The organism is Paraburkholderia sp. GAS206C (assembly GCF_050435645.1).
In the GTDB taxonomy this organism is placed as follows: Bacteria; Pseudomonadota; Gammaproteobacteria; order Burkholderiales; family Burkholderiaceae; genus Paraburkholderia; species Paraburkholderia phenazinium_B.
The window spans coordinates 173015-230685 of the sequence record NZ_JBNDKR010000008.1 but is presented as its reverse complement, the minus strand read 5'-3'; the positions used below and the strand labels follow the sequence as shown (position 1 = coordinate 230685).

Genomic DNA, 57671 nt, shown 5'->3' with positions numbered 1-57671 from the left:
GTCAGTATGTGGAGGCGAAGCAGGCGCTGCTAGACGGTCTGTCAAGATTTCCCCATGCAAACGAACTGAAGGTATTCCTGGCCATGACTCTCCACAACCTCGGGGAGGCAAAGGAATCCGTTGAGTTGTTGCTCAAAGTTGTTGCCAAGACATCGGACGACAAGGCCGTCAGAAGCTACCGCAAGGCGATCGCTTTCTATGCCGCCGATATAGATAAAACGTGGGAAGCGTAGACATGAACGGTATTTCATTGCGACCGGCGGTCGGGGCGGATTGGGAGTTTCTTGCCGCCGCCACTGAAACGTGCATTCGAAAATACGCCGAGCTTACGTGGGGCAACTGGATTCCGGAAACCAGAGATAGCTTCCGGCCCGAGATTCATCAGGTAATTCAGTGCGACGGAGAGTCGATTGGTGCAATGGCGTTGGTCGATGAACTAGACGCGTTGAGCCTGGAAAAGCTGTATATCCTGCCCGAGCATCAGGGGAAGGGGATCGGTACGTTTCTGCTCAAGCATTGCATTGAACAAGCAGATGCGGGTCGCGTGCTGCCCATCGCAGGCGCGTGCGGTCGCGCGCCCCATGCTGTTTGCATGAAGCAGTGATCGGCCACAAGGGGACAGTCGACGGGGCTGCCTATATGGCCGACAATCGATCGCCGTTTCGCCAGTGAAGTCTTGCGATGTTGGGAGGATGAGCATTCGCTGCCTTTAACGCGATGGCGGCAGCCCATCGAATACACATCAAACTCCTGAGCAGAGATCAACGGTATTCTCTTCGCGAAGAGTGTTCGACGGAGATTGCCACAGCGACCACAACGAAGCGCCGATGCGAAAATTCTGCTTACTCATTTCTTTGGCGATAACTGTTCCAGGAGCGGTCGCCGCCCCGTCATCTTCTGCTTTGTGGGGGCCAGATTATGCTTTTCCTGTTCAACAGCCTTGGGCGCCGAGAGCCGCCGAAGATATTCCGCCACGACTAGTGGCACAGGCAGAGGCGCGGGTGCGGGCGTGCTTTAACCGGTCCACAGCGGAAGAGTTGATCCGCTCTTCTGATCCTGCGTTACAAACCCGGTCGCACTCTCTTGGTCGGTACGAGGTCCTGCACGCATGGCTGCGGTCAACGTGCTCGTTAGACGTCGTTTCCATCTCACACGGCGGTTGAGCAGCGGATTGCAAGAGCTCACGAGGCGGGTGAAGGTGCCGATGCACGCGACCATAGGTTGGCAACTGCAGATTCTCAACGAAACAGCCGAAAGCAAGGGCGAGTAATTCCGACGTACGGAACAGTGACCGCTTTGGAGCGCGTCGAAAGACTGCTCAGGGTCGCGTGCAGTCGATCACCGGCCCGTAAGTTTCAGGCGATGTATGCCGATTGCTTCGATGGGCTGCGGCCAGAAGCCGACCTTCGACAACCGCACGCGAATCGTCGACAATCCGGACCGTACATTCGGATGCTGGCTATCTTTCAACGAACCGCGACCGTGAGCGAACCATGGCAAGTCTTTCGGCATCCTGCATCGCAAAACCTTCTAATGTTCACCGGCTGGTGATCGTCGAGGGCATCATGGGATCGGGCAAGTCAACGACTATGCGGTTCATCGCAAAACACCTGCAAGAAGCGGGGCGACCGGCGGTATATATCCATGAAAGGACCGACCCGCATCCGGTGCGCGCGACGGACGAACTCGAACACTGGTTCGAACCGTGGAGGGACGCAACAGCAGAGGATCTCGCGGACCGTGCATTGGCGAGATGGACCACCTTCGTCGAGTACACGCAATCAAATGCTGAGATTCCGGTACTGGACGGTCAACTTTTTCATGGAGACCTGACTCACCTGCTTCTAATGGAGGCCGATACGGCACTGATTTTCGGCTACATACGGAAGCTGGCAACGGTCATTGCCCCGCTGAATCCGTTCGTCCTTTACCTTTGGCAGGAAGATGTCGAAGAGGCCGTCAGAACGGTCTGCGCAGAACGGGGGCCCGAATGGATCGATTATCAGGTCAACTGGAAGCTTGCGGCTCCCTACTGCGTGCGCAAGGGCTTCGTGGGACTGGACGGGCTGATTTCCCTGTACCGTGACTATCGTCAACTCACTGACGGCCTGTTTCAGGAACTGCCGTTAGCCAAGCTCGCCATTGAAAATTCGGGGAGAGATTGGTCGGCATATGAAAGTCGAATTCTTCACGAGTTGGGGTTGCCGACAGGGTGCGGACGCGGTCAGTAGTCGGCCATGAGCGGTCGGTCGACACGGAGACGTGGTTCGTTGACAATCGGCATTCAACGTCCAAGTCATGCCTGCGGTTTTGCTCAGGGCTGGCAACTGCACAGATCGATGTTGTTGGGGGAATCACTTGCTGACCATGGATAAACCATATTTCTCCGTTGACTTCAATGAAATGATCGACGTTGACACCGTACTGCTGTCCGCTGGCGACTGGAAAGTCGACGCGGGTGGCGTGATTGTTCAACTTCGTGAAGGAATGCTTGTTAGTGTGTACATGGATGACATGAGCGAGAACGGCAAGATCGATAACTTAGTGGCGAATGGCGTCGTCACGAAAAACGCAGTGGGGGGGTGGGCAGCGATCGTAAAGTGGTGTTGTCGAATCGACAGCGATGGTATTCGACCGGAATCGAAGAAGACGCGATCCATCTGAGAGAGATGGGGCCTTTGTCGGCCATGCACAGTCGGCCGACAGCACTGACCAAAAAATGAAACGACGATATTTTTTACTCGACGCACGAATCTACCTGCGCGAGTGGGGCGTGCCGTTTGCAGTCGCCATCGGCTTGATTGCGCTTGGCATCGCTGGGTACCTTTACTTGACAGGGCACTTCAAAACAGAGCTTTCGAATCGATCGATGCATTACTCTTATTCCACCATTGAGCGCATTGGCGTGTATCGACCCGGACCGAAGCAGGGATTCGCTGCCACGGAGAAATTCGTATTCCGGATTCAGGGGCAGGAGATCGAGTATCCCGCGCCATTTCATGCGGTCCCTGGCGAACCGGTGAAGGTCGACTACACGGTTGGTGCGAGCGGCAAAGTCTATGTTTGGAAGGTTGACCGAGGCGAACCATAGGCGAAAGGTTCCGGAGTCTACGTTCTCGGCTTTAAATCCGTCCGACGAACGTCCGCTACCGAGGCAGTCAATTGTCCGCAATGGGTCGAGGCCGTGTGAGAACCCAATTTTTGGCGCTGAACGGCCGGTCTCGGTTCAGCTGAATCAAGTTTGGTAGGTCCAGCTTACGCTGATTGAGTCTCGCGAGCGCAGCGAAGCCCCTCCGGGCTTTAGCTTCCAGCCATCTTCATGGCCTTCATCGTTCCCGCAACCCCGAGTATGCTGATGACCCGCTTCAGGTTGTAGGCCAGCACCTGAAGACTCATCTCCGTACTCACCCGCCCAAGCGTCCGAGTCAGGAAGTGCGCGGGACCCATCCAGTGTTTGAGCGTACCGAAGACGTGCTCAACGGTACTTCGGCGGATCGTCATTGCATCGGGCTTCCTGTCGAGCCGACGCTGCATGGATTCCAGTATATTTTCGTGCTCCCATCGTCGGATGCGGCGATAGTCGCTGGGCGAACATCGGTCCTTGAGGTGGCAACGGGGGCACGCACTGGGCCAGTACACCCGCAGTGTCATGTCATGCTCAACGGTGTTGAATCGATGAATGGCGCGCTCGTCGGCAGGGCATCGATACACGTCGCTTCCTGACTCGTAGACAAAGTCGGCCTTCGTGAAGAGACCTTTCTTCCTTGATGCGGAGGTGAGTGGCTTGGGAACGTACGCACTGATGTTTCCCAGATCGCATGCCCGTATCTCCGGGCCACTGTAATAGCCGCGATCGGCCACCACCTTCAGCCTGGCTTTGCCCATCGCGTTCTTCGCGGAGATTGCCATTCTGCTGAGTTGCCCGTGATCGTTTCCGACGTTAGTCACCTCGTGTGCGACGATCAGATGATGCTTTGTGTCCAAGGCGGTTTGAACGTTATAGCCCACTATGCCGGAGCCTCGTCCGCTTGTTGCCATGGACCGTGCGTCGGGATCCGTCATGGACAGCTGTTTGTCCGGTTGCTTCTTCAACTGCTTTCTGACCTGGTCGAGCTCGCGCATCTGCTGGCGTAAGCTGGCAATCTTCTCGTACAGGCGGACGGTCTTCACATCGAACCCCGTCGGACTGATCCGGTCTGCACTTTCAATCAGGTCGAGATATCGCTGAACGCTTTCCTCAATCTGCTGCTGACGCTTGTCAATTTTGCCCGCCGTGTAGTTTTTGTTGCGGTTGTTCGCAGCCTTGAACTTGCTGCCGTCGATGGCCACCATGTCACTCGACAGCAGCTTCAGTCCGCGACACAGTTCGACGAAACGACGGCATACGTTACGAATGGCTGGCCCGTTGTCGCGGCGGAAGTCGGCGATCGTCTTGAAGTCGGGACCCAGTCGCCCCGTCAGCCACATCATCTCCACGTTGCGCTGGCACTCGCGCTCAAGACGCCGGCTGGACGGTATCCGGTTCAGATACCCGTAGATATAGATCTTGAGCATCACGCCAGGATGATAGGACGGGCGACCCGTGAGAGCTGGCGTGGTGCCGTTGAATCCAAGTTCCGCGAGATCCAGCTCTTCGACAAAGGCATCGATGACCCTGACCGGGTTGTCCTGCCCGATGTAGTCATCGACGCATTCGGGAAGTAGTGCGACCTGCTTGCGGTCATCGCCTTCAACGAATCGCTTCATGAGTCACCCGATCTCAGTGCGTTGATTCAGTCTAGACGATCAATGCGTTTTCACACACTCTGGGTCGCGTGCTGTCGATCACCGGCTCGTGAGTTTCGGGCGGCGTATGCCGATTGCATCGACGGGCTGCGGCCAATTTGAGACGTTGGACACTTCTCGCTAGATTGCTGAAAATCGACGAGCGAACTCCACATCACAAAAGCCCAGCCCTTGACGCCGGGCTAGCCGGCGCTATCAGCAGGATTCAATGACTGACGTGCTCATACGCAACAAGGATTTGCTCATCGCAGCTCAAGCGTGGCGTGGTCCGGGCCACCCTTTGCTATTGCTTCACGGGATGGGCGGAACACTGCTAACGTGGGCAACAGTTATTCCTCATCTCTCAAAGTCCCATGAAGTCATTTGCATGGATCTTCGAAATCATGGGCACTCTGGCTCAGGGTCTTGGAATTGGGACGCAGTATTGGATGATGTAGAGGCAGTGCTGACACACTTTGATGCAAAGGACGCGATTATCGTCGGGCATTCACTAGGCGGTACTATCGCCACTCTTTATGCAAGAGCGCATCCCGACATACAAGGTATTGTCAACCTCGACGGATTTGGGCTGGGCAAGCCAGAGGAATATACGAGTCTTCCCCTTGGCTCCGTAACTGCCTACCTAAGCCAGTTGTGCGAGATGTTTGTATCCGAGTGCGGCAAATCATTTAGCTCAGAAGAGATAGATGGCATCGTTAGGGAGTCTGGGCAAGAGGCCGATCAACTTGGTTTTCCGCGTGCACTATACGAGAGTGCAATTCGACGTCGATTGCACGCATGTGGAAGCAACACTTATCAGGGTAGGCCGGACCAGGTGCAGGCTCGGGAAATTTGGTTGCAGGACGACGAGGTGGACGTATTCGATGTGATCAAGTCACTCTCCTGTCGTGCATTGATGGTATCCGCAACCGATCCGGGCCCGGGAATCGATGACGTTGAAGAGCTTGCGATGCTTATGGCAGAAAGGCGCGAGATTGTTCAGCGGCAGCTTGCCAGTATCGCAAGATCACCTAACGTGACCGTGCAGCACGTGAATGCAACTCATAACTTGATCCTTGAGATCCCGACAGAAGTCGCGGCAATTATCAAGAATTTCGCCGCTTCCATTAGCCAATAGCCCGCGCTCACCGGATAGGTTGGCGTGAACCAGAAGTCCAACGATTTAATAAATTGGTTTGTCAACAAAGAGCCTACTCGACGGTCCACTTCGGAGAGAGTGGATAGGCCGTACAGGGTCGATTTGGTGCGCTCTCCGTCGGCCCGGGTTCGGCCAGGAACAGTCCTTCGTTCTGCCAGTTCGAATGTCGGCTTTGGATGCTTTCGCGAACATTCAGCCCGCGAAAGCCGCTCAGGTCTTACATCTTCCCGGTAACCATCCCGATTGCATGTGAGAAGCCAGGCTTTCATTCGCTCATCCACTTCACGATCGCCCGGATCGCGATGCGAGAAGCAGCTGCTGGTGCCCGTCTCCAGCGTTGCGACGACCATCATGTCATCATCAGACAGCTCGTCGAATCAGGCGGTAGCCTTCAGGGCGGCCGGGTAACGATCGCCGTGAATCTCGACGTTCGCGAGCGCCTGGTCGATGTGCTGAAGCTCGGTCCCGGTCAGTTCCACTTCAGCCGACCCAAGGTTTTCCTCCAGACGATGCAACTTCGTCGTGCCGGGAATCGGTACGATCCAGGGCTTCTGGGCGAGCAGCCATGCGAGTGCAACCTGAGCTAGCGTCGCACCTTTGCTCCTGGCTATGGCCCCGAGCGCGTCAACAAGTGGCTGATTTGCCTGAAGTGCCTCGGGCGTGAAGCGCGGTACCTTGCTTCGAAAGTCGTCGCTGCCAAAGACCGCGTTTTGGGCGATTGCGCCCGTGAGAAAACCCTTGCCGAGGGGGCTGAACGGCACGAAGCCGATGCCGAGTTCCTCCAGCGTAGGCAGGATCCTTTCCTCGGGCTCGCGCCACCACATTGAATACTCACTCTGAAGCGCCGCCAGGGGCTGCACAGCATGCGCGCGCCGGATGGTCTGCTCTCCAGCCTCTGAGAGGCCGAAGTGCTTTACCTTGCCTGCCTGGATGAGTTCCTTCACCGTACCGGCGACGTCCTCGATAGGCACCTGTGGATCCACGCGGTGCTGGTAAAGCAGGTCGATGACGTCGGTTTTGAGACGCTTGAGCATCCCTTCGACCGCCGACCGGATATGGTCCGGCCGGCTGCTCAAAACTTGCTGTTTTCCGTCATCGCCGAAGGTGAAGCCGAACTTGGTCGCGATGACTACGTGATCGCGGACGGGCGCCAATGCCTCGCCAACGACCTCTTCGTTGAGATACGGCCCATAGACCTCGGCGGTATCGAAAAAGGTCACGCCCCGATCGACGGCGGCCCGGATTAACTCCACAGCCTTTGATCGACTGATGGCCGGGCCGAAACCGAAGCTCAACCCCATGCACCCAAGGCCAAGCGCTGAAACCTCAAGTCCAGAACGGCCGAGTTGCCGCTTATCCATGATGCGCTCCTTGCAGTTGACGACGTGGGCAAGTGGCCCGATGTCCTCAACTTTAGAAGTCTCGGTTTCAAGTGACTAGTAGAATAAATCTTGTATCAGTGTCAACTTCAGCTTGATACTGAGCGCTGTGTCAGACCATTCTATTCGCCCTCCATCAGAAGAATTGACCATGCCTGTCAATGACTTTAAGGCCATCGCGATGTTCGCCAAAGCCGTGGAACTCGGCAGCATCCGGCAGGCTGCACTGGCTCAAGGCGTCACACCCCAGGCAGCCAGTCAGACCATCGCACAACTGGAACTGCATCTTGGAGTTCGTCTGTTGCATCGGACGACGCGTAGCCTCGCTCTGACCGAGGAGGGCCAACGATTTCTGGAAAATACCCAGCCCGCTCTGGCGGCATTGGACAGGGCCGTGGCCCAGGCACGGGAGTCCAAGGATGAAATCGCGGGCCCGCTGCGCATCGTTGGACCGAAATCGTCGTTCGCCGCGCTCCTCATGCCACTGCTCGACGAGTTCTGCCGCGAGCACCCCGGTATCCAGCCGGACGTCCAGCTCGATGACGGTATCGGCAATTGGGTACTAGATCGCGTCGATGTCGGTTTCAGGATCGGGGCGTCGGCCGGTGAGGGCGTGATCGGTCGGCAGCTTTTCCCGATCCAGATGATCGTATGCGCTGCGCCCGACTATCTCAAGGCGCACGGAACGCCATCGACAGTCGATGACCTGGCGGCACACCGCTGCAGCGTATTCCGGCATCCGGACACCGGCAAGGTAGCGCCCTGGTACTTGACCGTGGATGGCAAACTCGAACATCGGCAGGTGTCCCCTGCGTTCGCGACGGACGATTCAGAGCTGGAAGTGCAAGCAGTGCTCGCGGGGCAAGTCATGGGGCAACTCTCGAGTCTCTCGGCTGCGTGCCATATCCGCGCGGGACGACTGGTTCCCGTTCTCTTGCCGCATATGAGCACGTACTTTAGTTTGCACGTTTACTACGGAAGCCGAACTGCTCAACCCAAGAGAGTCCGAGCGTTCCTGGATCTCGCCATTGCCCGCCTGCACGATTGCGGCGACTACGTGCTCGCTGACAAAGAGCTAGCGCAGTTCAATTCGCGATTGAGGCGAGCCATCCGGGCGCGGTAGCGCACCCAGCACGCGGTCCGGCTCGGATCGTTCACCTCCCGACTGCTCGACCGAATTCGGCTGCGAAGCGGTCATCCGCCGGCGTCGAGCGAAGGTCAGCAATAGGTCGACTTGGTGCGTTCGCCATCGGCCCGGTCTCGGCCATCTGCAGTTGTTCGAGTGGGCGCCGGTTCCATGTTGAGTATCAACCTGTCGTTGGCGCGCGTCCCACTGACGTCGGATTTGAACTGCCGGCAGACATGACCTTTGAGATGGTGAAGATCGATAGGGACGTGCTGGGAATGGATCCCGATGAGCGCTCCAGAAAGATCAGTGCGTTGACAAGCATGGGCCATGAGATGGGCGCCGTGGTCGTGGTCGAAGGAATTGAGAACGCGGCGCATCACAACGTCGCGCGGGCAAGCCGGGCCGAATTCGGTCAAGGTTTCTTCTATAGCCGTGCACTCGGTGCCAGCCAGCTGAAAGCATTTCTCCAGACCGCCAATGCCCCTTCCTCAAAGCCGGCGGGAGCTGCAACCGTGCTCGGCGCGTTAGCGGAGGCGTTGCGGCAGTATCCGGTACAGGTTTGCTGGTTTATGACGACGCTACATCAGCCCACTGGCGCGACGACCACTTGAATCAGGACGATGGGCTGCGAACCGTCGAGGTCCGCTCATGTGGCAGCGGGGGCGTTCATATCCGGCCCAATCGACACTTGACGCAGTTCGTCAGCGATGATCGAGATCAACGCGTCAGCCGCCGCACTCAGCGGCCGACGCGGGTGGCTCACACAGACGATATGGCGCACGATGCGCGGCGCGAGGATCGGATAGGCGCGCAACGTGCCTTGCCGCACGGCACGTTCGACGGCGATGCGCGGCAGGATCGTGGCAAAACGCGTGCTCTCCACGAGCTTGACGATGGTGGAGAGCACATCGATTTCGAAGCGCGGCGCAAGCAGGATGTCTTCATGCTGCGCGGCTGTATCGAGCACGCCGCGCAGACCATGACGTTTGGTCGGCAACACGAGCTCCAGTTCGGGCAACTGCGCCAGTTCGATCGCGTGCGGCAGATCGGGGCCGTGGGTGGCGCTGGTGACCAGCACCATCTCCTCATCGAGAAGCGGCTGCGCGTCGAGCGACAGCCGCGAGCGGGGCTTGTTGATCAGCGCAGCGTCGAGCTGGCCGCCCGCCACCCAATCGATGAAAGTGGCGCTATAACCGTCCGCCACGGTCACTTCGACGTGCGGATAACGCGTATGAAAGCGCGACAGCGAATCCGCGAGGACGCTCTCCGTCACCGAGGCGATCAGCCCAATCGCAACGTGACCGGTCACAACTTCGTCGCGCTGCACGAGTTGCTGCCGGGCATGGGCGAGATCGCGCACGATCGGCAGGAACAGGCGGTACATCAGCCGCCCCGCCGCGGTCGGGGCCATGCCGTGCGCACCGCGTTCGAAGAGTTGCTGGTGCAGTTCGTCTTCGAGCCTGGCAATCTGCATGCTCAATGCGGGCTGCACGATGTTCAGGCGCTTTGCGGCACGCGTGACGGAACCGTCTTCGAACAGCGCGATGAAATACTGGATTTGCTTGAGGTCCATAGCGATCTGAATGGGACATCAACCCGGGTGCGTCAATCCGGGGACCATCAACGTAGCTAATGAGCTCCGTCCACATTATCAGGTCTGCGCCGAAAAGCGCACCAATGGATGTTCCGGATGGTGCCGCTCCAGCCTGCCTGACACGGAAGTTCTATGGATATCGTTTTGTAAGCCGGGTGTCATTGGGGCTAACACGGATATCAGCATTGGTGATTAAAAACATCAAAAAACAGTATTAGAACTTATACAGCGATCTCGCTACGCTTCATTGCATATCTCGCAGCGACCGTTCCCCGGCGCATAGCGAGGCATTGATGGAGACGTAGATGAACACACGCGATGCCGTCACGAACGGCACCTCTTCCTTGCCGTGGGCCCCGCAATCCGGCGTGCTGACGTTGCGCGACTGGCTCGCGCATCTCGCAAGAACGGATCGTCTGGCGACGATCGACAAGCCCGTCGCGCTCGAACATGAACTCGCCGCCATTGCCAAACGTCTCGACGGCGAGCAGGCCGCGTTTTTTACGAAGCCGGCTGGCAATGACATTCCGGTCGTGAGCGGCTTCATGTCAAAGCGCGCCTGGATTGCTGAAGCTATGGGCGTGGCTGAGTCTCAACTGCTGACGCGATTTCGCGAAGCGGCCGGGCAGCCGATTGCGTCGCAAGTCTTGCCGCGCGACGCTGCGCCGTGCCAGCAGGTGGTGCTGACGAAGGACATCGATCTGCGCGCGTTGCTCCCCATTCCCACGCACAGCGAACATGACAACGGCCCGTATATCACGGCAGGTCTCGTGATCGCGCGCAATCCGCGCACCGGCGTGCAGAACGTGTCGATCAACCGCATCCAGGTGCATGGCCCGGACCGCATGGCGATCCTGCTGCTGCCGCGTCATTTGTACGCGTTTCAAAAGGCCGCGGAAGAAGCGGGCGATGCGCTCGACGTGGCAGTCGCCATTGGCGTCGACCCGCTGACTATGCTCGCTTCGCAAGCAATTACTCCGATCGATCACGACGAGCTGGAAATCGCCGGCGCGCTGCACGGCATGCCGTTGCCGGTCGTCCAATGCGTGACGAACGGCGTGCATGTGCCCGCGTTTGCAGAGATCGTGATCGAGGGCCGCATTCTGCCCAACGTGCGTGAGCCGGAAGGTCCGTTTGGCGAATTTCCTAAGTACTACAGCGCACAGGAAGCGCGTGAGGTGATCGAAGTCACTGCGCTCACGCATCGCGAGAAGCCGATTTTTCATACGATTGTGCCGGCGGAAATGGAGCATCTGCTGCTCGGCGCGATTCCGCGTGAGGCGACGCTGCTCGCTCACCTGCAGCGCAGCCATCCGGGCGTGAAGGACGTGCACCTTTCGGTAGGCGGAGTGTGCCGCTATCACCTGTGGATCCAGTTCGACAAGAAGCGGGAAGGAGAGGCGAAGAATGTGATCCTCTGCGCGTTCGGCGCGCATTACGACATCAAGCAGGTGGTGGTCGTCGATACCGATGTGGACCTGCACGATCCGGCGGAAATCGAATGGGCGGTGGCGACGCGTTTTCAGGCGGATCGCGATCTGGTGGTGATCGAGGGTGCACAAGGCTCGCTGCTCGATCCGTCCACCACGGTCGGCCAGCCCGAGGATGCGCCGCTTCATCTGCAAGGCGTGAGCGCGAAGATGGGGCTCGACGCCACGCGGCCGGTCGTGTATCCGGCGCACGTGTTCACCCGCGTGCGAATTCCCGGCGAGGACAAGGTCGATCTCGATGCGCTGGTTGCGGCGGACAACGCCAGCTTCGCTGCTTATCTGGGTGCTGACGTGGGCAAGCACCATGACTGAGCGTCAGCGCGAGCGCATTGTCGTTGGCCTCTCCGGGGCCAGCGGCGCGGTCATCGGCGTGCGCTTGCTCGCCGCGCTGCGCCGGCTTGGCACGCATGAGACCCATCTGATCGTGTCGGCCTCGGGCGCGGTGACGGCCGCGCAGGAGTTAGGTCTCAGTCGTAGCGACCTCGACGGCATGGCCGACGTGGTTCATAACGTGCGCGATATTGGCGCCTCGGTTGCGAGCGGTTCGTTCCTCACCTCAGGCATGGTGATTGCCCCGTGTTCGATGAAAACGCTCGCGAGCGTCGCGAACGGTTTCGCCGACAACCTGCTGACGCGTGCCGCCGATGTCATGCTCAAGGAACGCCGCCGCCTCGTGCTGGTGGCGCGGGAAACGCCGTTGAACCTGGCCCATCTGCGCAACATGACACTCGCCACCGAGATGGGCGCGATCGTGATGCCGCCAGTCCCGGCGTTCTACGCGCATCCGCAGACTATCGATGATGCGGTCGATCACACGGTGGGGCGGATTCTGGATCTGTTCCGCATCGAGCATCGTGAGATCGCACACCGCTGGAGCGGTCTCGCCGACGAATTTGCGGGCCGCGATGAGGGCACAGACCGATGAACCAGCGCGATACGGCGTTCGCCGAAATCAAGCCGCGGACTCCGGCCGAAGCGAAAGAAGCGGCTCCGGGCGCAGCACCACGGCGGCATGTCGGCCGCCCGATGCAGCGCCTCGAGGACCCCGCGATCCTGACAGGCCGCGGCCGTTATGGCGACGACATCGGCGTGAAGCCTGGCACCCTGCATGCCGCGATCTTGCGTTCACCGCATGCGCATGCCGAACTTGCTGCAATCCGCACCGAAGACGCATTGAAGCACCCGGGCGTGCGAGCTGTGCTGACCCGCGATGATCTGCGCGCATGGTCGCGGCCGTTCGTCGTCGGCGTGAAGTCGCCCATGGAGCAATGGTCGCTGGCGATGGACCGCGTGCGTTACGTCGGCGAACCGGTGGCCGTCGTGCTGGCGGAATCGCGTGCGCTGGCGGAAGACGCACTCGACCTGATCAGGGTCGACTACACGCTGCTCGATCCGGTGACGTCAATCGAACAGGCGGCCAGCGACGGCGCTCCCATTCTGCACGAGCGCGTCGGTACCAATGTGATCAGCGATCGCCACTTCCGCTATGGCGACCCCGAGGCCGCGTTCGAGAAGGCGCCGCACCGGGTGAAGCTGGAGGCGCATTATCCACGCAACAGTTGCGCGCCGATTGAATGCGGTGTGGTGATTGCCGAGTTCCTGTCAGGCGACGAAGGCTACGACGTCACATCGAATTTCATGGGACCGTTCTCACTGCACGCGGTCATGGCGATGGCGCTGAATGTACCGGCGAACCGGCTGCGTCACAAGGCGCCGCGCGACTCGGGCGGCAGCTTCGGCGTGAAGCAGGCGGTGTTTCCCTATGTAGTCCTGATGTGCCTCGCCTCGCGTAAGGCCGGCGCGCCGGTGAAGTGGGTCGAGGACCGGCTCGAACATCTGAGCGCGGCCACCTCGGCGACGGCGCGCTTTTCGACACTCGAAGCCGCCGTGGAAAACGACGGCAGGATCATCGCGCTCGCCTACGACCAGCTTGAAGACTGCGGCGCCTATCTGCGCGCGCCGGAACCCGCGACGTTCTACCGGATGCACGGTTGCCTGACCGGCGCCTACGCGATCCCGAACCTGCTGGTGCGCAATCGTGTCGTGCTAACCAACAAGACACCTACGGGGCTCGTGCGCGGCTTCGGCGGCCCCCAGGTGTATTTTGCGCTGGAGCGGTTGATACAACGGATTGCGCTCACGTTGAAACTCGATGTGCTGGAGGTCTACCGGCGCAATTTTGTCGCGGCGGATGCGTTCCCGTATCGCGCTGCAGCCGGTGCGCTGCTCGACTCGGGCAACTATCAGGAGGCGCTACGTCGCGCGTTGTCGGAGGGCGGCTACGACGAGCTCCTTGCGCGCCGTGAAGCAGCCCGCAAGGAGGGTCGCCTCTACGGCATCGGTTTTGCGGCGATCGTCGAGCCGTCAGTATCGAACATGGGATACATCACTACAGTGATGCCCGCCGAGACCCGCAAGAAGGCGGGGCCGAAGAGCGGCGCGATCGCGAGCGCGACGGTGAGCGTCGATCTGCTGGGCGGTGTGGTGGTCACCGTGGCGTCCACTCCGGCCGGGCAAGGGCATATGACGGTCTGCGCGCAGGTTGTCGCGGACGTGCTCGGCATCGAGCCGCAAGACATCGTTGTCAACGTCGAGTTCGATACGTACAAGGACGCCTGGTCGGTTGCAGCGGGCAATTATTCGAGCCGTTTTGCGGGCGCGGTGGCCGGTACGGTTCATCTTGCTGCCGTGAGGGTGCGCGACAAGCTGGCGCGGATCGTCGCCAACCAGTACGGCTGCACGACCGATGACGTGTGTTTCGAAGGCGGACGTATCTACGTGAAAGGCGCCGAAGACAAGGCGATGCCGTTCGGCCGTGTCGCCAGCAATGCGCCACATTGGGCGCCCGCTCTATTGCCGGAAGGCGAGGAGCCGGGACTGCGCGAAACCGTGTTCTGGACGCCGGAAAACATGGACGCGCCCGACGAAAACGATCGCATCAATACTTCGGCAGCCTATGGTTTTGCCTTTGATTTGTGCGGCGTCGAAATCGATAGCGCCACCGGCCGGATCCGCATCGACCGTTACGTGACGGCGCACGACGCCGGCAAGCTGCTCAACCCCGCGCTCGCCGACGGCCAGATTCGCGGCGCGTTCGCTCAAGGGCTGGGCGCGGCGCTGATGGAGGAGTTTCGTTATGGTGCAGACGGCAGCTTCCAGTCGGGCACGCTCGCCGATTATCTGATGCCAACCACCTGCGAGGTGCCAGATCCGGTCATCGTGCATCTGGAAACGCCGTCGCCGTTCACGCCGCTTGGCGCGAAAGGGCTCGGCGAAGGCAACAACATGAGCACGCCGCCGTGCATTGCCAACGCGGTAGCCGATGCGCTCGGTGTGGAGGACATCCGTTTGCCGCTGACGCCATCGAAAGTGATGGCGTTGATCGGCATCGACGATCCCGAACCATCGCGACCGGAGCTCCGCGAGGCGCCTGCCACGAAACCGGCCGTGCCGGGTGGCGGCAAGGCGCTGACCGCGCAGGGCACGGTAGATCTACCCGCTACGCCCGAGGCAATCTTCGCGGTGCTGATGGATCCGAACGCGCTCGCCAAAGTGATCCCGGGCTGCCATGCGCTGGAGTCGACGGGCACCAACCAGTACCGCGCGGATGTCACTGTTGGGGTGGGCATGATCAAGGCACGCTTCGAGGCGCAAATCGGGCTATCGGATCTCGATCCGCCGCATCGGCTGACACTGGCCGGCGCGGGAATCTCGCCGCTAGGCAGCGCACGCGGCAACGGCCTGATCGAACTGACGGCGACCGAGCAAGGCACGCGGCTTTCGTACGACTACGAAGCGCAGGTGTCGGGCAAAGTCGCAGCGGTCGGCGGCCGCATGCTCGAGGGCGCGGCGAAGGTCGTGTTGCGCCAATTGTTCGAATCGCTTGGACGTCAGGCGTCGGGAAAGCCTCTGAAAATGAGCGGATCGTGGCTGTCGCGCCTGTTGGCGATCTTCAGGAGAACGACATGAAACCGGCGCCATTCGATTATTTGCGCGCCATGACGACGCAGGATGCGCTCGATGCGCTGGCCGAGACCGGCGAGGACGCGCGCGTCCTCGCAGGCGGCCAGTCGCTGATGGCTGTGCTCAACATGCGGCTCGCGCAACCGCGTCTCCTGATCGACATTTCGCGCACCGAGGAACTGAACACGGTACGCGTCGACAACGAGGCGGGCTATCTGGTGGTGGGGGCGGCGGCGACACAGGGCAGCGTCGAGTGGCGCGAGTGGCTGGTGAACGAAACGCCCTTGCTGAGGATGGCCTTCCCGTACATCTCGCATTTTCAGATTCGCAACCGCGGCACGGTCTGCGGCTCGATTGCGCACGCCGATCCGAGCGCGGAATTGCCGCTGGTGCTCACTGCACTGGGTGGCGAGGTGGTGCTGCGCTCGAAGAAGAAAAAGCGCGTACTGGCCGCCGCGGATTTCTTTCAGGGCATGTTGATGACGGCACGCGCGCCGGACGAACTGGTGGAAGCGGTCCGCTTCCCGCTTAAAAAACCGGGCGAACGCTATGGCTTTATGGAGTTCTCGGCACGGCACGGCGACTTCGCCATGGTGGCCTGCGCAGCAGTCGTGACGCCTGACTCCATCAGCCTCGCGGTGGGCGGCGTGGCGGACCGGCCGGTCGTCGAACGCTGGCCGCACCTGCAGGGCGATGATCTGCGCGGCGCATTGAACGATTTGAGCTGGAAGCTGGGCGCGCAGGACGACGCGCATATCAGCGCGAAATACCGGCGGCATCTGGTCCGGCAACTCGGATGGCGCGTGATCGAGGAGGCGAAGTGAGCAAGGCATCAAGCAATACCATGCGGCAGGGCGAAACGCAGCGCGTCGCGCTGACGCTCAATGGCCGCGTACGCAGCGGTCTGTGCGAGACGCGCGACCTGCTGTCGGATTTCATTCGCCACGAACTGGGTGCGACCGGCACTCACGTCGGCTGCGAACATGGGGTGTGCGGGGCGTGTACGGTACATATCGATGGCGTCGCGGCGCGTTCGTGCCTGATGCTGGCCGTGCAGGTGCAAGGGCGGCGTGTCGATACCGTGGAGGGCCTCGCGCCCGACCAGACGCTCGGCGATCTGCAGCAGGCCTTCCAGCGGCATCACGCGTTACAGTGCGGGTTTTGCACGGCGGGCATTCTGATGTCGTGCGCGGACTATCTGCAACGTGTGCCGGATCCGACTGAGGAACAGGTGCGCGAGATGCTCTCAGGCCATCTGTGCCGCTGTACGGGCTATACGCCGATCATCGCGGCCGTGCTGGACGTAGCTGCGCGCCGCAAGCAGCGCAACGAAAGCCCGGAGGCCGTCCATGCTTGATCTCGGCCGCACGTTTCTGCAATGTGTTGAACGCAGTCCGAACGCGCTGGCGCTCGTGGACGGCGAACTGGAGCTAACGTACGCAGCGTGGCATCGTGTCATTCTCAACGTGGCCGACGGTCTGCGCGAGTTCGGTCTCGCACGCGGTGATCGTTTGCTGGCGGTGCTGCAAAACCGCTGGGAAATGGCGACGCTGCACTGGGCCTGCCAGTTCGCGGGCATCGTCATCGTGCCGCTGAACTGGCGCGCCAAGCCCGAAGAACTCGATTACTGCGTGACCGACGCGGGCGTCAAGGCTATCGTCTACGAGCCGGTATGCGCCGATGCGGTGAGCCAGAGTCCCGCCGCGCAGAGGCTGCCGCGCATCGGACTCGACGAGGTGCCCGGCTGCACGTCCACATTCGACGCGCTGCTCGTCGAGCGCGCACATACCCGCGAAGCGGTCTATGCCACCGCCGACGACTACTCGCTGATCCTCTATACCTCCGGCACGACCGGCAAGGCAAAAGGTGTGCCGCGCCGCCACCGGCATGAGCGTGCCGCGGCGCTTGCGCACGTTGCGCAGAACCTCTACCGGCATGGCGAACGCACGCTCGGTGTGATGCCGCTTTACCACACGATGGGCGTGCGCTCGCTGCTGGCGATGGCGCTGGTCGACGGCCTGTTCGTCTGCGTGCGCCGCTGGAACGCGCGGCTCGCGCTCGATTCGATCGCCGCCTACCGGCTCTCGTGCCTGTATCTCGTACCGACGCTTTATCACGATCTGCTTGCCGATCCAGGCTTCGCCAGCACCGGCACATCCACGGTGACCAAGCTCGGCTTCGCTGGCGCGCCGATGAGCGACGGCCTGCTCAAGCGTTTGCAGCAGGCGTTCAAGCCCGAGCTGTTCGTCAATCACTACGGCTCGTCGGAGGTGTACACATTCAGCATCGAACAGGACGCCACAAGGAAACCGGGCTGCGCAGGACGCGCCGGTATCAACACGCGCTTGCGGGTCGTGAAACTCGACGCACGCTCGCCGGACCAGCTCGCGCGAGTCCACGAAGAAGGCCAGATTATCGCAGACCTGCTCGGCGACGAAGCCTTTGAGGGCTATTGGAACCGCCCCGACGCCAACGCGAAGTCGCTCCACGACGGTTGGTATTTCACCGGTGACACCGGCTATTTCGACGCCGACGGCGAGCTGTTCGTCACGGGCCGCGTCGACGACATGATCATCAGCGGCGGCGAAAACATTTCGCCGGTCGATATCGAGTCGGTGCTGTCGCTGCATCCGGCCGTCGACGAAGTCGCCGTGACCGGCATCAAGGACGAACGCTGGGGTCAGCGTGTGGTGGCTTTCATCAAGCGCCGCGAATACGTCGACGCACAAACGCTCGACGCCTACTGCCGAACCTCTGATCTGGTCAATTTCAAACGGCCGCGCGACTACGTGTTTGTCGACGACATTCCGAAGTCGCCGGTAGGCAAGATTCTGCGCCGCAAGCTCTCTGCCGGCGAGTACGTGCTCGACGACCGCGAGCCCGTTTCACAACCTGTTCATACCAACAAGGAGTATCCGAAATGACTGACTTGACCCATCGCGGCCAGACGCTGCTTCAGGAGCTCGATGGCTTCTCGATCGAGATCGATGCCGCACATGAGCGCGCCGACATCATCCTGCATCGCCCTCCGTTCAACGTCATTTCAATGCATGCCCGCGACCAGTTGCGCGCCGCGTTCGAAGCGCTCGATGAAGACGAGCGCGTGCGGGTGATCGTTGTACGCGCCATTGGCGAACACTTCTCTAGTGGCGGCGATATCAAGGGCTTTCTCGAAGCATCGCCGGAACATGTGTCGAAATTGGCATGGAATATCGCAGCGCCTGCCCGGTGCTCGAAACCTGTGATCGCAGCGAACCGCGGTTTCTGCTTTGGTGTGGGCTTCGAATTGTCGCTGGCGTGCGATTTCCGTATCGCCACGGATACGACGTTCTACGCGTTGCCGGAGCAGAAGCTCGGCCAGATTCCGGGCTCGGGCGGCTCCGCGCGTCTGCAGCAGATGGTCGGCATTGGCCGCACCAAAGACATCGTGATGCGCTCGCGTCGCATTCCCGGCAAGCAAGCTTACGAGTGGGGTATCGCCGTGGAGTGCGTGCCCGATGCACAACTCGAAGCGGCAACTGACGCACTCGTCGATGAGTTGCGCGCTTTCTCGCCGCTGGCACAACGTACCGCGAAGAAGCTCCTGAACGACACCGAAGACGCGCCGCTGTCCATCGCAATCGAACTGGAAGGGCATTGCTATAGCCGTCTGCGTACCTCCGACGATTTCCGCGAGGGCGTTGAAGCGTTTCATGGCAAGCGCAAGCCGGTGTTTCGCGGAAGCTAAGGACCGCGATCAAAAAAGACATAGCGGAGGAGCGAGGCATGGAGCGTTTCGATTACGTGATCGTCGGCGGCGGCTCCGCCGGATGCGTGCTCGCGCATCGGCTCTCGGCCGTGTCGTCGGTGCGGGTCGCGTTGATCGAGGCGGGCGTGGATACGCCGCCGGGCGCCGAGCCCGCGGAGATTCTCGACAGTTATCCGATGCCGGTTTTCTGCGGCGATACGTATATCTGGCCTGATCTGAAAGCGCGTGCCACCCGGCAAGCCGCGCCGCGCGTCTATGAACAGGGCCGCGTAATGGGCGGCGGTTCAAGCATCAATGTGCAATCGGCCAACCGCGGCCTGCCGCGCGATTACGACGACTGGGCTGCGAACGGTGCGCCGGGCTGGGCCTGGCGGGACGTCCTGCCGTATTTCTGCAAGCTCGAATGCGACGAGAATTTTCCGCAAGGTCCCTTGCATGGCGGCGAGGGTCCGATAGCGATTCGCCGCATCATGCCGGAGGATTGGCCGCCGTTCTGTCATGCGTTTGCCGATGGCCTGCGTGCCAATGGCTTCCCCACCTTGCAGGATCAGAACGGCGAGTTCGGCGATGGACTGTTTCCGGGCGCCTTTTCGAACCGGCACGACAAGCGCGTGTCTGCGGCGGCGGGCTATCTCGACGCGCCAACGCGCAAGCGGCCCAATCTGAGCATCTATGCGCAGTTACGCGTCGAGCGCATCGTGATGGATGGGGCAGCGGCGCAAGGAGTGATCGCGGTGGCAGAGAACGGCGAACGCCTGCGCTTCGATGCCGGTGAGGTTGTGTTGTGCGCCGGAGCATTGCAATCGCCCGCGCTGTTGATGCGTGCCGGAATCGGCGAGCAGGGCGCGCTTGCTTCGCTCGGCATTGAATGCGTGGTCAATCTGCCTGGCGTCGGCCGCAATCTGCAGGATCATCCGTCGCTGACCTTTTGCCATTTTCTCGAGCGCGGCTTCCGCATGCCGCTCGCGAGACGCCGGGCGAGTATGACGGCGGCCCGCTTTACCTCGGGCGTGGTGAATTGCGAGGCCTCCGACCTGTATCTGTCGAGCGCGACGCGTGCCGCGTGGCATGCGTTGGGTAACCGGCTCGGCCTGTTTTTCCTGTGGTGCAATCGTCCGTATTCGCGCGGTCGTGTTCAACTGGTGTCGCCCGATCCGGCAGTCGCGCCGCACGTCGAGCTCAACCTGCTCGATGACGAGCGCGATCTCGCACGGCTCGCCGCGGGGGTGCGCATGCTGGCGAAAGTGGTCGCAGCGTCGGGACTGAGCCAGGATAAGCGCGACTTTTTCCCCGCCACTTTTTCCCCGCGTGTGAAGGCATTGAGCCGCGTCAGCAAAAGCAACGCCATGCTGACCTCGCTCGCGAGCCTGTTGCTCGACACACCTGCACCGATCCGCCGTGTGCTGATTGAACGCTTCTTTTCCCGTGGCCAGCAGATGGCCGCGCTGCTCGCCGACGAGCACATGCTGCACGATTTCATTCGCGCCAACGTGTTCGGCGTGTGGCACGCAAGCGGCACCTGCCGCATGGGCGAGGCCGGCGAACGGAGCGCCGTCACCGACACCGAAGGCCGTGTACGCGGCGCGCAACGATTGCGCGTCGTCGATGCGTCGCTGATGCCGCGCCTGCCGTCGGCCAATACGAACATTCCGACCATCATGATCGCCGAGAAGATTGCCGACGCGATGGTCATGAAGCGATGCCAGCGCGGAGAGCGGGATACGGTCCCGACTGCGGCGTCGCCTTGCTGACTGATTTCTTTCACGCAACAAGAGCACGCATATCAAGCGTGCCTGACACCGGTCCGCTCAAAAGAGAAGCCGGTAACCTTCAAGGAGATGGAGATGTCCGTAGCCGCACAAAATGGAGCCGCCTTGCCCGCAGTTGACCAGAAACAGGTGATGGGCGCAGTGTTTGCCTCGTGTCTGGGATGGGCGCTCGACTTGTTCGACCTGTTCGTGCTGCTCTATGTGGCCCCGGTCGTGGGGCGACTGTTCTTTCCGTCCGAACACGCAATGTTGTCGCTTGCCGCGGTCTATGCGTCGTTCGCGGTGACGCTGTTCATGCGGCCGCTCGGCTCGGCGTGGTTCGGCTCGTACGCTGACCGGCATGGTCGTAAAGGGGCAATGATCTTTGCAGTCGTCGGCGTCGGGCTGTCGACCGCGGCCTTCGGCCTGCTGCCGACCGTCGCCCAGGTGGGCATGATTGCGCCGCTGCTGTTTGTCGTCCTGCGTCTCGTGCAGGGTGTGTTCGTGGGCGGCGTGGTCGCCTCGACGCATACCATCGGCACTGAGTCCGTGGCGCCGAGGTATCGCGGCGCGGTGTCGGGTCTGATTGGCGGTGGCGGAGCGGGGCTAGGCGCGTTGCTGGCTTCGCTCACCTTCCTTGCGATGTCGGCGTTGTTCCCGGGTGAGCAGTTCGATGTGTGGGGCTGGCGCTGCATGTTTTTCACCGGCATCATCAGTTCGATGCTCGGACTCTTTGTCTTCAACAGTCTCGAAGAGTCGCCGCTGTGGAAAAAGCTTGCGGCCGAGAAGGCCGCCAAAGCGGCTGCGAGTGCTTCACGCGACGGCGTCAGCAACGCGCCCGCCGAGGTTGTGCGCTCGCCGCTGCGCACGCTATTTTCCAGGGACTACCGCTCGATCCTGTTCGTGAACCTGTTGCTGACCATCGGCGGTGGCAGCGGCTACTACCTGACCTCAGGCTATCTGCCGACCGTGCTGAAGGTGGTCAGCCACGTGCCGAATGGCTCGGCGGCTGCGATCCTGATGATCTCCAGCATCGGCGTCGTGATTGCGTCAGTCGCGGCTGGCCATCTCAGCACCTTCATCGGCCGCAAGAGCACATTCATTTGGATTGGCCTGATCCGGCTGGTTGCGTTGCCCGCACTGTGCCTGCTGCTGCCTACCGCGCAGAGCATTACGATGATCGGCGTCTATGCGGTAGTGTTGAGCGCGCTCGGTAGCGCGGGCTATGCGCCGATCCTGATCTTCCTCAACGAACGGTTTCCGACAGCGATTCGCGCGACCGGCACAGGCCTCTCCTGGAACATTGGCTTTGCCATTGGCGGCATGATGCCGACCGCCGTGTCGCTTGTCGCCAAAGACGCAAGCGAGCTGCCGCTGACGCTGGCGATCTTCGTGGGCGTAATCAGCGTGATCTTCCTCGCCGGCGCGTTTGTCGTGCCTGAGACGCTCGGCAAGCTCGACAAAAATGCTTCCCGCGAAGCGGTTTAAGGCATGCTGAGGGCGTTAGGCCAGCGCCCATGAAGTGCGTCAGCGCGCAGACACACCGGTCGTCACCCGGCGAATCTCGTCCGTGATGATTTCGATCAGCGCGTGCGCTGCCGGACCGATAGGCCGCTTCGGATGGCTCACGCGAATGATGTGCCGCACGATCGGCGGCGAGACGATGGGATAGGCGCGCAGCAGGCCTTCGTCGACCTCGCGCTGCACGACGACACGCGGCAGGATCGTCGCCACCTGACTCTGCTCGACGAACTGCACAATCGTGCTCAGCAGGTCGATTTCGAACGTCGGCTTGATGACGATGTCGGCGGCCATCAATTCCGCATCGAGCACGCCGCGCAGGCCGTTGCGCCGCGTCGGCAGCACCAGTTCGACGGCAGGTAGATGGGCGAGGTCGATTTCCGCGGGCAATTCGACGCCGTGCGCGGCGCTCGTCACGAACACCATCTCTTCGTCGAGCAGCGGCACCACATCGAGTGAGAGGCGCCCTCGCGGTTTGTTGATGATGGCCGCATCCAGCCGGCCCGCTTCAACGGCATCGATCAACTGCGCGCTGAACCCGTCAGCCACCGAGACTTCCACTTGCGGAAACAGCGCGTTGAACTTCGCGAGCGATTCAGGCAAAACGCTTTGCGCCTCGGACGCGACCATGCCAAGCGAGACCCGGCCGGTGACGATCACATCGCGCTGGCTCAATTGCTCGCGTGCATGGTCGATGTCGCGCATGATCGGCGTATACAGGCGATACATGAGACGCGCCGCGTCAGTGGGCGTCATGCCGTGCGGGCCGCGTTCGAAGAGCTTCTGGTTCAGTTCCGCTTCAATCTTCGAGATCTGCATGCTGAGCGCGGGCTGCACCATGTTCAGCCGCTTTGCCGCGCGCGTGACCGAGCCGTCCTCGAAAAGGGCGATGAAATATTGGATTTGCTTGAGATCCATAAGCCAGGAAGCGCAGCGTGTAGGGTTGAAGCTTCGAGTGTAATCGCTTGCGTGCCTGAGCGGCCTGTCAGTAACTGATGGTGATCCGGTTGTCGACCCGCATCACACCGGGGGTAAGCCATGCGACGCGCTCGGCTTCCTCGCGCTCGGCCCATGAGCGGACCGTGCCGCGCAGGATGACCTTATTGCCGTCGGCCTCGACCGTGATGCGCTGTGCGTCGAGTTCCGCGTTACGCTTGAACGCGTCGTCTATCTTGCGCTTGAGGTCCTCGGGTTTGACCTTCGGCTTGATCTCGATCTCGTTCGTCAGGCCGGTCACGCCGCTCACCCGCAGCGCCGTGTCGGCCGCTCGGCGGCGCTGGTAGTCCCATTCGACTTCACCCTTCAGCGTCACGTGTCCGTCCCTGACGACCGCCTTGATGTCGTCCGCCGCATAGGCAGCTCGGCCTTCAGTCCGGCAATGATCTCGCGCACGATTTCCGGATCGGGCCGTTTGTTGATCAGAGGCAACCGCACCTCCATATCGTTTGCGACTCCCTTCACGCCGCGCACACGCGTCGCGTCCTCCTCGGCCTTTCGTCTTTGCCGGAAACTGCGTGCGAAACCAGATAATGTGACCGCGCCGTCCTTGACCGCAACCCCGATATCTGATGGATCGATGTCCGGATCCCACTTCAGTTCGTACTCCACATCTCGTTTGATGTCTTCGTCGGTTCTCATGGCTGCTCCTGGTCAGTTTTTAGTGGACAAACGCGCGCGTGGGCTACCCCCCTGCACAGCACGCATCCGTCAACGGTAGGGCCACAGTAGGGCGCGCGGGGCCGATTGTCTTCCCTATGCCTGCGCAGTTTTTGCGGAATGCTGCCGTACGTTCACATCTGAAAGCTGCGCAGCTGGGGGCGCAGAGATTCGACAAGTCTTCGCAGAAAAGGAGCACCTGATCGACCTTGAGGATGCCCCCGGGTTCGTCGGCACTCTGAATCCTCGTGCGTTGCGTGAATTTCGACAAGGTCCTGCCAGAGCTGAAGCTTGCATCAGGGTTGTGATCTTGAATTCTGTTAATTGTCGCTCGGCCCTCCGTCGCCGGGCCTTACTACTTGCTGTCGCTGCGCGTGCGGCACGCGATCGCGCTCCGCTTGCACGGCGGCCGTCGCGTCGACCGGGTCATCGCGCTGCCGCATCAGCCAGTAGACACTCCCCAGCGCCACCAGCGCAAACGCAAGTGCCGCGATCTCGGCGGGCGCAATGACCCCAGGTCTTCCGGCTTAACGTGCTAACAGCGTGATTTCCCCCTGACTCTGAAACTGAGCAGTGGCATCTGTTGCGGTCCGGGTTTTATTGCCCGATTGCCAGGCCCGAAGTAGCGGTGTCGCATTGGTTGCACCTTGTAAGGTCGCCTCGCAGCAGGATGCATATGCCATCGCAGGACGTCGATTTCAGCGTTTTTGACGCCGATGTTCTTGACGATCTTGCGTGGCGATGGGATCTCTCGCGCGCTCTTGTGGAGTGGGAAGAGCAGGTCGCGCGAACCGGTGACATTCACGAGCTCTCGGAGCCACCTGTCAGCCTGTCAAGCTCGCCGGCACCGAGGCGCGCGCACTTTGCGCACCGAAACCAACTTACGGAAGCGCTCATGGGTGGGCGGCGCGTGACCGGGGGGGGGCCATCTCGGTCTCGGCAAGCATGCTGAGCACGGTGGTGCGGATCTGTTCGGCGGAGATGGCGGCGGGATGGGGCATGGCAGGACCTCCAGTGCCAAATACTCCCGGCATGCTGCGCGGCTGGAATTCTAGCCAACCGGTGAGCTCATCATATTCGCTATAAATGAACTTACTTATTAATTCTAGTGATAGTAGTTCACGGGATCGCCATATCTGGATGCCCGTTAGCTTAAGCCTGCAGTCCGTCTGCCTGCGGATCAACCTCAGATGATGGAACCACGGGAAGCGGATGATCGCGTGGCCGAATCAGCTTGATCTTTTTTGTTCGGGTGCGTCCAAGTCGGACCGTTCAAACCAGGTCGCGTTTGAAGCAGTCGATGAACATCTTTGCATTGTCTACGCCGTCACGAAGTTCTGTCCGATTCTGCACAGGCCACATCGGATTCACGACTGACCAATGCACATCACTTATGCAGTCAAACGAATGGGCTGCAAACGGCGTGCTCGACGTTGCGTCGTCAGCGTGCAATGCATTTCACCTTAAGCCAGGGCAATGACAAACATAAGCACGGGTGAAGTTGGCGGCGATCGAATTCTGGACGATTACGCTTTTTGAACATTGGGCGATGCGGGGAATCAGGCATCCCGCCCTTCTCAAAATGACATTTCCTAATCGGGAGACACTTGATGGTCACGCGCCGCACGTTTCTCAGGACGGGTGCAGCACTCGCCTCCGCGTCCTGCTTTTACCCGCTGTATGCCAAAGCAACGCCTTCGGGCATTGTCGTTCTCGGGGAGTCGATCGACGGGATCGTCAGTGGCTTTGATCCAGCCGAAGCTTACGACGCGAGCGCGGATATCCTGCCCAACATGTATCGCACCCTGATGACCTACGACCCGTTCAAAACGGACGGTCTCACCGGCGATCTGGCCGAGCACGTGGATATCACCAGCAACGGGCTTGAGTATCGCTTCACGCTACGCTCAGACGCCAGATTCGATGGCGGCGCGCCGGTTACCGCCGAGGACGTGGTGTATAGCCTGCAGCGCGCGATAAAGATGAACAGGTCGCCGAGTTTCCTGCTGACCCAGATCGGTCTCACCGCTGCCAACGCGGACACCGCGTTGCGTGCCACTACCGGCAATGTCGTGACGATCACGCTGCCTGAAGCGCTCGCCAGCGGGCTCATACTCGCCACCTTTTCGACAACCGTGACCGGCATCGTCGAAAAGAAAGCCGTGGTGCAGCACGATGTGAACGGTGACATGGGCAACCTATGGCTGCGCAAACACTCTGCCGGAGCGGGATCGTATCGGCTCGTCGACTGGCAGGCTGGTTCGCAGATCGTCCTGCAGGCCAATCCCAATGCGGCGGTGCAGCCCAAAGTGCCGCGCCTCGTGGTCCGTCACATGGCGGAGCCGTCGGCCGAACTGTTGCAGCTGCAGAAGGGCGATCTCGACATCGCGCGTACGCTGGGTTCGGACGAACTGCACGCACTTTCGGCTGATAAGTCGATCAACGTCTCCGGTACTCCCGCGCTTACGCTGATCTATGTACAGATGAATATGTCTACGCCCGTTTTCCAGAAGCGAGAGGTGCTTCAGGCAATCAAGTGGGCAATCGACTACGAGGCGGTCGCCCAGCACGTCACGCCAGGTCTCTGGACGGAGTCACAGTCTGTTCTACCCAAGGGCACGCCGGGTGCGCTGACCGAGAAGCCGTTCCGCAAGGACGTTGTCAAGGCGAAGGCGCTGCTTGCAGCGGCAGGTTACCCCAACGGCTTCAATGTGATATTTGATCATCCGAACACCTGGCCGTATCCGGATATCGCGCAGGCCATGCAGGCCGATCTGGCGCAGGTGGGCATTCATTTGCAACTGCTCGCGGGGGATTACGCGCAGGTCCTTGCCAAACGGCGTGCGCGCAAGCACCAGATGCAGATTGGCCGTTTCTTCGCGGATCACCTCGACCCGAGTTCGTTCGTGTCGTATTTCGTCCCTAATGTCGACGACAGCGACAGCGCGAAAGTCCATAACGGCGCCTGGAACAATCACTTCGTGAACCCGAAGCTGACCGCTGCAGCGCTGGCGGCCGACCGGGAGCTTGATCCGGCGAAGCGTCTCGCTATGTACGGGCAGATCCAGCGCGATTTCTGGGAAGCGGCGCCGCTTGTTTTCATGCTGCAAAAGCAGAATGTGGCGGCTACCCGTGCCGGCGTGAGTGGTCTGTCGCTTGGACCCATTGATGCGTATACGCACTACGCGGAAATCCAGAAATCATGAGCACGATCAACATGGGACCTTTGGGGCCGCGTATCCGCAGATCGGCGTCCGGGCTTTCGGCGATTCTCGCTACGCTGTTCGGTCTGGTGCTGGTCACCTTCGTGATAGGCCGTGCGATGCCGGTCGATCCGGTTCTGGCTATCGTCGGCGACCGCGCGCCCCCCGATGTGGTGGCGCGGGTACGGCTGGAACTGGGGCTCGACAAGCCGCTGCTCGAACAGTTCTGGATCTATCTGCAGCACATCGCGCACGGAGACTTCGGCACCTCGGTGATGACCGGGCAATCGGTGATCGCCGATATTCGCCAGTTCTTTCCAGCAACCCTGGAACTCGCCACGGCGGCAATCTTCGTCGCGGTGCTGGTTGGCGTGCCGCTTGGTGTTCTTTCCGCCGCGCGCGCCGGGTCGCGCCTTGACGGGTTGATCCGGCTGATCAGCCTGAGCGGACAGTCGATCCCTGTGTTTGTACTGGCGTTGCTTTGCCTGCTCGTGTTCTACGTCAAGCTGGGCATTTCACCGGGCGTCGGTCAGCAGGACATCGCCTATGACGGGATGGTGCCGTTTACCACCGGCGCGCTGGTGATCGACGCGGCGCTCAGCGGGCAATGGGATGTGTTTCGCGACGCGCTCGCGCATCTTGCGATGCCGGCACTGATGCTCGCCTTCGTGAGCATGTCGATGATCGTTCGCATGACGCGTACTTTCATGCTGGATGCGCTGGCCGGCGAATTCGTCGTGACGGCGCGCGCCAAAGGACTCTCGCCGATGCGAATCTTGTGGCGTCACGCATTCGCGAACATATCAGGACGACTGATCGTTGTGATCGCGCTCGCCTACGCGGGTCTGCTGGAGGGCTCGGTGCTGACCGAGACCGTGTTCAACTGGCCCGGGCTTGGCCAATACCTGACCCGCTCGCTGCTGAATGCAGACATGAATGCCGTGCTGGGTGCGACGCTGGTGATCGGTGCCGTGTATGTCGCGTCGAACTTCCTCGCCGACGTGGCATACCGGCTACTCGATCCGCGCGTGAAGTAACTGGGGACTGGAAATGGATACGCTATTGAGTGGCAGAACAATGAGCAACTGGCGAAACTGGGTACTGACGGACACGCCGCAATCGAGGCGGCAGGCCGCGATCGGGATGCTGTACCGCGGCTGGCTGCAGTTCAGCCGAAACTGGCTTGCGATGACCGGTCTGATTGTATTGCTCGCCCTTTTTGCGCTGGCGATCTTCGCGCCGGAACTGGCAACGCATGATCCGGACGCGCAGGACCTTGGGCAACGGCTTGCTGCACCGTCCGCCGCGCACTGGCTCGGCACCGACCAGCTAGGCCGCGATCTGTTCAGCCGGTTGTTGTTCGGCGCTCGCATCACACTCGGCATGGCCGCCCTGATCGTGGCGATTGTCGCGCCTGTAGGCCTGCTCGTGGGAAGCGTTGCCGGGTATGCGGGTGGCTGGACCGAGCGCATCCTGATGCGCATTACTGACGTGTTTCTGGCGTTTCCCAAACTCGTGCTCGCGCTCGCATTCGTGTCGGCGTTAAAGCCTGGTCTCACGAGCGTTGTGCTCGCCATCGCACTCACGGCATGGCCGCCATACGCACGGCTCGCCCGCGCGGAGACGCTGGTGATCCGCAACGCCGATTTCGTCTCGGCGATCCGTCTGACGGGCGCATCGGCCACGCGGATCGTGCTACGTCACATCATGCCGCTGTGCATCTCATCGGTGATCGTGCGCGTCGCGCTGGACGTCAGCGGCATCGTGCTGACGGCGGCAGGTCTGGGCTTTCTCGGCATGGGCGCGCAGGCACCGTCGCCGGAATGGGGAGCGATGATCGCGAGCACGCGCGGCTTCATCCTGCAGCAATGGTGGGTACCGGCGATTCCGGGCATTGCGATTTTCGTCGCATCGTTCGCATTCAATCTGCTCGGCGACGGTCTGCGCGACGTCTTCGACCCAAAGTCGGAGTAAGCGATGGAAATTCAGGTTAGCAATCTCAAGGTGAAATTCACTTCCCCGGCTGGCGAGGTGGAAGCTGTTAAAGGCGTGTCGTTTCGCCTGGGACAGGAGAAGCTCGGCATCGTCGGCGAGTCGGGGTCGGGGAAGTCGCTCACCGCGCGTTCGATACTGAAGCTGTTGCCGAAGCAGGCGAGGATGTCCGCCGACGCCCTCACGTTCGACGGAATCGATATTCAGCGCGCGGGGGAGGCGCAGATGCAGTTGATTCGCGGCAAGCGCGCGGGTCTCATCATGCAGGATCCGAAGTACTCGCTCAATCCGGTGATGAGTGTGGGTGCGCAGATTGCCGAGACATGGCGCGCACACCGCGGCGGTGGTCGTAAGGAGTCCATGGAGGCTGCGTTCGATCTGCTAGATCTGGTCAAGATCGGTGACCCTCGCCGCGTTGCTGCAGCTTATCCGATGGAACTGTCGGGCGGCATGGGGCAGCGCGTCATGATCGCGATGATGCTCGCACCCGACCCGGAGATGCTAATTGCCGACGAGCCCACGAGTGCGCTCGACGTTTCCGTGCAGGCGGACATTCTTCGGCTGCTCGAAGGGCTGGTTGCGGAGCGCGGCATGGCGTTGCTGCTCATTAGCCACGATCTGCCGCTGGTCGCACGGTTTTGCGATCGGGTGATGGTGATGTACGCGGGGCGGGTTGTCGAGGAACTGAAGGCAAGTGAGTTGACCCTTGCACGTCATCCCTACACGCGCGGCCTGCTCGAATGCATGCCATCGCTCGCGCGCCCGCAGGCGCGTCTGAAGACGCTTGAAAGGAGTGCGGCATGGAGCGAATGATCGAAGTCGAAAACCTCAACGTGCATTTCGGCCGCTTCCACGCTGTTAAGGATGTGTCCTTCTCGATTGGCAGGGGCGAGGCGTTCGGTCTGGTCGGCGAAAGCGGCTCGGGCAAATCGACTGTGCTGCGCGCGCTCGCCGGCCTCAATGGCGCCTGGGACGGCACGGTGCGTATCGACGGGCGGGCGGAAGGTGCCAGGCGCAGCAAGGCTTTCTATCGCGATGTCCAGATGGTATTTCAGGACCCCTACGGTTCCCTGCATCCGAGGCAAACCGTCGACCGTGCGCTGAGCGAGCCGCTGGCAATCCATGGCATCGGCGACGTGGACAGCCGGGTTGCACGTGCGCTGAGCGAGGTCGCTTTACCGCTGTCCGCGCGCTACCGATATCCCCATCAACTCTCAGGTGGACAACGCCAGCGTGTTGCGATTGCGCGCGCGCTGATCGCGGGCCCCAAGGTCTTGCTGCTCGACGAGCCCACCAGCGCGCTCGACGTGTCCATTCAGGCAGAAGTGCTGAATCTGCTGGGCGATCTGCGGGCATCGATCGGGCTCACCTACATCATGGTTGGCCACAATCTTGCCGCAGTTTCACACCTATGCGACCAGATCGCCGTGATGAAGAGTGGCGAGCTCGTCGAGTGTCTGTCGGCGAAGGACCTTCGCGAGCGCCGCATCGAGTCGGACTATACGCGGCGTCTTCGCGAGCTGAGCGACGACATCGAAGATCCGTTCGCCATTGGCGCACATTGAAGTCAGGACGCGATTGTTCGTGAAGGGGATGGGCGCGTAGTGTTGTATCTCTCCGAAATCTGAAACTAAAGTCTAGTCATGGAAATTGAATCAAGTGTTCGCCAGATCGTAGGTCAGGCCACCGTCTGGGAAAATCACGCGTGCATGCCGCTTCGTGCGGACGACAGCTTTCTTCCGCAGCTCGAACGATATCGGCAGTCGGGTTATACCGTCGTATCGCTCAATATCGGCATGGATCTGAATTCCATCCAGGAAGTCTTCAGCACATTGGCGCACTTTCGAAATTGGGTAAAGCGGCATCCCGATCGCTTTTTGCTTATCAATGATGTGGAGGATGTGAAGCTCGCCAAAGCCGAGGGTCGTCTTGGCATCTGTTTCGATCTGGAGGGCGCTGCGCCACTTGGTGGCCAGTTGAGCATGATTGAAATGTATTACGAACTCGGTGTGCGCTGGATGCTGATTGCGTACAACAGGAACAATGACGTCGGCGGCGGTTGTCTGGACGACGATCAGGGCCTGACGGATTTCGGTCGCAGCGTGCTGGACGAAATGACTCGGGTGGGCATGGTTCCATGTTGTTCGCACACGGGATGGCGCACTGCGCGCGAGGTCATGGATCACGTCGAGGGTCCGGTAATCTTCTCGCATTCCAACGCGTATGCGGTGTATGAGCAGCCGCGCAATATTCCCGACGATCTCATCGTGGCGTGCGCGGCAACCGGGGGAGTGGTGGGGCTGAATGGCCTCGGCCGTTTCATCGGCAAGGACCTCGAAGGCAATCTCGATAGCCGCAACGAGGCGCTTTTCCGGCACCTCGATCACATGGTCCAACTGGTCGGCCCAGATCACGTAGGGATCGGTTTCGACTACGTGTTCGACGTCGACGAACTGGTGGCGCACTACAAGGCGCGCCCGGATCTGTTTCCGCCCTCGCGCGGCTATCCGACGCCCGCGCCAATGGTCGAGCCAGAGCGTCTTCCCTCGATCGTGCAGATGATGCTGGACAGGGGATACCCACCTGACACGATATGCAAGATTCTTGGCGGCAATCATCTTCGTGTCGCGCAGGCGGCATGGAAGTAAATCGGACGCCGTCCGGAGAGGTTGCCGCGTAGAGCCTGGCCATCCCGAGGACGGCCTGAAACACAGCACATTAATTAGTATAACGAAAAAAATAAATTATTAATTCAACGACCGCGGATCGCTAGACCGCATGCACAAGGAGAATGGAATGAAAGCGAAGCTCATGTCGATGGTAGCCATACTGGTGGCGATCGATTCGGTGTCGGTGGTACATGCGCAAAGTTCGGTAACGCTGTATGGCTTGATCGACGCCGGGATCAGTTACACGAATAACGTCGCCAATTCCGCGGGAAAGAACAGCAGCCAGATTGCGTTTACCCACAGTTCGCTCGACGCTGACAGATGGGGCATGCGCGTCAAGGAGGACTTGGGTGGAAACCTGTCTGCAATCGCCGTTCTGGAGGGCGGATTCAATATAGGCAACGGTTCACTCAGCCAGGGCGGGCGAGAGTTTGGCCGCCAGGCGTATGTCGGGTTGAGTGAGAAAGATTGGGGAACGCTTACGCTGGGTCGCCAATACGATCCGCTCAAGGATCTGCTCCAACCACTGACAGCCGACAACATCTGGGGCACCGTCAACGTCACGCCAGGCGACCTGGACAACTACGACGACACGTTGCGAGTGGACAACTCGATTAAATACGTTAGTCCTGACTGGAATAACCTGAAGCTCGACGCCATGTACGCACTCGGTGGTGAGGCGGGTGATTTCACCGCCGGCCAGACTGCAGCGGTGGCCCTGAGCTACAAATTTGCCGGCTTCTCCGTTGCGGGTGGGTACTATCTCGCCAAATACAATCCCAGCAATACGGCCCTCAGCACATCGGACCTAAGCGACAATTCCCTCGCGAACAGCGGATATGCCGCAGCTGCAAGTTCGTTGCAGATTGCTCGAGCAGTCGTCAACTATGACATCAACAACTTCACGATTGGCGGCGGTTACAGCAATACGCGTTACAAGCCGGCGGGGACTTCCGGTACAGCGTTCACCGAGACGGAGGCGTTTAATTCGCTATCGGCATTCGCCAATTACAAGTTCTCCCCAGCGCTCACCGTTGGGCTGAACTATAGCTATACGAATTCAAACGGAGCGCAATCCGCACACTACAACCAGATCGGTGCCGGAGTGGAGTATGACCTGTCGAAGCAAACCGCGCTCTACGCGCTTGCGGGCTATCAGCGTTCTGCGGGCGAGACGTTGAATGGCGACATTGCGGTTCCTGCGACGGCGTCGATCGGCGATTCTGGCTATCAGTCCGCGAGCATGTCGCAGATCCAGACGTACGTCGGTGTAGTACACCACTTCTGACGCTAGTATTCCTCCTGGTCGAAGGACGGCCGGCGGCTTGTATTGGCGTCGGCGTCAGACGGCAACCGAGATCGCGTCTTCCTTGCCGAGAGAAAGTGCCGCGACGATATCCGGATTGACCTGGCGGCTGAACGCCTGAACGATGAGATTGCGCAATTCGTCGACAAGCGGCCCGAGCTCGCTTTCACGGTAGGACAGATAGAAGGTCCGTGACAAGGGTGGGTAGCGGGTGCCTTTGCGACGGAATGCGCCAAGGGGCACCACCTTCAGTTGGGGAATGTGATGCCGCGCCTGCCAGATGCAAAGAGGCGTGGTCAAGGCAAAGCCCAGCCCGGTGCTGACCATACTGAGCACCGGCTCGGTTGTGTCGAATTCACATGTGCGCTCGATCACGTCTCCGTTCGCATTCAGATATGCCTCGATGCATTTGCCGTTCCGGCTACGGGCCGAGTACCTTATCAGCGGCAATGACTGGGACAACTGGGTTAGCGTCCCAAGCCGGTTCCATTCTCCAGAGGCCGGCAGCGCGGCAACGAAGGGTTCTGAAAACAGTTTGACCTTCCTGATGCCGTCAGTGAATAGTCCTTCGACCGGCGTGATGGCGATATCGAGCTTGCGCTGTTCGACCTCCTGTTCCAGTGCGTCAGTGGAGCCGGACCAGAGGCGTATCTGATGAGCGGTGGAAGACAGCGCGCGGATGATGATCGGGCCGCCTGCTGCGGCAAATGAGTCCGAACACCCAAGGCGCACGATTTGCCTTTTCGAGCGTGAAATGCGTCGCACACCCTCCATCATCTCGTCGGCGCTCCGCAGGGTTGCCGTGGCGTGCTCATATAACCGGTTGCCGGCGGCGGTCGGGCGTGCAGGGCGGCTTGTGCGATCGAGCAGGAGCGTGTCGAAGATCTCCTCCAGCAGTTTGACTCGCTGGGACATTGCGGCCTGGGATATTCCCAGGTGGCGCGACGCTGCGGAAAGGGAACCCGTCTGAATGAGTGCGACCCACGTCATCAGAGGTTCCCACTCGGGATAGCGTTTGGATGAGGAGTCTGACATGTCGTCGATTATAGACTTGCGGGGTCTGGATGACTCTGCGGGTTTCCTGTGGCGAGATCGGGTTGCATCGACTCGGCGATTTCCCTGAAGACCCGGTGAGCGGGTGACGCATTATCCGAACACCAGGCCAGGGCGATATCGGCGACCAGCGTAGGATCGTTGATTGCCTTGTATTGGACGCGAAATTGCGTGCTCCCGCTCGTCCATTCTGGCAGGATCGCCACTCCGAAGCCGGCCGCGACCAGAGCGAGAATTGAATAGGTGTCGTTGGCGTGCAAGCCGGGGTCGGGCTGCAACCCGGCTTCATGACAGATCATGCGGATGCGTTCGTTTAGTCTGTCGGTTGCGCCCGGGGCGAAACCGATAAATGTTTCTTCCGTTAAATCGCGTAAAGACAGACTTTCCCGAGCAAGCAGCCGGTGACCCGGTGGCAGGGCAGCCACCATGCCTGCCCGCCCGAGCGTCATCGTGCTCAGACGCGAGGATGCGACGGGCGGCCGGATAAATCCAAAATCGAGCTTGCCTTCCAGCAGCATCCGGATCTGTATGTCGGTGAGGACGCCCCCGACCCATATCTCGACCCGTGGGCAGCGCTCGCGGAACGACGCGAGGATGGAAGGCAGGATCTGGAATCCCGCCGCCGTGGCAAACCCGATTCGAATCCGGCCCTGTATTCCTTGTTCTGTGCGACGCGCGACGGCGACTGCTTCGTCCAGATGGTTCAGGATGAAACGCGCGCGCTCGAGAAATTGTTCGCCGGCTAAGGTTAGACGTACAGAACGGCTGCTGCGCTCAAGCAACTGCACGCCCAGCCGTTCTTCCAGTTGCTTGATATGCGCGCTCAGGTGGGGTTGCGCAACGTGGAGTTTTTCCGCAGCGCGGTGAAAATGCAGGTCTTCGGCGACTGCCTGGAAGAAACGGAGGTCGCGCACGTCCAGATGCGGATTGATACGTTCCTGCTTATCGATGTCGTCATATTCCATATTGGACGCCCCATTTTTAGAGCTCTCTAATGAGTCACTTTTCTTTTACATCCCTTCACCTTCAAAGGCTTGCGGAATGGGCGACTCATCTTACAACGAACAAAATCTTGTCTATCGGCGGGCAATCGTCTGCGACACAACCTTGCCATTTGGGGAGTGGATCGAGGGTCGTGAAGAAGTGCTCGACCGGTTTCACAGCAGCGGCATTACCTATGTCAGTCTGACGATCGGCAGCGATGAGGCTGGCACCGGCGTCACAGTTCACAACATCGCCGATGTCACGGCTATGATCCGCGCACGCAGCGACCGCATGATCTTTGCTCGAAGCGTTGCCGATATCCGGCGGGCGAAACGGGAACAAAAGCTGGCCGTCGGATTCCATTTTCAGGGCAGCCTCGCGCTTGAAAACAATGCGAACATGGTCGAACTGTTTTATGGGCTCGGGGTACGGCACATGCTGTTCGCGTACAACGTCATGAACTCTGCTGCCGGTGGTTGCATGGACCAGCAGGACGTAGGCCTGAGCGGTTATGGACTGCGCCTGATCGAGGAGATGAACCGGGTGGGTATGATCGTCGACTGCACTCACACCAGCTATCGCTCTACCATGGACATCATGGATGCTTCGCAGGCACCGGTTATCTTCAGCCATTCGAATGCACGTCAGCTGTACGAGCACCCGCGCAATATCGCGGACGATCAGGCGCTGGCCTGCGCGCGAAGCGGGGGAGTGGTTGGCGTCACCGGCGTCGGCAAGTTCATGTCGGCGTGCGGCGAGTCGCGCGTTCAGGATCTGATGCCGCATATCCTTCACTATGTCGATCTGATTGGACCGGATCACATCGCGCTGGGCATCGATAACGTGTACTACCTTGAGCAGATGTATCGCCGTGTGGCTGCACGACCAGGCCTGTGGCCAAAAGGCAATCCGCCGCCGCCGTGGCACTACTTCAAGCCGGAACAGGTGCCTGATCTTTCTGAGGCGCTGTTGAAAGCAGGCCTGTCGGAAGCCCACATTGCCGGCATTTTGGGCGAGAACTTTTTGCGCGTGGCCGGGCAGGTCTGGAAGTAAGCGCGTTCATCTTCAGGATGAGCGACGATCAATAACAGCGGCGAGCATTCTCACCGCGGTGGTTTGGAGGAGATGTGAAAAACATGGATACACAGGCGGTCCAATCGCTTTCTCACGAGCGTCCCGCAGCGAACTATCGGACGATTCTCGGCGGAGCGATCGGGCATTTCATCGAATGGTACGAGTTCGCGCTCTACGGCTTTTTAGGTGGCGTTCTTGCTGCGCATATCTTTCCGGCAACCGACCCAGCGGCATCTCTAATCGCGAGTTTTTCCGCATTTGCGATTGGCTTTCTTGGCAGACCAATTGGTGCCTTCGTGCTCTCGCCTCTGTGTGACAAGATTGGCAGAAAAAAGCTGCTGTCGCTGACGATTCTGCTAGCAGGTCTCGGCAGTCTTGCAATAGCGCTTTGCCCGGACTACGCGACCATCGGCATCATGGCGCCGATCATCGTGAGTCTCGCGCGTCTTTTGCAGGGCTTCTCGGCAGGCGGCGAGTTCCAGATTGCCATCACGTTTCTGAACGAACATGCGAAGCCCAGATATCGCGCTTTTTCGGCTTCACCACAAACCGTTTGTATTGGCCTCGGCATTCTCACTGCGTGCGCTGTCGCGGGACTCGTCACGCACTTTCTGCCGCCACATGCGTTGAACACCTGGGGCTGGCGGCTGCCGTTCCTGCTGGGCGCAGTCATGTCGCTCTACGGTTTCGCTGCGAGGCGAGGGCTTGGCGAAACGCCCGCTTTCGAAGAAATCAGCCGCGGTCGCCGCACAAGCGCAATGACGATCCTTCGTTCGCTGGCTTCGTTCAAGCGTGAAGTGCTGCTGGTGTTTATCATCGAGATGAACGTCGTGCAATATATTCTGTTTCTGGTGTTCCTTCCCAGCTACGCGCACCTGACCACTGGCCTCCCGGTGTCGGTAGGGTTCTCGGGAAGCGTGATCGCTACAGTCATTTATTGCGCCGTTTCGCCGCCGTTGTCCCTGCTGTCAGATTACATCGGCCGCAAGCCACTGTTCATCGCGGGAGCGGTGCTGTTCCTGCTGTTCACATATCCGTTGCTGCACGCACTGACGTCATCTCCGGGTTTTTCCACGTTCCTGCTTGTAGCGATCACGGGGTCCATATTCGTCGCCACCACCGGCGCCCCGTTCTCGACGACGTTAGCGGAACTGTTTCCGACTGCGATACGCGCAACGGGCATCGGCGTGCCCTATGCGGTGTCGATTGCATTGTTCGGAGGGACAACCCCGATTGTGATGGTATGGCTGCAAAACAAGGGGGGTGTGATGTGGGTGTCAGCCTACGTGATGGCAATCAGCTTACTCTCGCTGATCGTGTATCTCACGTTGCTCCCCGAAACACGAGGACGCTCGTTGACCTCGGACAGCGATTTTACTTAGGCCTGCCGTAGCGCGCTCCGAATATTCTGTCGGAGCTTTTAAGATCACATTAATTAGTATGACGAAATAATTTAAAGGAGCGGAGATAATGAAAAAAATCGCGTTGCCACTTTTCGCGTTGGGCGCGGCTGTCTATGCTTTGCCGGTGCATGCCCAGAGTTCTGTGACGCTTTACGGCATCATCGACGATTCGATCACGTACATTCATAACGTGGCCGGACACAGTTCTCGCTTCAGCGTGCAGCCGGGCCAAGCATCACCTCGCTGGGGTATGGTCGGCGCGGAAGACCTGGGGGGCGGTTTGAAGGCGGTATTTCGCCTGGAGAACGGCTTCAATATCAACACAGGCACGCTTAACCAGGGTGGTCGTATGTTCGGTCGGCAGGCGTACGTGGGGCTTTCATCAGTTACGTACGGCACTGTCACACTCGGCCGTCAATACGATGCCTTGCGGGATCTGGTCGAGCCGCTTCAGGGAAACTGGCAGTTCGAATATATGAGTACGCCGGGCGATATCGACGATTCAGATAACGACCTGCGCTTCAACAACACAGTCAAGTGGACGAGTCCAGTATGGTCGGGCTTACAGATGGTCACGACGTATTCGTTTGGCGGTGTGGCCGGATCTGTAGCGTCGGGACAATCGTACAGTGCGGCGGTTGATTACAAGGTCGGTCAGCTAGCAATGGCGGGCGGCCTGTTCTACATCGACAACGGCAATCCGACACTCTCCACGCGCGGGACGACAACGGCCGATAGCATTTTTCTTTCAGCGGTCAACAGCGCCTATTCCACCGCCCGCTCGATTACTGTCGCGCGGGCGGCCGCTCAATACCGGATCGGCTCCGTGATGTTCGGTGGTTATTACAGTTTTTCGGAGTACGCGTCCGACGCCGCGTCGACATTTCGCGGGAGCGAGCGCTACAACAACGGTTCCGTGTATGCGCAGTGGAATTTCACACCGGCCTTTACGGCGCAGCTTGGATACGACTATCTGAAATCGAGCGGAAATTCGTCGGCGACCTACAACCAGGTGAATGCTGTGCTTGATTACCTGCTCAGCAAGAGCACGGACATCTACGTCATGGCCGGCTGGTGTCACGCCTCTGGCACGAATGGCATCGGTGCAGCGCAAGCGGTGATTGGCTCGTCCGTCACCAACTCGGGGGCTGACTGGCAGGCATTGGCAGGTGTTGGACTAAAACACACCTTCTGATTGGCGGTATTCCGGCAGCATCAGCCGGTATGCCCCAGATATTGGCTGATGGCCTTTTCCTCCACGCCTTCCACGTAAGACCTGCGGAACGGGGTGTCTCTTTCAGCGAAACTGCGAGGTAGTATTAGATTTGGTGATATTGCGGCCGCACATGCCATTGGTGTAATGCTCTCCTCTACACTGTTTCTGTAGCGCCAGAACATGCCCGACACGATCAATCAGATACGGGGAGACCAAGGTGGGCACAGAGATATTGCTAGAAGATCTACCTTTGCACCGATTTCATTTGCGGGTGGCATTCAGTGGAACCGGTGGACAGTTCAGTGACGGCTTTGTGTTGGGGATCATCGGCCTCGCCGTCAGCATGGCGGCGGGTCCGCTTCATCTGAATACCCTGTGGATGGGGGCACTCGGCGCCGCATCGCTCGTGGGTCTCTTCCTGGGCAGTATGTTCGCTGGCCCGATCGCGGACAAGTACGGCAGGCGCACCATATTTGCTTTCGACATGTTGTTGTTTGCGGTGATTTCCGCCGCGCAGTATTTCGTGACCTCACCGTTGCAACTGCTCGTCTTGCGCGTGGTGCTAGGGCTTATTCTTGGCGCGGACTATGTGGTTAGCAAGTCGATCGTGACGGAATTCTCGCCGCGCCGCTATCGTGGCCGCTTGCTTAGCGTGCTTGCCGCGGCCTGGGCAGCCGGTTACGTTGGCGCTTACCTGATGGGCTTCGCTATTCGTGACGCCGGGCCCGACGCGTGGCGCATCATGCTCGCCGCAAGTGGGGTTCCAGCGCTGCTGATCCTGCCGTTTCGAATCGGCATGCCGGAGTCGCCCATGTGGCTAACAAAGCGCGGCCGAAGCGCCGAGGCGTTTGCCATTATTCGCAGCAGGTTCGGCCCCGAGGTGATTCTTCCGGCTCCGGTTGCAGCCCCGGATAGAGGGCGCAGCGCATGGTCGGAACTACTGTCGCGGCGCTGGCGAAAGAACACGCTGGTCGGCTGCGTGTTCTACACATGCCAGGTCATTCCGTATTTCGCGCTGGGCACGTTTGCTCCGAAGGTTCTGCAAGCCTTACAGGTCAAAGACCACCTGCTGGGTGGACTGGTCTACAACGTTCTGCTGCTGGCCGGAGCGATCTTCGGCCTGCTGGTGGTCGACAGGATCTCGCGCCGGGCTTTTCTCACCGGAAGCTTTTATCTGGCCGCGCTCGGACTCGCCGTGCTCGCATATGCGGGATTCGGACCGTTAGGCACCATGCTTGCCTTCGGTGTCTTCGCATCCATCCTTTCGGCGGCTGCGAATCTGGAGTTCGTCTATCCACCGGAGCTTTTTCCGACGCATTTGCGTGCATCAGGGGTTGGACTGGCAGTTGCCTCCAGTCGCTTTGGTTCGGCGATCAGCACGTTCCTCTTGCCTTTAGCGGTGCAACAGCTGGGGATTCACGCTACGCTAGGCGTGTGCGTCGGGGTGCTGGTTTTTGGGGGCGTCTTCTGCCAACTGCTTGCACCGGAAACCGGGCGTGAAAATCTCTCGGAGATCAGTTCGCATGCCGGCGCTGACGGCGAACCGGGAGCCGAAGGCGGCCATCGGGCTGCGGTGGTCTCATCGGCACACAGCAACTGGAACGACAACATCTGAGCTGTCCTGGTTACACGCTCTGCGTAGTACCGGGAAGCGAAGCCAGACAAGGAGCGCGAAGACCCATCATGTCGTCAAACAAGCCCATCGATATGTACTCGGTGCAGGTCTTCATCGCGGTTGCTGAAGAAGGCAGTATGTCGGGCGCGGCAGCGCGAATGGGGATCTCGCAATCGGGGGTCTCGCAAATCGTCCGCCAACTGGAAGAGGAACTGGGCGTGGTGCTGGTCGACCGAACCACCCGGCCTATGGTACTCACGCCGTTCGGCATCGCCTTGAGAAACCGTGGAGCGGTACTCGGCGAGGAGATCGCCAACCTTAAAGCACAGGTAGTGGAAGCGGGGCGCGGCATTAAGCCCGATCTACGCATTGGCCTTGTTGACTCGTTTGCAGCAACGTGCGGCTCGATTTTTACCAAGCAGCTTCTCAGCAAGGTGTCTCGTCTATCGATAAGAACCGGATTGAGTCCGCAGCAGGGCGAAGCATTGCTGCGCAGGGATCTGGATCTCATCGTCACGAGCGATGCTCTGATGGACGCCAGTGCCGTTGTTCGATACCACCTGTTGACTGAGCGCTATCTTGTCATCACGCCGAGGGACCTACACAAATCGATACGCACCGTCGACGACATTCGGGCCTTGGCCAGGACGCTTCCAATCGTGCGATTCAACCGCAATTCCCAGGTGGGCATGCAGATAGAGCGCTATTTGCGGCGCATTGATGTACGCATGCCTAACTGGCTTGAGGTCGATAACGCCGACGCGCTTACCTCAATGGTGGCTGAAGGTATTGGCTGGGCGATAACCTCGCCTATGTGCCTGCTTCAAGGGGCAGCTTACGCCAACCAGGTCGCCGTGCATATTGTTGACAAAATGGAGCTGGAGAGGGGGCTCTACCTTGTGGCGCGCCGCGACGAATACAGCGTCTTCTTCGAGGATGCATGCGACACGGCGCGCGAAGTGATCGTGACGTCTTTCCTTCCGAGACTCAAAACTCTTGGTCACGATATTGAACAACTCGTCATTGTTGGTGACAGGAAAATAGATGAAGAACAGTAGCATCGTCGAAACTCGAACTGAGTCGGACTACATCGGTGAAGTCGCCATTCCTCGCCAAAAACTGTATGGCGTCAACACGGTCAGAGGAGTAGAAAACCTCACTGTTGCGCCACTCAGCATTGCACACTACCTGGAGTTCCGGGTGGCTTTTGCTCAATGTAAATGGGCTGCCGCACTGGCGAACCGCGACAGCGGCGTGTTGAGCGATCAGCAGTGCGACGCAATCGTCCGAGCATGCAGGGAAATCATTGCGGGCGAGTTCGAAGATTCGCTGATCGTCGACCTGCTGGAGGGCTCGGGTGGAACTTCGACGAACATGAATTTCAACGAGGTCATCGCCAATCGGGCCCAGCAGCATCTCAGTCATCCGGCTGGCTCATACGACGCAATCCATCCCAACGATCACGTCAACCGGTCGCAGTCGACCAATGACGTTTATCCTGCCGCGTTGAAGATCGCGACCTATGCGATGCTCGAGCGATTGATTTCGGAACTGAAACAGCTTGCCGGGGAGTTCGCCCAGAAGGCCGCGGAGTTTGCCGACATTCTGCATTTGGGCCGCACCTGCCTGCAGGATGCCCAGCCGATGCGCCTTGGCCAGACCTTCGGGGGTTACGCGTCTTTGACTTCACGTCTGGCTGAAGAACTGTCGGCAGTACGGAACAAGCTGCGCACGCTCCCATTGGGTGGCACGGCGATCGGTACGGGTTTTGGCGCTCCCGCGGGTTACCGTTCGGCGGTCTATCAGCATCTTTCGAGCATCGCTGGCGTGCAGTATTGCGCACCATCGGATTCATTCGATGCTATGCAAAATATGGATGTTTTTGCGCGGGTATCTGGCGAGTTACGCACTTGCTCGGCTTCCCTCGCGAAGATCGCGTCGGATCTCACAGTGCTGTCGTCTGGCCCTGTTGGTGGACTCGGAGAAGTGCGCCTGCCGGAAGTGCAAGCGGGCTCGTCGATCATGCCCGGGAAAATCAATCCCGTCTTGCCGATGGCGATGATCCAGCTCAGTTTTGCGGTCATCGGCAACGACGTAGCGGTGGCGCAGGCCGTCCAGTATGGCGAGCTGGAAATCAATCATTTTGAACCCGTGGTGGCCTCCCGGATATTCGACAGCATCACTTTGCTTGCTAATGGCATCAGCAAGTTCCGGCAAAAATGCATTGCCGGCATCACCGCCGACGTTGCGATCAATGAACGCCATCTGATGGATTCGATGGCGGTGGCGACCGCACTCGTTCCCACACTCGGCTATGCTCGTGTGAGCAAGCTCGCGCGTCAATCCGTGAAGGAAGGGCGCCCATTGCTGGCAATTCTCGAAGAAACTGGTGTGCTGACAAGAGATGAGACGTTTGCGGCGATTGAGAAAGCCTCGCGTCCTGTTTTCGAGGCATGAGTCTGGCGGTACGGAGGCGTCGGCCGGATGCTGAAGTTCGCATTCGGCTGACCATGAATTTTGGACTGAGCGGAACATGATGAACAGAGACGGCCTTCTCGAATTGCTCGAGCGAAACGGCGTACGATTTCAATGCGAGCGCCATGAACAGGTGCTCAACATGCAAGAATCAGAGACGCTGGAACTATCCCTTCCGGGCGTGCGCTGCAAGAATCTTCTGCTCCATGACCGACAGGGCCGCTACTACCTCATTGTGACCACCGCGAATAAATCACTGGATCTGTCGTCGGTCGCTAAAACGTTGGACAGTAAGCGTCTATCCTTTGCTTCCGCCGAGCGCTTATTCGACCTGCTGGGCGTTCGCCCCGGATCGTTGAGTCCGCTGGCATTGGTCAACGACCGATCGGGCTTGATTAGCCTTGTGATCGATTCCGACTTGATAAGCGAACCGATCTTGCAGTTTCATCCGCTCGAAAACACAGCGACAGTTGCCCTGTCGAAACGGGATCTCGAAGAATTCCTGCTGAGCATTGATCACGCGCCTTCGTGGAACAGGCTCGAAGCGCGCCCGGCTTTCTAGAGAAAAAGTGAAGCTCAACCGGTGCGCCTCGCCTCCGTGTCCTTAAGCGCAGCGAATTATCCGGCGTCTTGCTTCGTTGCAAAGACGTGCGGCGATCGCCAACAACTTCTTCTATGCAGCGGATCGCGCTTTTGAGGCCTTCCGCTTCGACTGGCAATTGAGAAGATCGAAGGCCTCTTCAATATAAAACGTCAACGGATGGGCTCCGCTTGACTCGCGCCAGTTCTCTTTGGCAAATCGAAGCGTCCCCATGGCCATGATAGCGTCCAGACGTAGGGCAGGCCTGCGGGTCGGTTCCGGCCACAATTCATACATTGCGTCTGCCAGTACACCCTCCAACTGAACAAAAAGCGCATCTTTGCGGAGCCGAAGCGTTTCTATGGAGCGAAGAATCTGGTCCGCGATAAGGGACTCCTGGGTGTCGTACAACGGCGCAAGCAGCAGGAAAGTCTTCCTGGCAGCGTCCAGCGGTGATTGGTCCGGCGATTGCGCGAGGAAGGTAGGACGCAGGGCGTGCGGGAACTCGCCACTCTCGTGCGCCAGCAAAACGTCTTCCTTCGACTTCAAATAATAGAAAAAAGTGCGCCGCGATATGCCTGATGCCGCCGCGATAGCGTCGAGCGTCGTCTCCTCATAACCGTTCTCCTTGAAGAGTCTCAGGCCGGTCTGGGTGATCAGGTCAAGCGTCAACCGGCGTTTGCGCTCCCGCAGGTCTTCGCGCAGGTCAGTGGGGACTTTGTCTTTGCTGTTCATCCTGATCATTCTGACGATCGATGAGTGCCTTGACAAGTGTGCACTCAGTGCTATAAATTGCACTGAGTGTAATTTATAGGAGAACTTGTATGTCCTCATCCAAGGTTTGGTTTGTCACCGGCGCATCGCGAGGATTTGGCCGTATCTGGACAGAAGCGGCCCTGAAGCGCGGCGACAGGGTTGCCGCTACGGTACGAAACCCGGCAGTGCTCGATGAACTCGTCAAGACTTACGGCGATTCGGTCCTGGTCCTGCCGCTCGACGTCACGGATCGCGATGCCGTGTTCGAAGCCATCAAGCAGGCGCACGAACATTTCAAACGCCTCGATGTCGTTCTGTGTAACGCCGGTTATGGATATATGGGCGCAATCGAGGAACTGGAGCAGGAGCAAGTCAGGGCCAACTTTGACACCAATGTGTTTGGGACGCTGTCGGTCGTTCAGGCGGCGTTGCCTATCCTGCGAGCGCAGGGCAGCGGTCACATCCTGACGGTGTCGAGCATTGGAGGCGTTATCGGTTTCCCGACCGGTGGAAGCTACACAGCCAGCAAATTTGTCATCGAGGCCATGTCGGAGGCACTGGCAGGCGAAGTTGCTGCGTTCGGAATCAAAGTCACGATCATAGAACCGGGCCAATTTGCCACCGGATTTCAGTCGGCGGTGCAATCTTCGCCAACCATTGCGGCCTACGATCAGATACGTCAGGCCGTTCGCTCGTCATTCAAACCCGGGGATGTTGGCGATCCGGTAGCAACCGCGCCGGCGATTCTCGCAGCCGTAGACGCCGACCAGCCGCCGCTTCGCCTGGCGTTAGGTTCAGCAACGATCATGAAGATTCGTGCGACCTACGCGGCGCGGCTTAGCAACTGGGACAAATGGGAGGCGGTGTCGAACGCCGCTCAAGGCAAGCAGCCATCTTGAAGCAGTAGTTCGGGGCAGGCGGTCAGGGTCCTGAACAGTTGAACAACCATCTCAAACTCAAACTCAAACGTAAAAGCTATATTCATGAAGATTTCAACGAAGTCACTTTTTGCGGTGGCCCTGATCGCCGCGGCGCCGCTTACTTCCGCGTTTGCGGCTGACACGTACGCCTTGGATCCGGCCCATACTCAAACGATCTTTACGATCAACCATCTTGGCTTTTCGACGATCACCGGGGCTGTTCACGATCTGAAAGGCACGCTGGTTCTTGACGCCACGAAGATGGAAGACAGTACAGTCAAGGTGACCATGGCCACGGATAGCGTCGATACTGGCTTTGCAGCACGCGACACGGCTTTGCAGGGGCCGATGTTCTTCAACGTCGCACAGTTTCCAACGATGACGTTCGCCAGCACACGTATCAGAAAGACGGGTGCCAAGACGTTAGACATCGAAGGCGACTTTACATTGCTTGGGATTACGAAGCGTCTGGTACTCAAAACGACGTTCAATCGAGCAGCGCAGGATACGACCGGCACGAACGTTTATAAGGTCGGCTTCACTGCCACAACGACGATCAAGCGCTCTGAGTTCGGTATGAAGGCTTATGTCCCCTATGTGGGCGACGATGTTCACGTGACGATAAATTTTGAGGGCATCAAACAGTAGGCGTCTGGTTGCTATGTATTCGAAACGGATTTTTCATGGATACGCAGCGGTACTACGCGCACGTACCGCTGCGTATCGCGACCCGGAATGCTGGGATGGGAGAGTCTGAAGATGAAACTAATACTGCTGGGTGCGACAGGACTGATCGGCGGAAAAACATTGAAGCGCGCGCTCGCGAACGAAGCGATTTCTGAGGTGATTGCGCCAACCCGGAAGCCACTGGCCCCAAGTGGCAGACTCGTGAACCTCGTTGGGCCGGATCTGGAGGAGCTTCTCCCGTCTCTGATGTCTTACAAGCCCGATGCTGTCATATGCGCATTGGGAACGACCCAGGCAAAAGCAGGTTCGAAGGAGGCGTTTCGTTACGTCGACTACGAACTACCTCTCGCATTTGGAAAAGCTGCTCATGCAGCCGGGGTAGAGACGTGTGCGATTGTGACTGCCATGGGTGCATCTCCAGATTCCATGAGCTTCTACTACCGGACCAAAGGACAGGTTGAGAGAGACATTCAGGGCATCGCGTTCCGATCGCTTACGATTTGCAGACCCAGCCATCATCGATGGCGAGCGGAATGAAGCAAGGATTGCAGAAGAAGTAGCGCTGAGGCTGCTTCGACTTTTCGCTCCGATCCTGCCGAAGAAATTCCGCGTCAATCCGGCAGATGCCATTGCTGCCAAATTGCTTGATGCTGTCATCGTTGCAAAAATGGGGTGTCGTTGGATCAACTCTCAAGAGATGAACTGAGGCCGTACAAACTTGTGACTCCACCGTCCGGGCAGAAGGGGCAGGATAGCATTCCGATCGGCGGTCCCGCCAAAAATGGCAACAATCATGGCCGCCAGCGTCGAACAACATCGCTGTCTGAAGCGTTTAGCGCTGGGTAGTGTCGCCTAATTGACTAAACGCTACCAGTTGGGCGGCATCGGAAATTCGGACGGTATTGTGCTGCGTAACTTAAGAACCTGATTGTCTCTTACTGGCAGGCAAGCTGTCGGTCGGGGATTTCTGTCGACTGGCTCTTGTGGGGTTGAGAGGAGGCGTTCGCCCATCTCGAAAGCGGCCGCTGTTTGGGGATGTATTTCGTGCTTCACCGGGCGATCCCCACCGATCACCGGTCGGTTAGACGCTTCTCGTGCTTCCCTTTATGCGCCTGGCCATTTGCGAGACATCTCGTCGACCGATATGGCGCCTGATGTTCATCGAAATACAGGATTGGATGCGGGCCAAGTGAGATCTCTTACTGAGAAACGTTCGGCCAATCCGGACGAAGAAAGCAGAGACTACTCGCCGGGTGCGAGGCCGCATCAAAGCCATTCTCGATGCGGAGACGGTCATGGGCCACCGCACCGGCAGCTCGTTCATTCTCCGATCTTCGAGAGTTCGTCCATGGTCCGGGCAAGAGCCAGCTCGAGCCGTGCCCACTCTTGCTCCAACCCGGGTAGCCCAAAGCGCACGCTGGGGATAGCCGAAAAATAGCGTGTCCAGATCCCTTGCCGGGCGAGCCCCTGGTGCAGTGCCTCTGCACGTGGATCCGGGAACCAGGCAAACAGGGGAGTGCTCAGTGCGACCAGGCCGTGAGCCTGCAGCAACGCTACAAGCCGTGCGCTTTCAGACGCAAGTAGCACACGCATCTGATGTTGCCACGCATGGTCGCGGAACGCGTGTGCCACTGCATGGCGGGCGGGTCCGTTGACGGTCCAGGCGCCGAGATGGAGGCTTAGCGCTGCAAGTAACTCGGGCCGGCCCAGCGCGAAGCCGCAACGCGCTCCGGCGAGTCCGAAGAATTTTCCCGGTGAGCGCAGGACCACGAGTCCCTCGCGATCGACATACGCTGCCATCGACGAGCATGTCTCCGCAGGCAGTGCGTCACCGAACGTTTCATCCACGATCAGCGTGCCGCCGACCGCCGAAAGTTGCGCATGCCACTGCAACAGACGGTGCGGGTCCACTTGCTTCGTTGTCGGATTGTTTGGCGTGACGACGACCGCGTGGTTGACGCCGCAGGGCAACACATCGTCGTCGATGTCGAGTGGCACGACGGTGTGGCCCGCGCGCTCGAACGCAGGGGCATATTCGCCATAGGTTAGCGGAGCAACCGCGGCGACTCCGCGCCGAAGCAGTTCGGGCAGCGCCCGGATGGCTGCCTGGCTACCCGCCACTGACGTTATATGGTCGGAACTCGGCGCGCCATAGTACCGCGCGGCATCGGCGAGCAGGCCATCGCCATCGTCGGGCAGGCGGCGCCATATCTCGGCAGGAATGGGGGGCACCGGATAGGCGTGCGGATTGATACCGGTCGACAGATCGAGCCACGCGTCAAAACTGATACCGTAGCGCCGGACGGCTTCGCGCAGATTGCCACCATGCACGATTGCGCCCGGGACGAGTGTAGGGTTGGGTGAAATCATGTCGTGATTGTATCGACAGGGGTGATGCACCGGTGGCAATGGGATAATCGTAAACCGTGTGATGCCTCTCGCACCTCTGCAAATTGCGTTGTGTGCACCAACTCATCCATTTTTGATCGAGCCTCAGTTTCCTGATGACTGTTCCGAACGATTTCGCACCGGCTGTGCCTGGCGGCACACTGATGATCCAGGGTACAACCTCCGATGCAGGCAAGAGCACGCTGGTCGCCGGTCTGTGCCGGCTGGTGTCGCGCCGCGGCGGACGGGTAGCGCCGTTCAAGCCACAGAACATGGCGCTCAACAGCGCAGTCACGATCGATGGGGGCGAGATTGGCCGCGCACAGGCGTTGCAGGCGATTGCGGCCGGCATTCCCGCGCATACGGACCTGAACCCGGTGCTGCTCAAGCCGACCAGCGATCGTGGTGCGCAGGTGATCGTGCATGGCAAAGCACGAATGAATCTTGATGCGCGCGCCTATCACGACTATAAACCGCTGGCCTTCAAGGCCGTGCTCGAATCTTACGCACGCCTGCAGCAGCAGTACGACACGATCCTGGTGGAAGGGGCCGGCAGCCCGGCGGAGATCAATCTGCGTGCGAACGACATCGCCAACATGGGCTTTGCTGAAGCGGTCGATTGCCCGGTGCTGTTGGTGGCCGATATCGATCGCGGCGGTGTGTTCGCGCATTTGCTCGGTACGCTCGAATGCCTGTCCGAATCCGAACGCGCAAGGGTCTGCGGTTTCGTCATCAACCGGTTTCGAGGCGATCCAGGTCTGCTGCAGCCTGGGCTTGACTGGCTGGAGGCACGTACAGGCAAGCCGGTACTGGGGGTGGTGCCGTATCTGCACGGATTGGCGCTCGACGCCGAAGACATGCTGCCGCGTGTGGCGCATAGCGGTGCGGCCGATGCCGTGCAGTCTCTGCGGGTGGTCGTGCCGGCATTGCCGCATATCAGCAATCACACGGATTTCGATGCGCTCCGCGCGCACCCGCAGGTCGATTTCAGCTATGCGCTTGCGGGTATTCCGCCGCCGCCCGCGGACCTGGTGATTTTGCCCGGCTCCAAGAATGTGCGTGGAGATCTGGCCTGGCTGCGCGACAACGGTTGGGAAGAAGTGCTGCGTCGGCATTTGCGTTATGGCGGCCGGGTGATCGGTATCTGCGGAGGCATGCAGATGCTCGGCCAATCGGTGAACGACCCGCACGGCGTGGAGGGCCAGCCGGGTACCACGAAGGGTCTCGGCTGGCTCGATTACGAGACCGTCATCACACGCGAGAAGATGCTCAGGAACGTCACGGGCGCCCTGACGCTGAACGGTTCGCCGGACGTTTGCGGCTACGAGATTCACATGGGCGAAACCCACGGCCCCGCGCTTGATGCGCCGGCGTTGTACCTCGTAGCGGATCAGTCGGACGGGGACGATACACGTCCCGATGGCGCGGTGTCGGCTGACGGGCAGATTCTCGCCACTTATGTGCACGGGCTGTTCGACACGCCGGCCTCCTGCAGTGCCTTGCTCGCGTGGGCGGGGCTGGCCGGTTCGCAAGCACTCGACTATCCGGCGTTGCGGGACGCGTCGCTCGACCGGCTCGCCGATACGCTCGAGGAGCACCTCGACCTGGCTCGGGTGTTCGCCGCTATCGGCAAGCGTGCGGACGCGTCACGCTGACTCCAGCCGAGCCAGCTCAACTGAGCGCTTATTGCGCATGCAGATGCGCTTCGAGTTTGTCGTAGCCCTTGATCCGGTAAATCAGGAACGACAGGACCCAGGAGACGATGAAGATGCCAATGATGACGAAGCCGAGGTTGTTGAAATTCTCGTTCAGCGTATCGACGGTCTGCCAGAACAGGCCCTTTTGCCTGATCTGGTCGGCAATCATCCCCAGCGCCTCAATACCGCCTATCACGACCGCGACGAGCACAGAGACCAGCGTAATCGTGAGGTTGTAGTAAAGCTTGCGGATCGGTCGCACGAACGCCCATTCATAGGCACCAAGCATCAGGATCCCGTCGGTGGTGTCGATCAGTGTCATGCCTGCGGCGAAGAGTACCGGAAACACCAGCACGATCCAGATCGACAACCCTTGAGATGCCTGGTGTGCCGAGATGCCGAGCAGGCTGACTTCGGTCGCGGTATCGAAACCCAGGCCGAACAGAAAGCCGAGCGGCAACATCCACAATGAGTTCGATACAAGCTTGAACAGCGGCCGGAACATCCGTGCGAGCAAGCCGCGACTGTTGAGTAAGAGGTCGAGATCGTCCTGATCGTACGGCTCACCACGCTTTACTTTCTTGAACGCCCGCCATACGCCGCGTAGGATGATCAGGTTCATGCCCGCGATCAAAAACAGGAAGATCGCTGAGACGCTGGTCGAGATTATGCCGCCGACGTTTTGCCAGGATTCGAACCGGCTTTCGAGCGCAGAGGCTGTAGCAGCAACCGCTGCCGCTACCAGCAAAACCACGGCCGAGTGACCGATGGCAAAGAAGAAACCGACCGTGACGGGCCGCCGGCCATCCTGCATCAGTTTGCGTGTGACGTTATCGATGGCGGCGATGTGATCGGCATCGACTGCATGGCGCAATCCGAAGCCGTAGGCGACCAGGCCGGTGCCCAGTAACAGCGGGTGACCGTGGAAGGCTATGAAGGCCCAGATCCAGCTGCCGACGTTGAATAAAGCGAGGACGCTGTAGATGGCAATCAGCCGATAGCGCAATGCGTCAGTTGGAACTGACCTTGAGTACGTGATGGACATGCAAGAATCCTGAGGTTCGGGCTGTCCTTACAGCAGGTATCCATTCGCGCAAACGGATACTTGGCGACTCGGACATCCCCGTCCGATCCGGCTGAGCAGACCTCGGTCGATGGCAGGTCTCCTGACTCGCACGTCACGATCCGGCACCGACCTTCCCGGTTACCCAGTGGTCAAGCATGGTGTGGACTCGGCGCTTACAGTTGCGGGGGCAGTCGCAGACTTGAGCAGAGCGCTCTCACTGCGTTCCCGTTTAATCCCGGTGAGGGGAACCATCAAGGCGCAAGAGTACAGAAGGCTGCCGGAGGGCGTCAATCTCCGCATGAATAGCGGTTCGGACGGAGGGACCTTTCCCTTTCCAGCGATTTTTGTTCAGAACGCCTCGCCGCGGAACAAGGCGGCGGCGAATACCGGATTCGACGGCCAGTAAGCGTGCATGTAGGTTGCGACGATTGCACCGTGCCGATAGAGGGCTTCTCCGCTGGTTGCGCCTTGCGGCCGAACCGCGGTCGTAACCGGTGCGAGCGGCGTGTTCAGCTTCGAATAGTGGAACGTGTGTCCGGTCATGACGCCGTGTCGTCCTTCGATCTGTTGCATGGCCAGTGCCGCGAAGCGGATCTGCATGCTGGCCTCGCCGGGCAGCAGGCCGAGCATCGGGGTAGAGGCACCGTGCACGTCGATCAGTCGGTCAAGCAGATAGAGCATGCCGCCACATTCGGCGATCAACGGTTTGCCGGCTGCGGCGTGTGCGCGAATCGAGCCGGCACTGCATTTCCGGTCCGCCAGGGTCCGGGCATGGAGTTCCGGGTAACCGCCGGGAAGATAGAGGGCATCGGCAGCCTGAGGTACCGGTTCATTGGCGAGCGGCGAGAAATACGCGAGTCTGGCGCCGAGTGCTTCGAGCAGTGCGAGATTGGCTGGGTAGATAAAGGAAAAGGCCGCGTCCTTTGCAATTGCGATCAGCCTGCCGTCGAGCAGGCGTGGCAGGCTGTTACGCGGTGGCGCCTCGAAGTGGATGGCGGGCGGCAGTTCGGCCAGCGGCGTCGCGGCGAGCGCATCGGCAACCTGGTTGAGGCGTGCATCGAGATCCGCGATTTCTGCGGCCTGGTGCAAACCGAGGTGCCGGTCCGGCAATTCGATCGAGTCGTTGCTGTTCAGATGGCCGCACCAGCGCAGCGAGGCCGGTAATGCCTCTTCAAGCAGTTTCGCGTGATAGGGCGAGCCGACCCGGTTCGCGAGCACACCGTAAAAAGGCACCTGCGGCTGGAATTGAGCGAGACCGAAGGCCAATGCGCCGAAGGTCTGGGCCATGGATTTCGCTGCGATCACCGCCAATACGGGTATGCCGAAGGCGCTCGCCAGATCGGCACTGCTGGGCCGGCCGTCGTACAGCCCCATGACCCCTTCGACCAGGATCAGATCGGCGTCGCCTGCCGCTTCGGCCAGCAGTGTACGGCAGCCGGCTTCGCCGACCATCCAGAGGTCGAGCGAAAACACCGCCGCACCGCTCGCGTGCGCGAGGATAGTCGGATCGATAAAGTCCGGACCGGTCTTGAACACGCGCACACGCCGTCCGAGGCGGCTGTGGTAGCGGGCAAGCCCTGCCGTGACGGTGGTCTTGCCCTGACCCGAAGCCGGGGCGCTGATGAACAGCGCTGGACAGGCGGCCATGGCTTAGAACTCGACGCCGCGCTGCGCTTTGACGTGTTGCTCGCGGTATGGGTGTTTGACGATGCGCATCTCGGTGACGAGGTCTGCGGCCTCAATCAGTCCGTCAGGCGCATGCCGTCCGGTGACCACCACATGGAGCATGTCCGGACGCTTGCTAAAGACGTCCAGCACTTCATCGAGCGGCAGATACTCGTACTTGAGTACGGTATTGAGTTCGTCGAGAATCACCATCTGATATTCGCCGCTTTCGATCATCCGGCAGGCTTCGCTCCAGCCTTTGCGTGCCGTCGCAATGTCGGCTTCCCGATCCTGCGTGTTCCAGGTATAGCCGTCGCCCATCGTGACGAAATCGCAGTTTGGCAGACTGCCCAGGAAATCGCGCTCCGAGGTATGCAGTGCACCCTTGATGAATTGCACGACACCGAGGCGCATGCCGTGTCCGAGCACGCGCACGGCCATGCCGAAAGCCGCTGTGCTTTTGCCCTTGCCCGTGCCCGTATTGACGATCAACAGTCCTTTTTCGATGGTGGCCTGCGCCTGTTTCTTTTCATGTCCTTCGCGGCGGCGTTGGGTCATGCGCAGATGCGATTCCGTATCGGTTTTCATGCAGTCAGGTCCTGGTGGTTGGGTTCAATCGGCGCGCCCCGGGCGCCTGCGTACAGAATTCGGCCAGGCAGGCAATGGCCACGGTGACGCCAGGCGAAGCCGTTTTGCCGGCAACGAGGCTGCCGCCGGGCGCTCCCAGCAGCGCGCAAGGTTCGCAGATGCCGTCGACGCCGAAGCGGGCCTGTACCGCTTTCGAGGCCGTTGCGCGAAGCATGCCGCCCGGGCAGGCGGCGATCGCTTCACGGCTGAAGCTATGCAACATTAGCGCATGACGGGCACAGAATGTCAGGAGGCCGGGTTCTCGCGCCTTTGAATCGATGGTCGAGATCGAGGCGATCGATTCAAAGGCGTTGGCCCCTTGCACGCCCAGTTTGCCAAGCGTCGCGAGCACAGCGGCCTCGATCGCCTCGGCCGAAACTTGCTGCCGACAGCCAATGCCGATGCTGAATTGCTTCATGTTGTGTCGTAACCGTCCGCTCGGGCCGTAAGCATATGGCGTGTCGGTTTGCAGATATCTGGCGCGCTACAATACACGCGTTGGCGGCCGCTCGCCAGCGTCGCTTCTTGACGCTGCCTCGCGGTGCAGCCTAAACTCGTCCCACTCTGGTGCCCGCCGACGCGTTATCGCGCCGGCAGTTAAACGGGAAACAGGACGCTTGCCGCGCTAGCGCGAGCCCAACCTGTGCTGCCCCCGCAACGGTTCAGCGAAAGCGTCGCTTAGGCGATGCGAAGCCGGCTCCATGTCCGCGACCAGGATCGCGGGCAATCAACCACTGCGCGAAAGATTCGCGTGGGAAGGTGGAGCGGTGCGTTCGCCAGCCCGGATACCGGCCAGAGAAGAGGTGTTGGCGCTGCGGGGATGCAGCTGGCCATCCACGCCTTCATCGCGTTCCTCTGTTGCGACCGCAACGTTCCGTATCGTCCCCACGTCCTGTTTACGTCCTGCGCCAGACGCTACCGCTCGCGTCTGGTCTGAAGCGAGTGCCCGACGAGCTGGCTTGTTTAATAACGGAGTGATCATGCAGAACCCCATGCGCAAGATCCCTGTGACTGTCGTCACGGGCTTTCTTGGGAGTGGCAAAACCACCTTGCTGCGCCATATTCTTCAAAACGCGAACGATTTGCGGATTGCTGTCATCGTCAATGAGTTCGGCGAGCTCGGCATCGACGGCGAAATTCTGCGTGGTTGCGGAATCGGCTGCGACGAAGAAGGCCGCGAACAGGCCGGCCAGCTCTATGAGCTCGCCAACGGCTGTCTGTGCTGCACCGTGCAGGAAGAGTTTTTCCCGGTGATGGAGCAACTGGTCGAACGCCGTGGCGAGATCGACCACGTTCTGATCGAAACCTCGGGGCTGGCGTTGCCGAAACCGCTGGTCCAGGCGTTCAACTGGCCTTCGATCCGTAACAGCTTCACCGTCGACGCGGTGGTGACCGTGGTGGACGGCCCTGCCGCAGCAAGCGGACAGTTCGCCGACGACCCACAGGCCGTGGATGAGCAGCGCCGGGCCGATCCCAATCTCGATCACGAATCGCCGTTGCACGAGCTGTTCGAAGACCAGCTCGGCTCGGCCGATCTCGTGATCCTGAACAAGACCGACCTGCTCGACGAGGCACAGCAGGCTGCCGTGGAAGCGGAGATTCGCGAGGAGTTGCCGCCCCAGGTCAAGATCGTGCGCGCCCAGCGAGGGCAGCTGGATCTGCACGGTCTGCTGGGTTTGCAGGCGGCGTCCGAAACCACGATTCATCTGCGCCACGATCATCATGGCTCGGCCGACGATCCCGATCATCACCACGACGAATTCGATTCCGTGATCGTTGAAGCGCCCGCAGCATCGCGCGAAACGATCATCGCGGCGCTGCAGGGTTTGACGGAGCAGCACACGATCTACCGCGTCAAGGGTTTTGCAGCGCTGCCGGGCACACCAATGCGCCTCGTGATCCAGGGCGTGGGCCGGCGCTTCGACAGCTATTTCGACCGGCGCTGGCGCGAAGACGAAGCACGGGCCAACCGGTTCGTGCTGATCGGCGAAGATCTCGATCAACCTGTGCTGCAGCGCGCGCTGAGCAACGCGTTGGCTGCCCAGGCCCAGCAGTCCTGATCCGTTATGCATCTGCTACGCACCGTTCCGGGCGGTTTTGTCGACGATACCGAAGGCGTCATCCGGATCGATCAGCGACCGGCTGAGATCGTGGTGCTGAGTTCGGCCGACACGACGCTGGCGCTGTTGGCGAGCGTGGTGCCGAGGCTCGGCGCCGGCTTCCCGGAGATCCGGCTCACCAATGTCAGCTTTTTGCGGCAGCCTGCATCGGTCGATTTTTACGTCGACGATGTGCTCCAGCATGCGCGTGTGGTGGTCGTCGACCATCTGGGCGGCGAAGCCTACTGGCCTTACGGTATCGAGCAGCTGGTCGAACTGGCCGAACGCAGGAAGCAGGTGCTGGTGATGTTCTCGGGCGACCTTCAGGAAGACCCGCACCTGCTCGCGCGCAGTACCGCCGATCCCGCCTTGTGCCATCAGCTCTGGCGCTATCTGCGCGAGGGCGGCCCGCTTAATGCCGAAGCCTTCCTGCGCTGCATCGCTTATCGCGCGCTCGGCTGGGGCAGCGAACCGGCCGCGCCGCGCGTGTTGCCCGCTGCCGCGCTTTATCATCCTGAGCACGATACGCCGAGCATCGCCGACTGGCAGGCGCGCTGGCGCCCCGGTGCGCCGGTGGCACTGATCCTGTTCTACAAGGCGCATTTGCAGGCGGCCAATACGCGCGTGTTCGATGCGCTGATCGAGGCGCTCGAGGCGCAAGGCGTGAACCCCTTGCCGCTCGCCGTGACTTCGCTGAAGGATCGAGTGAGCCTCTCTGTATTGCAGCAGTTGAGCGTCGAGCATCGGGTCGCGCTGGTGCTGAATACCACCGCGTTTGCGGTCTCTTCGATCGATGCCCCGGATGCCTTTGCCCTCGCGGGCGATGCACCCGTGCTGCAGGTGATCCTGAGCGGCGGGAACCGCGAGACGTGGCTCAAGGACAATCATGGCCTCAATGCGCGCGATATCGCGATGCATGTGGTGCTGCCCGAGGTCGACGGCCGCGTGATTACGCGAGCGATCAGTTTCAAGGGACTCGACTACCGCTGCCCGCATACCGAGGTCGACGTGGTGCGCTATCAGCCCGATCTCGAGCGCATCGCGTTCGTGGCCGAGCTGAGCCGGCGCTGGTGCCGGTTGCGCACGCTTGAGAATGCCGACAAGCGGCTCGCGCTGATCCTCGCGAATTACCCCGTCAGCGAAGGGCGGATCGGCAACGGTGTCGGACTCGATACGCCGGCCTCCGTCCTGACGATCCTCGCCATGTTGCGTGACGAGGGTTACCGGCTCGATCCATTGCCGGCCGATGGCGAGGCCCTGCTGCGCACGCTGACTCAGGGTGTCACCAACGACCCGGTTGTGCGCGACTTACGTCCTGCCTTGCAAAGCCTGGCGTTGGCCGACTATCGCCGCTATTTCGAGCGTCTGCCTGCCGAGGTGCAAGCCGCGCTCAATGCGCGTTGGGGTGCGCCGGAACTCGATCCGACGATCCGCCAGGGGCGCTTCATGATCGCCGGTTGGCGCTGCGGCCAGGTGTTCGTCGGGATTCAGCCCGCGCGTTCCCGTGACGCCAGCGACTACGCGAGTTATCACGACGCCGAACTGGTGCCGCCACATGCCTATCTGGCGTTCTATTTCTGGCTGCGGCACCGCTTCGAAATCGATGCCGTGGTGCACGTCGGCAAACACGGCAATCTCGAATGGCTGCCGGGCAAGAGCGTCGCGTTGAGCGGCCAGTGCTGGCCCGATCTGATTCTTGGCCCGCTGCCGCATCTCTATCCGTTCATTGTGAACGACCCGGGCGAGGGCAGCCAGGCCAAGCGGCGCGCGCAGGCCGTGATCATCGATCATCTGATGCCGCCGCTCACGCGTGCCGACAATTACGGTCCGCTGCAGGATCTCGAACGCCAGGTCGACGAATACTACGACGCCTTGATGGTCGATCCGCGGCGTGGCAGGTTGCTGCGCGGCACGATCCTGAAGACGATCGTCGAGCATCGGCTGCATGAGGAACTGAGTCTGGCCGCACCCAGCAGTCCCGATGCCGAGGATGCGCTGCTGACCCAGGTCGATGCATGGCTATGTGAGTTGAAAGAGGCGCAGAT

General features: G+C 60.1%; 52 protein-coding genes and 2 riboswitches (2 of these 54 running past the window's edge). Of the genes, 38 read left to right on the top strand and 14 right to left on the bottom strand.

Going from position 1 to position 57671, the window contains the following annotated elements:
* From P3T20_RS23190 to P3T20_RS23170, 5 genes are all read left to right on the top strand, one after another.
* Window positions 1-233, top strand: partial view of a tetratricopeptide repeat protein gene (locus P3T20_RS23190; RefSeq protein WP_429287969.1) — the final stretch only. Its footprint begins 250 nt before the window's first position; the window shows 233 of its 483 coding nt (coding positions 251-483); its start codon lies beyond the left edge, outside the window; the stop codon is at window positions 231-233.
* Between the two features lie 2 nt (window positions 234-235).
* A complete protein-coding gene (locus tag P3T20_RS23185; protein WP_429287968.1) occupies window positions 236-604 on the top strand; it encodes a GNAT family N-acetyltransferase in 369 nt (122 codons plus the stop codon).
* Between the two features lie 889 nt (window positions 605-1493).
* Entirely contained in the window at window positions 1494-2231 is a 738-nt protein-coding gene (locus tag P3T20_RS23180) for a hypothetical protein (protein ID WP_429287967.1), read from the top strand.
* 136 nt (window positions 2232-2367) lie between these two features.
* Complete coding sequence (locus P3T20_RS23175) at window positions 2368-2664, top strand: hypothetical protein (protein ID WP_429287966.1); 297 nt, start codon at window positions 2368-2370, stop codon at window positions 2662-2664.
* A 55-nt stretch (window positions 2665-2719) separates the two neighbouring features.
* Entirely contained in the window at window positions 2720-3091 is a 372-nt protein-coding gene (locus P3T20_RS23170) for a hypothetical protein (protein ID WP_429287965.1), read from the top strand.
* 209 nt (window positions 3092-3300) lie between these two features.
* Here the strand turns inward: P3T20_RS23170 and P3T20_RS23165 are convergent, their stop codons facing one another.
* Window positions 3301-4746: an IS1182 family transposase gene (locus P3T20_RS23165; RefSeq protein ID WP_429287964.1), complete on the bottom strand. Its 1446-nt coding sequence runs from the start codon at window positions 4744-4746 to the stop codon at window positions 3301-3303.
* Window positions 4747-4993: 247 nt separating this feature from the next.
* Between P3T20_RS23165 and P3T20_RS23160 the strand changes: the two genes are divergently transcribed.
* Window positions 4994-5902 (top strand): alpha/beta fold hydrolase, encoded by a 909-nt coding sequence (locus tag P3T20_RS23160; protein WP_429287963.1) that lies wholly within the window; start codon window positions 4994-4996, stop codon window positions 5900-5902.
* Between the two features lie 398 nt (window positions 5903-6300).
* Here P3T20_RS23160 and P3T20_RS23155 read toward each other — a convergent pair whose 3' ends face one another.
* Window positions 6301-7284 (bottom strand): aldo/keto reductase, encoded by a 984-nt coding sequence (locus tag P3T20_RS23155; RefSeq protein WP_429287962.1) that lies wholly within the window; start codon window positions 7282-7284, stop codon window positions 6301-6303.
* A 169-nt stretch (window positions 7285-7453) separates the two neighbouring features.
* On the opposite strand from P3T20_RS23155, the gene P3T20_RS23150 reads away from it, so the two are divergent.
* Both P3T20_RS23150 and P3T20_RS23145 read left to right on the top strand, forming a co-directional pair.
* Window positions 7454-8425 carry a LysR family transcriptional regulator gene (locus P3T20_RS23150; RefSeq protein ID WP_429288126.1) on the top strand — a complete coding sequence of 324 codons (972 nt, stop codon included), beginning with the start codon at window positions 7454-7456 and terminating at the stop codon, window positions 8423-8425.
* A 239-nt stretch (window positions 8426-8664) separates the two neighbouring features.
* Complete coding sequence (locus P3T20_RS23145; protein ID WP_429287961.1) at window positions 8665-9042, top strand: EAL domain-containing protein; 378 nt, start codon at window positions 8665-8667, stop codon at window positions 9040-9042.
* 35 nt (window positions 9043-9077) lie between these two features.
* Here the strand turns inward: P3T20_RS23145 and P3T20_RS23140 are convergent, their stop codons facing one another.
* On the bottom strand, window positions 9078-10004 hold the full coding sequence (locus tag P3T20_RS23140) for a LysR family transcriptional regulator (protein ID WP_429287960.1): 927 nt from the start codon (window positions 10002-10004) through the stop codon (window positions 9078-9080).
* A gap of 326 nt (window positions 10005-10330) precedes the next feature.
* Between P3T20_RS23140 and P3T20_RS23135 the strand changes: the two genes are divergently transcribed.
* From P3T20_RS23135 to P3T20_RS23095, 9 genes are all read left to right on the top strand, one after another.
* The gene (locus P3T20_RS23135; protein WP_429287959.1) at window positions 10331-11827 is read left to right on the top strand and encodes a UbiD family decarboxylase; all 1497 of its coding nucleotides are present in this window, start codon (window positions 10331-10333) and stop codon (window positions 11825-11827) included.
* Entirely contained in the window at window positions 11820-12440 is a 621-nt protein-coding gene (locus P3T20_RS23130) for a UbiX family flavin prenyltransferase (RefSeq protein WP_429287958.1), read from the top strand. Before P3T20_RS23135 ends, P3T20_RS23130 begins: the two co-directional genes overlap by 8 nt.
* Window positions 12437-15484, top strand: a complete 3048-nt coding sequence (locus P3T20_RS23125) for a xanthine dehydrogenase family protein molybdopterin-binding subunit (protein WP_429287957.1) — start codon at window positions 12437-12439, stop codon at window positions 15482-15484. Before P3T20_RS23130 ends, P3T20_RS23125 begins: the two co-directional genes overlap by 4 nt.
* Window positions 15481-16302 (top strand): FAD binding domain-containing protein, encoded by an 822-nt coding sequence (locus P3T20_RS23120; protein ID WP_429287956.1) that lies wholly within the window; start codon window positions 15481-15483, stop codon window positions 16300-16302. Before P3T20_RS23125 ends, P3T20_RS23120 begins: the two co-directional genes overlap by 4 nt.
* Window positions 16299-16835, top strand: coding sequence for a (2Fe-2S)-binding protein (locus tag P3T20_RS23115; protein WP_429287955.1), 537 nt, complete (start codon window positions 16299-16301; stop codon window positions 16833-16835). Before P3T20_RS23120 ends, P3T20_RS23115 begins: the two co-directional genes overlap by 4 nt.
* Complete coding sequence (locus P3T20_RS23110) at window positions 16828-18402, top strand: AMP-binding protein (RefSeq protein ID WP_429287954.1); 1575 nt, start codon at window positions 16828-16830, stop codon at window positions 18400-18402. Before P3T20_RS23115 ends, P3T20_RS23110 begins: the two co-directional genes overlap by 8 nt.
* Complete coding sequence (locus tag P3T20_RS23105) at window positions 18399-19205, top strand: enoyl-CoA hydratase/isomerase family protein (protein WP_429287953.1); 807 nt, start codon at window positions 18399-18401, stop codon at window positions 19203-19205. The genes P3T20_RS23110 and P3T20_RS23105 overlap by 4 nt, the downstream gene beginning before the upstream one ends.
* Window positions 19206-19243: 38 nt before the next feature.
* Complete coding sequence (locus tag P3T20_RS23100; RefSeq protein ID WP_429287952.1) at window positions 19244-20977, top strand: GMC family oxidoreductase; 1734 nt, start codon at window positions 19244-19246, stop codon at window positions 20975-20977.
* 93 nt (window positions 20978-21070) lie between these two features.
* A complete protein-coding gene (locus tag P3T20_RS23095; RefSeq protein WP_429287951.1) occupies window positions 21071-22462 on the top strand; it encodes an MFS transporter in 1392 nt (463 codons plus the stop codon).
* Between the two features lie 39 nt (window positions 22463-22501).
* Here P3T20_RS23095 and P3T20_RS23090 read toward each other — a convergent pair whose 3' ends face one another.
* The 3 genes from P3T20_RS23090 to P3T20_RS23080 all read right to left on the bottom strand — a co-directional run bounded on the left by P3T20_RS23090 (window position 22502) and on the right by P3T20_RS23080 (window position 24133).
* Window positions 22502-23413 carry a LysR family transcriptional regulator gene (locus P3T20_RS23090; RefSeq protein ID WP_429287950.1) on the bottom strand — a complete coding sequence of 304 codons (912 nt, stop codon included), beginning with the start codon at window positions 23411-23413 and terminating at the stop codon, window positions 22502-22504.
* A gap of 67 nt (window positions 23414-23480) precedes the next feature.
* Window positions 23481-23807, bottom strand: a complete 327-nt coding sequence (locus P3T20_RS23085) for a BON domain-containing protein (RefSeq protein ID WP_429287949.1) — start codon at window positions 23805-23807, stop codon at window positions 23481-23483.
* Complete coding sequence (locus P3T20_RS23080) at window positions 23804-24133, bottom strand: BON domain-containing protein (protein WP_429287948.1); 330 nt, start codon at window positions 24131-24133, stop codon at window positions 23804-23806. The genes P3T20_RS23085 and P3T20_RS23080 overlap by 4 nt, the downstream gene beginning before the upstream one ends.
* 1628 nt (window positions 24134-25761) lie before the next feature.
* On the opposite strand from P3T20_RS23080, the gene P3T20_RS23075 reads away from it, so the two are divergent.
* The 7 genes from P3T20_RS23075 to P3T20_RS23045 all read left to right on the top strand — a co-directional run bounded on the left by P3T20_RS23075 (window position 25762) and on the right by P3T20_RS23045 (window position 33303).
* On the top strand, window positions 25762-27357 hold the full coding sequence (locus P3T20_RS23075) for an ABC transporter substrate-binding protein (RefSeq protein ID WP_429287947.1): 1596 nt from the start codon (window positions 25762-25764) through the stop codon (window positions 27355-27357).
* A complete protein-coding gene (locus P3T20_RS23070) occupies window positions 27354-28391 on the top strand; it encodes an ABC transporter permease (RefSeq protein ID WP_429287946.1) in 1038 nt (345 codons plus the stop codon). Before P3T20_RS23075 ends, P3T20_RS23070 begins: the two co-directional genes overlap by 4 nt.
* 40 nt (window positions 28392-28431) lie before the next feature.
* Window positions 28432-29328 carry an ABC transporter permease gene (locus P3T20_RS23065; RefSeq protein WP_429287945.1) on the top strand — a complete coding sequence of 299 codons (897 nt, stop codon included), beginning with the start codon at window positions 28432-28434 and terminating at the stop codon, window positions 29326-29328.
* A gap of 3 nt (window positions 29329-29331) precedes the next feature.
* Complete coding sequence (locus P3T20_RS23060) at window positions 29332-30159, top strand: ABC transporter ATP-binding protein (RefSeq protein ID WP_429287944.1); 828 nt, start codon at window positions 29332-29334, stop codon at window positions 30157-30159.
* Window positions 30156-30911 (top strand): ABC transporter ATP-binding protein, encoded by a 756-nt coding sequence (locus P3T20_RS23055; RefSeq protein ID WP_429288125.1) that lies wholly within the window; start codon window positions 30156-30158, stop codon window positions 30909-30911. The genes P3T20_RS23060 and P3T20_RS23055 overlap by 4 nt, the downstream gene beginning before the upstream one ends.
* Window positions 30912-30989: 78 nt before the next feature.
* Window positions 30990-31994, top strand: coding sequence for a dipeptidase (locus P3T20_RS23050; RefSeq protein WP_429287943.1), 1005 nt, complete (start codon window positions 30990-30992; stop codon window positions 31992-31994).
* A gap of 148 nt (window positions 31995-32142) precedes the next feature.
* Window positions 32143-33303: a porin gene (locus tag P3T20_RS23045; protein WP_429287942.1), complete on the top strand. Its 1161-nt coding sequence runs from the start codon at window positions 32143-32145 to the stop codon at window positions 33301-33303.
* 54 nt (window positions 33304-33357) lie between these two features.
* Here P3T20_RS23045 and P3T20_RS23040 read toward each other — a convergent pair whose 3' ends face one another.
* Entirely contained in the window at window positions 33358-34311 is a 954-nt protein-coding gene (locus P3T20_RS23040) for a LysR family transcriptional regulator (RefSeq protein WP_429288124.1), read from the bottom strand.
* Between the two features lie 53 nt (window positions 34312-34364).
* Window positions 34365-35339 (bottom strand): LysR family transcriptional regulator, encoded by a 975-nt coding sequence (locus P3T20_RS23035; protein WP_429287941.1) that lies wholly within the window; start codon window positions 35337-35339, stop codon window positions 34365-34367.
* On the opposite strand from P3T20_RS23035, the gene P3T20_RS23030 reads away from it, so the two are divergent.
* From P3T20_RS23030 to P3T20_RS23000, 7 genes are all read left to right on the top strand, one after another.
* Entirely contained in the window at window positions 35323-36411 is a 1089-nt protein-coding gene (locus P3T20_RS23030) for a dipeptidase (protein WP_429287940.1), read from the top strand. The two genes, P3T20_RS23035 and P3T20_RS23030, sit on opposite strands and share 17 nt — an antisense overlap.
* Window positions 36412-36494: 83 nt before the next feature.
* Window positions 36495-37814, top strand: a complete 1320-nt coding sequence (locus tag P3T20_RS23025; protein ID WP_429287939.1) for an MFS transporter — start codon at window positions 36495-36497, stop codon at window positions 37812-37814.
* A gap of 88 nt (window positions 37815-37902) precedes the next feature.
* Complete coding sequence (locus P3T20_RS23020; RefSeq protein WP_429287938.1) at window positions 37903-39030, top strand: porin; 1128 nt, start codon at window positions 37903-37905, stop codon at window positions 39028-39030.
* A gap of 292 nt (window positions 39031-39322) precedes the next feature.
* Entirely contained in the window at window positions 39323-40666 is a 1344-nt protein-coding gene (locus P3T20_RS23015) for an MFS transporter (protein ID WP_429287937.1), read from the top strand.
* A 68-nt stretch (window positions 40667-40734) separates the two neighbouring features.
* On the top strand, window positions 40735-41724 hold the full coding sequence (locus P3T20_RS23010) for a LysR family transcriptional regulator (RefSeq protein ID WP_429287936.1): 990 nt from the start codon (window positions 40735-40737) through the stop codon (window positions 41722-41724).
* Window positions 41711-43123, top strand: a complete 1413-nt coding sequence (locus P3T20_RS23005) for an aspartate ammonia-lyase (RefSeq protein ID WP_429287935.1) — start codon at window positions 41711-41713, stop codon at window positions 43121-43123. Before P3T20_RS23010 ends, P3T20_RS23005 begins: the two co-directional genes overlap by 14 nt.
* A 76-nt stretch (window positions 43124-43199) precedes the next feature.
* Complete coding sequence (locus P3T20_RS23000; protein ID WP_429287934.1) at window positions 43200-43703, top strand: prolyl-tRNA synthetase associated domain-containing protein; 504 nt, start codon at window positions 43200-43202, stop codon at window positions 43701-43703.
* Between the two features lie 111 nt (window positions 43704-43814).
* On the opposite strand, the gene P3T20_RS22995 is transcribed toward P3T20_RS23000, so the two are convergent.
* The gene (locus P3T20_RS22995) at window positions 43815-44456 is read right to left on the bottom strand and encodes a TetR/AcrR family transcriptional regulator (RefSeq protein ID WP_429287933.1); all 642 of its coding nucleotides are present in this window, start codon (window positions 44454-44456) and stop codon (window positions 43815-43817) included.
* Window positions 44457-44545: 89 nt separating this feature from the next.
* Here P3T20_RS22995 and P3T20_RS22990 point away from each other — a divergent pair, with 89 nt between their 5' ends.
* From P3T20_RS22990 to P3T20_RS22975, 4 genes are all read left to right on the top strand, one after another.
* The gene (locus tag P3T20_RS22990) at window positions 44546-45376 is read left to right on the top strand and encodes an SDR family NAD(P)-dependent oxidoreductase (protein ID WP_429287932.1); all 831 of its coding nucleotides are present in this window, start codon (window positions 44546-44548) and stop codon (window positions 45374-45376) included.
* A gap of 84 nt (window positions 45377-45460) precedes the next feature.
* A complete protein-coding gene (locus P3T20_RS22985; protein WP_429287931.1) occupies window positions 45461-46045 on the top strand; it encodes a YceI family protein in 585 nt (194 codons plus the stop codon).
* Between the two features lie 87 nt (window positions 46046-46132).
* A complete protein-coding gene (locus tag P3T20_RS22980) occupies window positions 46133-46621 on the top strand; it encodes an NAD-dependent epimerase/dehydratase family protein (protein ID WP_429287930.1) in 489 nt (162 codons plus the stop codon).
* Window positions 46542-46790, top strand: a complete 249-nt coding sequence (locus tag P3T20_RS22975; protein ID WP_429288138.1) for a hypothetical protein — start codon at window positions 46542-46544, stop codon at window positions 46788-46790. The genes P3T20_RS22980 and P3T20_RS22975 overlap by 80 nt, the downstream gene beginning before the upstream one ends.
* Before the next feature lie 614 nt (window positions 46791-47404).
* Here the strand turns inward: P3T20_RS22975 and cobD are convergent.
* Complete coding sequence (gene cobD, locus P3T20_RS22970) at window positions 47405-48454, bottom strand: threonine-phosphate decarboxylase CobD (protein WP_429287929.1); 1050 nt, start codon at window positions 48452-48454, stop codon at window positions 47405-47407.
* A gap of 134 nt (window positions 48455-48588) precedes the next feature.
* On the opposite strand from cobD, the gene P3T20_RS22965 reads away from it, so the two are divergent.
* Window positions 48589-50127: a cobyric acid synthase gene (locus P3T20_RS22965; protein WP_429287928.1), complete on the top strand. Its 1539-nt coding sequence runs from the start codon at window positions 48589-48591 to the stop codon at window positions 50125-50127.
* A 28-nt stretch (window positions 50128-50155) separates the two neighbouring features.
* Here P3T20_RS22965 and P3T20_RS22960 read toward each other — a convergent pair whose 3' ends face one another.
* The 4 genes from P3T20_RS22960 to P3T20_RS22945 form a co-directional block, all read right to left on the bottom strand.
* Complete coding sequence (locus tag P3T20_RS22960; RefSeq protein ID WP_429287927.1) at window positions 50156-51214, bottom strand: HoxN/HupN/NixA family nickel/cobalt transporter; 1059 nt, start codon at window positions 51212-51214, stop codon at window positions 50156-50158.
* Window positions 51215-51308: 94 nt separating this feature from the next.
* Window positions 51309-51503, bottom strand: a riboswitch (cobalamin riboswitch).
* 80 nt (window positions 51504-51583) lie between these two features.
* Window positions 51584-52882 carry a cobyrinate a,c-diamide synthase gene (locus tag P3T20_RS22955; protein ID WP_429287926.1) on the bottom strand — a complete coding sequence of 433 codons (1299 nt, stop codon included), beginning with the start codon at window positions 52880-52882 and terminating at the stop codon, window positions 51584-51586.
* A 3-nt stretch (window positions 52883-52885) separates the two neighbouring features.
* The gene (gene cobO, locus P3T20_RS22950) at window positions 52886-53488 is read right to left on the bottom strand and encodes a cob(I)yrinic acid a,c-diamide adenosyltransferase (RefSeq protein WP_429287925.1); all 603 of its coding nucleotides are present in this window, start codon (window positions 53486-53488) and stop codon (window positions 52886-52888) included.
* Between the two features lie 4 nt (window positions 53489-53492).
* The gene (locus P3T20_RS22945; protein WP_074267800.1) at window positions 53493-53945 is read right to left on the bottom strand and encodes a cobalamin biosynthesis protein; all 453 of its coding nucleotides are present in this window, start codon (window positions 53943-53945) and stop codon (window positions 53493-53495) included.
* 130 nt (window positions 53946-54075) lie between these two features.
* Window positions 54076-54338, top strand: a riboswitch (cobalamin riboswitch).
* 169 nt (window positions 54339-54507) lie between these two features.
* Between P3T20_RS22945 and cobW the strand changes: the two genes are divergently transcribed.
* Together cobW and cobN are read left to right on the top strand one after the other, a co-directional pair.
* On the top strand, window positions 54508-55587 hold the full coding sequence (cobW, locus tag P3T20_RS22940) for a cobalamin biosynthesis protein CobW (protein ID WP_429287924.1): 1080 nt from the start codon (window positions 54508-54510) through the stop codon (window positions 55585-55587).
* Between the two features lie 6 nt (window positions 55588-55593).
* Window positions 55594-57671: the 5' portion of a cobaltochelatase subunit CobN gene (gene cobN / locus P3T20_RS22935; RefSeq protein ID WP_429287923.1), read on the top strand. The gene runs 1744 nt beyond the window's last position; only the first 2078 of its 3822 coding nucleotides appear in the window; the start codon lies at window positions 55594-55596; the stop codon falls past the right edge of the window.

Coding starts and splice junctions, on each gene's coding strand:
- P3T20_RS23185 (WP_429287968.1), top strand. CDS start 236: ATGAACGGTATTTCATTGCGACCGGCGGTCGGGGCGGATTGGGAGTTT.
- P3T20_RS23180 (WP_429287967.1), top strand. CDS start 1,494: ATGGCAAGTCTTTCGGCATCCTGCATCGCAAAACCTTCTAATGTTCAC.
- P3T20_RS23175 (WP_429287966.1), top strand. CDS start 2,368: ATGGATAAACCATATTTCTCCGTTGACTTCAATGAAATGATCGACGTT.
- P3T20_RS23170 (WP_429287965.1), top strand. CDS start 2,720: ATGAAACGACGATATTTTTTACTCGACGCACGAATCTACCTGCGCGAG.
- P3T20_RS23165 (WP_429287964.1), bottom strand. CDS start 4,746: ATGAAGCGATTCGTTGAAGGCGATGACCGCAAGCAGGTCGCACTACTT.
- P3T20_RS23160 (WP_429287963.1), top strand. CDS start 4,994: ATGACTGACGTGCTCATACGCAACAAGGATTTGCTCATCGCAGCTCAA.
- P3T20_RS23155 (WP_429287962.1), bottom strand. CDS start 7,284: ATGGATAAGCGGCAACTCGGCCGTTCTGGACTTGAGGTTTCAGCGCTT.
- P3T20_RS23150 (WP_429288126.1), top strand. CDS start 7,454: ATGCCTGTCAATGACTTTAAGGCCATCGCGATGTTCGCCAAAGCCGTG.
- P3T20_RS23145 (WP_429287961.1), top strand. CDS start 8,665: ATGACCTTTGAGATGGTGAAGATCGATAGGGACGTGCTGGGAATGGAT.
- P3T20_RS23140 (WP_429287960.1), bottom strand. CDS start 10,004: ATGGACCTCAAGCAAATCCAGTATTTCATCGCGCTGTTCGAAGACGGT.
- P3T20_RS23135 (WP_429287959.1), top strand. CDS start 10,331: ATGAACACACGCGATGCCGTCACGAACGGCACCTCTTCCTTGCCGTGG.
- P3T20_RS23130 (WP_429287958.1), top strand. CDS start 11,820: ATGACTGAGCGTCAGCGCGAGCGCATTGTCGTTGGCCTCTCCGGGGCC.
- P3T20_RS23125 (WP_429287957.1), top strand. CDS start 12,437: ATGAACCAGCGCGATACGGCGTTCGCCGAAATCAAGCCGCGGACTCCG.
- P3T20_RS23120 (WP_429287956.1), top strand. CDS start 15,481: ATGAAACCGGCGCCATTCGATTATTTGCGCGCCATGACGACGCAGGAT.
- P3T20_RS23110 (WP_429287954.1), top strand. CDS start 16,828: ATGCTTGATCTCGGCCGCACGTTTCTGCAATGTGTTGAACGCAGTCCG.
- P3T20_RS23105 (WP_429287953.1), top strand. CDS start 18,399: ATGACTGACTTGACCCATCGCGGCCAGACGCTGCTTCAGGAGCTCGAT.
- P3T20_RS23100 (WP_429287952.1), top strand. CDS start 19,244: ATGGAGCGTTTCGATTACGTGATCGTCGGCGGCGGCTCCGCCGGATGC.
- P3T20_RS23095 (WP_429287951.1), top strand. CDS start 21,071: ATGTCCGTAGCCGCACAAAATGGAGCCGCCTTGCCCGCAGTTGACCAG.
- P3T20_RS23090 (WP_429287950.1), bottom strand. CDS start 23,413: ATGGATCTCAAGCAAATCCAATATTTCATCGCCCTTTTCGAGGACGGC.
- P3T20_RS23080 (WP_429287948.1), bottom strand. CDS start 24,133: ATGAGAACCGACGAAGACATCAAACGAGATGTGGAGTACGAACTGAAG.
- P3T20_RS23075 (WP_429287947.1), top strand. CDS start 25,762: ATGGTCACGCGCCGCACGTTTCTCAGGACGGGTGCAGCACTCGCCTCC.
- P3T20_RS23070 (WP_429287946.1), top strand. CDS start 27,354: ATGAGCACGATCAACATGGGACCTTTGGGGCCGCGTATCCGCAGATCG.
- P3T20_RS23065 (WP_429287945.1), top strand. CDS start 28,432: ATGAGCAACTGGCGAAACTGGGTACTGACGGACACGCCGCAATCGAGG.
- P3T20_RS23060 (WP_429287944.1), top strand. CDS start 29,332: ATGGAAATTCAGGTTAGCAATCTCAAGGTGAAATTCACTTCCCCGGCT.
- P3T20_RS23055 (WP_429288125.1), top strand. CDS start 30,156: ATGATCGAAGTCGAAAACCTCAACGTGCATTTCGGCCGCTTCCACGCT.
- P3T20_RS23050 (WP_429287943.1), top strand. CDS start 30,990: ATGGAAATTGAATCAAGTGTTCGCCAGATCGTAGGTCAGGCCACCGTC.
- P3T20_RS23045 (WP_429287942.1), top strand. CDS start 32,143: ATGAAAGCGAAGCTCATGTCGATGGTAGCCATACTGGTGGCGATCGAT.
- P3T20_RS23040 (WP_429288124.1), bottom strand. CDS start 34,311: ATGACGTGGGTCGCACTCATTCAGACGGGTTCCCTTTCCGCAGCGTCG.
- P3T20_RS23030 (WP_429287940.1), top strand. CDS start 35,323: ATGTCGTCATATTCCATATTGGACGCCCCATTTTTAGAGCTCTCTAAT.
- P3T20_RS23035 (WP_429287941.1), bottom strand. CDS start 35,339: ATGGAATATGACGACATCGATAAGCAGGAACGTATCAATCCGCATCTG.
- P3T20_RS23025 (WP_429287939.1), top strand. CDS start 36,495: ATGGATACACAGGCGGTCCAATCGCTTTCTCACGAGCGTCCCGCAGCG.
- P3T20_RS23020 (WP_429287938.1), top strand. CDS start 37,903: ATGAAAAAAATCGCGTTGCCACTTTTCGCGTTGGGCGCGGCTGTCTAT.
- P3T20_RS23010 (WP_429287936.1), top strand. CDS start 40,735: ATGTCGTCAAACAAGCCCATCGATATGTACTCGGTGCAGGTCTTCATC.
- P3T20_RS23005 (WP_429287935.1), top strand. CDS start 41,711: ATGAAGAACAGTAGCATCGTCGAAACTCGAACTGAGTCGGACTACATC.
- P3T20_RS23000 (WP_429287934.1), top strand. CDS start 43,200: ATGATGAACAGAGACGGCCTTCTCGAATTGCTCGAGCGAAACGGCGTA.
- P3T20_RS22995 (WP_429287933.1), bottom strand. CDS start 44,456: ATGAACAGCAAAGACAAAGTCCCCACTGACCTGCGCGAAGACCTGCGG.
- P3T20_RS22990 (WP_429287932.1), top strand. CDS start 44,546: ATGTCCTCATCCAAGGTTTGGTTTGTCACCGGCGCATCGCGAGGATTT.
- P3T20_RS22985 (WP_429287931.1), top strand. CDS start 45,461: ATGAAGATTTCAACGAAGTCACTTTTTGCGGTGGCCCTGATCGCCGCG.
- P3T20_RS22980 (WP_429287930.1), top strand. CDS start 46,133: ATGCTGGGATGGGAGAGTCTGAAGATGAAACTAATACTGCTGGGTGCG.
- cobD (WP_429287929.1), bottom strand. CDS start 48,454: ATGATTTCACCCAACCCTACACTCGTCCCGGGCGCAATCGTGCATGGT.
- P3T20_RS22965 (WP_429287928.1), top strand. CDS start 48,589: ATGACTGTTCCGAACGATTTCGCACCGGCTGTGCCTGGCGGCACACTG.
- P3T20_RS22960 (WP_429287927.1), bottom strand. CDS start 51,214: ATGTCCATCACGTACTCAAGGTCAGTTCCAACTGACGCATTGCGCTAT.
- P3T20_RS22955 (WP_429287926.1), bottom strand. CDS start 52,882: ATGGCCGCCTGTCCAGCGCTGTTCATCAGCGCCCCGGCTTCGGGTCAG.
- cobO (WP_429287925.1), bottom strand. CDS start 53,488: ATGAAAACCGATACGGAATCGCATCTGCGCATGACCCAACGCCGCCGC.
- P3T20_RS22945 (WP_074267800.1), bottom strand. CDS start 53,945: ATGAAGCAATTCAGCATCGGCATTGGCTGTCGGCAGCAAGTTTCGGCC.
- cobW (WP_429287924.1), top strand. CDS start 54,508: ATGCAGAACCCCATGCGCAAGATCCCTGTGACTGTCGTCACGGGCTTT.